The organism is Aeromicrobium sp. (genome assembly GCF_049587115.1).
GTDB lineage: Bacteria > Actinomycetota > Actinomycetes > Propionibacteriales > Nocardioidaceae > Aeromicrobium.
The window spans coordinates 1-55899 of sequence record NZ_JBAVDI010000019.1; the positions used below are offsets into that span (position 1 = coordinate 1).

The following is a 55899-nucleotide window of genomic DNA, read 5'->3' on the forward strand; positions in this document are numbered from 1 at the left end:
TCGATCGGCGAGATCTCCTCGAAGATCTCCTCCAGACCGGACTTCGTCGAGATGTCGGTACGGCCACCGGCGAGGGCTTCCTCGACACCGGCCTTCCAGGAGTCGTCGCCGATCAACCAAGCGAAGCTGTCGGTCTGCAGAGCGAGAAGCTCTGGGACCTCAAGGGGTTCTGCGATTTTTGCAAACGAGATGCGGCGGGGCTGAACAGTTGCGGAGGTGCGCGAGGCGGCCAAGAGGGGTCCTTCCAAGGGCTCGCAGGCGGGTGGCTCGGAGATCATGCTGCGCGCACGCCAATCGACCCCGGTCAAGGGGACTTGGGCAGACAGAACGAGCGCGAAAGTTCAGTGTAACCCGCAGGCCACAGCGAAGCAAGGGCGGGTCTTGACAAAGCCCGCTGCGTGGTGGAGTCTATTTGGTTTTCGTCGTGATGTCGCGGAACACGCAAGCTCACAGAGCCCGAATGTCGTTGACGAGCCACGTGCCGTCGGACTTGACCATCGACATCGTGATCCGGTTTCCGAACACGGTGGGCTGTTCGGAGCCGGAGACCAGACGCGCCTGGTCGACGAACACCAAGATGGTCGCCTTGCTCGCCGAGCAGCTCGAGCCACAGTCGACCGCGGCCGAACTTCGCGAGGCCGCTTCGACGACGATCTTGCGCTGGGGAGCAAGTTCGGTGAGCGCGGGCGCGATCTTGTCGAACTCCTTGGCGAAGGTGGGTGTCATGATCGCCTTCGAATCCTTCAGATGATCGGGGAGCTTGTCGTACCTGAAGGAGAAGATCGTCTCGGCCGCAGCGCTTGCTGCCGCGGATGCCTGCCGCTGGGACGACGCGACGTCTCCCCCGCCGCGATGCTCCTGGATGCCTTTGTACAGGAGCAGGCCGCCCAGAACCAGCGCAGCGATCGCCACCAATGATCCCAGGACGAGCCAGCGACGCTCGCGAAGCGACGACGGCTTCGGCGATGACGTCTTGGGCGGTACGGAACGTGGATCACTGACAGCTGGAGTTTGAGTGGCGGCCTTCTTGCCAGCCACGTCGGTGCTGGGCCTGCCTGCCGGCGCGGTCTTGGTGCTGGGTTTGCCAGCCGGCGCGGTCTTCGCGCTGTGCTTGTCTGCCGGGATCGCCGTGACACCCGGCTTCTCCTTCGGCGTCTTCGGCGCGTCGGGCTTCCTGCCGAAGACCTTCTTGACGCTGGGCGCTTTCGGGGTCGGGTTCTTGTCGCCCGCGGACTTCTTGGCCGCTTGGCCCGGGGCACTCTCACCGGCAATGCGCCTACGCCTGACCGGACCGTCCGAGCTACTCACTTGGCACCTCCGTCAGTGGCGGTCGGAGTTGGCGTCGGGGTACCGGGAGTCGACGTCTCGGCAGTCACGGGGGCGACGCTCTCGAAGTTGGCGACGAGCCATTCGCCCTTGATCTTCTCGAAGGAGACCACCCAGCGGAAATGACGCTGTACAGCTGCCTTGTTGTCCGTGTTCGAGATCGACGCATCCACGGCGACCAGCACGTCCGAGGAATCCTTGTCGATGCTGTCGACAGCCGTCGCCAGCACCTTGGCGTCTCCGCTGGTCTGCTTCTTGTCCTTGATCGCTGTGAAGATCGCGTCCGTCACCTTCACAAATTGCGCCTTGTACTTGGGACTCAGCAGGTCGCCCAACCGCTTCTGGTAGTCCGCCAGGTCGGCCACGTCATAGGTGTTGTAGGCCACCGCGAAGTCCGACGCCCTGGCCAGCACCTGTTTGCGTTCATCGGTGGACCCGCTCGCCGAGCCGGTGAGCAGAAGCGCTCCACCCACTGCGGCAAGGACAATCCCCAGCACACCAGCTGCTGCTGCCACCTTGAAGCTTCGCGCGCGTTTGGTCCATCCACTCATTGCGTTACTGGTCCGAGGACGAGCCACTTCCATGAATCCTTTCCGGTGAGCGACACGTCTTGCAGCGCAGTGCCACTTCCGGAGGCTGCCGACCGGTTGAAGTTGGTCTTGGTGGACTGGCGAGAGACGTCGTTGTCCTTGACCTTACAGTCAAGGGTGGTAACGAACTCCCGGTCGGTGATGTCCTCGGGGTCCCGTCGCGCGCGATATCCCGACGCCGGTCCACCGTCATCGGAGTACGTGCAGGCGGGGGGCGCCTGCTCGGGCGGCGGCGGCTCGGTCATGATTCCGAAGGTCGCGTCGAACTCGCCCTTGTCCGTGCTAGGCGCCGTGACCGTGAAGCCACCTTCGAGCAAGTAGGGGTAGAGCACGAAGATCGACTCCAGGCCGGTGATGTTCTTGGAGATCGGACGTTGCGCGGTGACCAGGTTGTTGACCAGGTTGCCCAGGTCGACCGAGTTCTCGTCGATGACGGTTCGCAGCGCTCGAGCACCCTGCGTTCCACCGTCGATCAGTCGCCGCACGTCGGGATCCGCATTGACCAACGAGTCCGAGAACAGAGCGAGATTCTTCGAGAAGGTCGCCAGGCTGTCCTGCTGGTCGATCTGCGTCTTCAAAACCGACTGCGAGTTGAGGATCAGGCCGCGAGTGACATCGATGTTGTCGCTGGCTGTGGAGATGAACTCGCTGGAGGTGTCCAAGATCGTCCCGAGGTCAGGTCCCGCGCCTTCGAACGCCTGGCCCAGCTCGTCGACGACGGTCCGCACGCTGTCGGTGTTGACCGAGGAGACCAAGTCGTTGAAATCGACGAGCAGGGTCGTCGTGTCGATGGGGATGCGCGTGTTCTGCAAGCTGATCGTGGATCCGCTGGCGAGATACGGCCCGGAGTTGGCGCGCGGCTGCAGGTCGACGAACTGTTCGCCGACGGCCGACTTGTTGGCCACGATCGCCAGCACGTCCGATGGGATCTTCGGTGCGTCGTTCTCGATGTCCAAGGTGGCCTCGACGCCGCTGTCCTTGAACTGCAGATTCCCGACCTTTCCTACCGGAATACCGCGGTAGGTGACCTGGGCGCCGGCGAAGATTCCGCCGGAGTCCTTGAACTGAGCCGACACCGGAAAGCTTCGATCGACGAACAGCCGGTCCACCTGGGCGTACCGTCCTCCGACGAACGCGCCGCCGATCACCGTGACGATGGCGAAGATGACGAGCTGGATCTTGGTCAGCCTGGAGATCATCGTGCCACCACCGGTTCCATCAGGATTCGGCCGACATCATTGGTCGGTTGATTCGCGGCCGCCACGCGGCAGGTCCCGAGCAAGCCGCAGATCCCGCCGCTCTTGGGCGTGCTCGAACTGGGAGCCGGTTCGCCCGTGGTGCCACCGCCACTCGATCCGCTGGTGCCCGGGAGGACGACCCCGCCTGGCAGGGCCGGCGATGCGGGCACGAGGCCCTCGACCAGCTGAACGAGATCGGTGAGCGGAATGACCGGCGCGCTGCCGGGCTCGCCGTCGGAGAGCAGACCGGTGAGGTCGAATCCACCGAAGAGATTCTCCAGCTGCCCCGCACCGATGTCCATCTTGCCCGACAGGTTCGAGTAGTCGCCGAAGCATGCTCCGGTGTTCTTCTCTCGATCGGTGTTGGCGCAACGTCCCGACGCCTTGGCGACCGTGCCACCCACGACACCGTCGGTGAACGGATAGGTCAGGAGTGCCTTGAAGTCGTAGGCAAGATCGTCGCCGGCCTTGGCCAGCTGGGTCAACACAGGCTGGAGCGCCTGGAAGTCGGCTACTGTGTCGGCCTTGGAGCGTCGCACGACGTCCGTCGCTACGTCGCCCAGCCGGTCCAGGGACTGGAGCAGCTTGACCAGGTCGCCGCGCTGCTGGTCCAGCACGCGGAACGCAGAGGGCAGCTCGTCCAGGGCATTGGTGATCGACGACTTCTGCTTGTTGGTCGTGACGGCGAGCCGGTCGATCTTCTCCAGCGAGGTGAGCAGAGCTGCTTTGTTGTCGTCCAGCTGAGCCAGGAAATCGGTGCTCGTGGAGATGAAGCTCTTGACCTCGCCCTCGTTGCCGTCGAGGGCTTTGTTGAGCTCGCGCATGATCGTGTTGGTCTTTTCCAGGCCGCCGCCGTTGAAGAGCAACGATGTCGCGCCGAGCACCTCTTCGACCTCGGGGTTGCGACCGGAGCGGTCGAGCGGGATCTTGTCCCCTTCGCTGAGCGACCCCGCAGCGCCCTCGGTCGGGGGTGCCAACGACACGAATTTCTCGCCCAGGAGGCTGGTCTGCCGGATCGTCGCCATGGCATTGTCCGGAAGCTTGGTGTCGCCGTTGATCTTGACCGTCACGATGGCGGTCCAGCCGTTCAGTTGGATGTCAGTGACCTTGCCGACCGCGATCTCGTTGACCCGGACCGCACTTTGCGGCACGAGGTCCAGGACGTCGCGGAACTCGACCTTGACGGAGTAGGGGTCGCTGCCCAGATCCGCGCCACCGGGCAATGGAATGTCGTACGGCGTGAAGCCGCAGCCGCTCACCGCGAGTGCAGTGACCGCGCCCAGTGCGGCGGTTCGGACGATGTGGTTGCGCATCACTTCACCGCCAGCATCTCGCTCAGCGAGGCGTGAACCTGCTCGAGCCGTGGGGGACGTTCAGACGAGGCGGCAGCGCGAGGAAGTGCCGGCGGGGGCGGGAACTGCGCAGCCAGCCCCTTCAAGGTGTTGCACGTGTCTCCCTGAGCCGAGGACTCCCCCAGCAGTGCGCAGAGGAACGTCGAGGGATCCTTGAGACCGCCGACCAGCTCACCGATGTTCGCTCGGGTGTTGAGGGTGCCGAACTTGGCGTAATAGGCCATCGAGACGTTGCTCAATGCCGTCGGAGCATTGATCGAGGCTTCCGCCAGCTCGCTCTGACGGTTGGCGAACACCTTGGTGACCGACTGCAGGTTCTTGACGTTGGTGCGCAACACGCCGCGATTCTCCTTCACGAGGCTGTTGACATCCACGAGGGCCAGGCTGAGCGCCTTCAGGGTCTTCTCGAGGTCGATTCGCTCTCCTGCGAGCACGGTCGAGACCTGTGCGGTGCTCGTGTTGAATGCCCGGACGGACGAGTCGTTGGTCTTGAGCAGCTGGACAAACTCCCCGACCTCCCTCAGGCTGCCGAACAGCTCGTCCTTGTTGTTGGACAGGGTCGTGCTGAGCTTGGCGAAGTTCGAGATCGTCTCGTTCAGCTGTGCTCCCTGACCGTCGAACTGACGCGCAGTGTTGTCGATCAGGTTGCTGAGGGAGCCCTCCTTGTTGGCGCCCTTGGGTCCCAACGCAACCGAGAGGTCGTCCAACGACTGATAGATCTGGTCGAGCTCGACCGGAACGGCCGTGCGATCGACGGGGATGAAGCCGCCGTCCTTGAGGGTCGGGCCGCCGCTGTAGGCCGGCGCGAGCTGGATGAAACGGTCGCCCACGATCGACGGAGAGACGACGACGGCCTTGACGTCGGCCGGCAGCTTGTACTTCGGGTCGTAGGAAAGCTTGACCCGGACCACGTTGCCGCGGGGCGTGAGGCTCTCGATCTTGCCGATCGGCACGCCCAGAACCTTGACATCAGAATTCTGGTAGACGGAATTGACCTGGTCGAACTCGACCGTGACATACCGCTTGTCGTTGCCGCCACCGAACACCAACAGAGATGCCGCGAGCAGCATCAAGATGACGAACGCGACAGCGGGCTTCGAGAAGGCAGTCAATCGTTGCAGGATTCCGGCGGAGCTCACGGCGCCACCCCCAGTGCGTCCTTCAACTGCTGAGCAACGCCGAGGTTGGGCGGCACTCCCGCGAGGTAGGTGTCGAACCAGGGTCCGGTTCCCAGGGCGTTGGCGAACACGCGCGTGAAGCCGGGATAGATCCGCAGCGACTCGTCGATGCTTGCCTCGTTTCTGCGCAGCATGGCCGTTACCTTTTCGAGCTGTTTGAGTGCGGGGTTGAGATCTGCACGCGTGCCCTTGACCAGCGCCCGCAGCTCGGCAGAGATGCTCTGCGTGGAGACCAGCAGACGGTGGATGGAGTCGCGCCGCTCGCTGATCGCCTGGAAGAGCACGTCAGAATCCTTGAAGAGGGTGACCAGCTCGTCATTGCGTGAGTTCAGGACGCCCGAGACCTTCTTCAGGTTGACCAGCAGGGAATTGATCTCCCCGTCACGGGCGGCAAGGTTGCTCGACAGTGCCGACAGCCCCTTGATGGCGCCCCGGAATTCTTCGGGGGTCTCGGCGGCGATGTCGTTGAGCGAATCCAGCGCAGACGCCAACGCCGGGACGTCGATCTGATCCGTGTTCTCGCTGAGGTCGGAGAAGGCCTGGACGACGTCGTAGGGAGGAGTGGTGCGTGACACGGGGATGATGGCGCCCTTGGGCAGATCGCCGGGTCCCTTGGGCTGCAGAGCGAGGAACTCAGCGCCCAGCAAGGTACGGATGCGGATCCCGGCCTCGGTGTCGTTGCCGAGCTTGGTCCCCTTGTCCATCTTGAAGGTCACCCGGGCTTTGTCGCCCTTGAGCTCGACGCCCTTGACGTTGCCGACAGAGACGCCCGCGACGCGCACTTCGTTGCCCGCCTTCAGGGCACCGATCTCGGCGAAGTCGGCGTAATAGGTGTCGCCGCTACCGATGATGGGCAGGTCGTCGGCACGGAATGCGGCGAGGAGGAGCAGGGCGATCACCGAGAGTCCGATGACACCGATCACGACGGGATTGCGCTCACGGAACGGTTTCATGGTTCACACCTCGCTCCGCCGACGTCGGCTCCGCCGTCTCCACCGATCTTGAGAATCGTCTTGGGTGCCACGACGACCGAATTGAGCTTGATCTCTGGGATGACGATGTTGCCCTTCAGCTCGCAGAGGAAGAAGTTGAACTCTGACCCAGCGGAGGCGGCATTGCCCAGCTTGGTCATCTTGAACGGGAGGATCTGCAGAGCGTCCGAAACGAGACGCAGATTCTTGGGCTTGCTCAACTTCTTGGTCAGCAGGTTGAGCTGACGAATGTCCTCGGTCAGCGCCGGGCGCCCCTGGACGAGGAGGTCAGCCGTTTCTTCCGAGAGGCCCGAGATCGAGTCGACCGAGTCCAGGATCGCGTTGCGGTCCTTCTTCAGGCCGCTCACGAACTGCTGGAGCGTGTCGATCGTCTGGGTGAGCTCGACATCGCGGTTGCCCACGGTCTCGAGCACCTCGTTGAGATTGATGATGACGTCGCCGATGAGCTGGTCGCGGCCAGCCAGGGTGTTGGTCAGCGACGAGGTGCGGGCCATCAGCGTCTTGACGTTTCCACTCTCGCCCTGCAGCGTCTGGACGATCTCGTACGCGAACTTGTTGGTGTCACCGGGTGAGAGCGCCTGAAACACCGGCTTGAAACCGCTGAGCAGGACGTTGAGGTCCAAAGCCTCCTGCGTGCGACTCTCCGGGATGACGCTGCCGGCCTTCAAGGTCTTCTTGGCACCGTCGGCGCCCTGGGTCAACGCCATGTAACGCTGGCCGACCAGGTTGCGGAACTTGATGGTCACATTGGTGTTTGCCGTCAACGGGGTGTCGGCGTCCACGTCGAAGGTGACCATGGCCTTGTCGCGGCGAACGATGTCGACCTTCTTGACCGAACCGACCACGACTCCGGCAATGCGGACGTCGTCGCCCTTCGCGACGCCGGTGACGTCCTCGAAGACTGCCTTGTAGCCGGTGCGGTTGCCGAACGATCCGTTGCTCAGGATCAACATCAACACGAGGGTGAACATGCCCGTGATGGCCAGGAAGAATCCCAGCTTGATCAGGGCGGAGATGGACTCCTTGTCGATCTGCTTCATCGGATTCTCACCTGCGTTCCGCGCAGCATCGGTCCGACCAGCAGCGATCCCAGGTCAGGCACATCAGTTGCCTTCATACCGAGGCTGGCGCCGAGCAGGACGTTCAGCTGGTCACGCTCGTGGGCGGAATTGACGCCATCGAGGCTGGGTGAGACCAGATCCACCAGTCCGGTGCTCGACGCGGCCGGGCGGTTGTAGTCCGAGTCCTTGCCGAACATGCCGTTGTGCGACTCCTTGATGCCGGACAGCTTGAAAATCTCAGGATCCGGCCCCGGGTACGGACCTGCCTTCGTGTCCTGTCCGTACTTCTGGATTCCCTTGTTGATGTCGTCCAGATCCAGGCAGGTCGGCGTGAGTGCCGGGTTCGTCTCGAAGGTCTTGCGCGAAGGGACCTGCGCATTCTCGGACTTGGCGTAGGCGTTGGGCTGATTCTCCTGGGGGATCAGCTCGATCGTGATGTGCAACATGTTCTCTCGATAGGTGCTGTCAACCTTGGGAATGATCTGTCGAAGGGCGCCCAGGAAGCACGGGAATGTCGATGAATATCTCGCAGAGACCTCAAGGATCGGGCGTCCCTCCTTGGCCAGGGTGACGAGATTCTCGCCGTTGGCCTCGGTGAACGTCGTCAGCGTCTTGGCCAGGTCCGCGCCCTCTTGGTAGAAGGCGGTGAGCTGGGAATTCTTCGACACGACGGTGTTACCGGTGACCACCGAGTTGCGCAACAGGCGCGCCAGGTCCGGGATGGCCGCCGAGTAGCCATCGGCGACTGTTCCGAAGTTCTTCAGGTCGTCGATCAGCACTGGGAGATCCGGATTGGTCTTCCGCAGGTATTCACTGGTCGTCACGAGAGTCTCACCGAGCTTCTCGCCTCGCCCTTCCAGAGCGGTCGCGAGCGCGCTGAGCGTGTAGTTGAGGTTGACCGGGTCGACAGCGGTCAGCAACGGGTAGAGGTCGTTGAGCAGCGTCTCGACCTCGATCGGCACGTTGGCCTTGGTGATGACGTCGCCGGCCTTGAGGCTCGCTCCACCCGTGATGTCGTTGCTCGGTGGAATCAGCGAGACGTACTTTTCACCGAACAGCGTCTTGGGGATCAGCTGGGCAGTCACGCCCTGCGGGACGTCGCCGATGTACTTGGGGTTCATCGCCAACGTCATCTTGACGCCGTCGCCGTTCGGCTCGACCTTGCGAACCTCGCCCACGATCATGCCCCGAAGCTTGACGTCGGCATTCTGCGGAAGGTTGAGGCCGGTGGTCGAGGTCGTCAGGGTCACCGGGACCGAGGAGACGAAGGCCTTGGTGAAGAAGGCATTGGTCAGCCAGACGAAGAAGACCAGCATCGCGATGAACGCGGCGCCGAGAATCTTCAGGGACAGTGACCGCTCGAGGACAGGTGTACGCGCCATGGGTCAGCCTGCCAATCTCACGGTGACGTTCGTGCCCCAGATCGCCATCGAGGCGAGCAGGTCGACGACGTTGATCGCGACGATGGATGTGCGCACAGCCAGGCCCACGGCCACGCCCACGCCGGCCGGTCCGCCACTGGCGTAGTAGCCGTAGTAGCAATGGATCATGATGACGACAATCGCGAAGATCAAGACTTTTGCGAACGACCACAAGACGTCACCCGGTGGTAAGAACGTCGTGAAGTAGTGGTCATAGGTGCCGGCGCTCTGCCCATTGATCTTGGTGATCGTCAATCTGGTTGCGAAATATGACGACAGCAGACCGACGATGTACAGCGGGACGACGGCGACAAGACCGGCGATAACCCGGGTGGTCACCAGGAACGGCAGCGACGGGATGGCCATGACCTCGAGCGCGTCGATCTCTTCGCTGATGCGCATCGCGCCGAGCTGGGCGGTGAAGCCGCAGCCAACGGTCGCAGCGAGGGCGATACCTGCCACGATCGGCGCAATCTCGCGGGTGTTGAAGTAGGCGGACACGAAGCCTGTGAGTGCGGCCGTGCCCAGCTGGTCGAGGGCCGCGTAGCCCTGGATGCCGACTTCGGTGCCGGTGAAGAAGCACATGGCCGTGATGACACCAACCGTGCCGCCGATGACAGCGAGCGATCCCGAGCCAAGGGCGACCTCGGCGAGCAGCCGGACGATCTCCTTGCCATAGGTCACGATCGTGCGCGGCACGGACCGGATGACACGGATGTAGAAGAGCATCTGACGACCGAGGTCGTCCAGGGCCCCGCCGGCGCGGCCCGGAAGGGCAGCGACGCTGGACAGAACTGTCTTGTCAGCCATCGTCACATTCCCTTCGGGGGTACGAGTTGGAGGTAGATCGCCGAGATGACGAAGTTGACGATGAAGAGCAGGGTGAACGTGATGACGACGGCCTCGTTGACCGCGTCACCGACTCCCTTGGGCCCGCCCTTGGCGTTCATGCCCTTGTAGGACGCGACGATCGCGGCGATGAAGCCGAAGATCAACGCCTTGATCATCCCCTGATACATGTCCGGTAATTGCGCGAGCGCAGTGAAGGACGCTAGATAGGCACCTGGGGTGCCGTCCTGCAGGACCACGTTGAACACGTAGCCGCCCGCCACCCCCACGACCGTCACCAGTCCGTTGAGGAACACCGCCACCAGCATCACCGCGAGAACGCGGGGGACGACGAGCCGCTGGATCGGGTCGATGCCGAGCACCATCATGGCGTCGAGCTCCTCGCGGATGCGGCGTGCACCGAAGTCCGCCGCTATCGCGGAGCCGGCGGCGCCGGCGATCAGCAGGGCGGTCGCGATCGGGCCGGCTTCGCGGACGACCGCGAGGACGGCCGCTGATCCGGTGAAGGACTGTGCACCGAACTGCTTGATCAGCCCGCCAACCTGCAGCGCGATGACCGCGCCGAAGGGGATCGAGACGAATGCGGTCGGCACGATCGTGACCTTGACGATGAACCAGGCCTGGAGCAGGAACTCCTTGAGCTGGAACGGTCGCCGGAACAGCGCGACCACGACGTCGAGCATGAAGGCGAAGAGGTTGCCGGAGACCCTCGCAGGCCCGACGACGACGGCTGCACTCACGTCGCCACCTCCCGGAGATGCTGAATCACACAGCACCGCCAGCGGCCAGAGGCATGTTCTCTCCGAACGAGCCAGGGGGAGCAGTGACGCCGTTGTCGCGGCACCAGCCACCAGCCTCGCGCTGGGCGCGACGCGGTCGGCCGTCGGACGGCTCGAGCTGCAGCGGAACGGGCGGCAGCGGCGGCATCTCGATGCCCTTCTCGCTGGCCAGCTCGTCGGCGTCCTTCTCCTCGGACATTCCGATCGGGCCGACCGTCTGCGCGTTGAGGAACTGCGCCACGACCGGTTCGTCAGAGGTCAGCAGCATCTCGCGCGGACCGAACATCGCCAGGTGGCGGTGGTAGAGCAGGCCGATGTTGTCGGGGACGGTGCGGGCCGTGTTGACGTCGTGGGTCACGATCAGGAACGTCGCTTCGATCTGCGCGTTCAGGTCGATGAACAGCTGGTTGATGTACGAGGTGCGGACCGGGTCAAGACCGGAGTCCGGCTCGTCGATCAGCAGGATCTCTGGGTCCAGCACCAGCGCGCGAGCGAGTCCGGCGCGCTTGCGCATACCGCCGGAGATCTCACCGGGAAGCTTGTTCTCTGCACCCACGAGGCCGGTCAGCTCCATCTTGTCCATCACGATGGTGCGGATCTCGGACTCTTTTTTGTTGGTGTGCTCGCGCAACGGGAACGCCACGTTGTCGAACAGGTCCATCGAGCCGAACATGGCGCCGTCCTGGAACAGGACACCGAACAGCTTGCGGATCTCGTAGAGCTCTTTTTCCTTGCAGTTCGCGATGTCCGTGCCCTCGATCCACACATGCCCTTCATTGGGCTTGAGCAGACCGATCAGGGTCTTCAGGAACACCGACTTGCCGGTGCCCGACGGTCCGAGCATCACGGAGATCTCGCCAGCTGGCAACGTCAGTGAGACGTCCTTCCAGATCAACGAACTACCGAACTTCTTGGTCAGGCCTTCGACGACGACTTCAACGCCCACGGACGGCCCCTCCTTGCTCTCCGTGGTCTGCCGGCGACTTCCGACAGAACTCCCTCATCCTAGGTCGGTGTGACTGTGGACACAGATACTAACGATAATCGGCAACACAGGTTACGGACTCGCGATGTCTTGTGACTCACAGGTAACAACCGGGGATCCGGTGCAACTTACCCCAGGTAACTCTGAGTGACAAACGCGATGCGTGCCACCTGGACATGCCACAGGCGCCCCTCCCGCAAGGAAGAGGCGCCTGTGGTCGGATTCAGCGACGTGTCACTTGACAGTGACGCTGGCGCCAGCGGCCTCGAGGGCATCCTTCGCCTTGTCGGCAGCTTCCTTGTTGGCCTTCTCCAGGACAGGCTTCGGGGCGCCCTCTACGAGGTCCTTGGCCTCCTTGAGTCCGAGACCGGTGATGGTCCGAACTTCCTTGATGACCTGGATCTTCTTCTCGCCGGCACCTTCGAGGATGACGTCGAACTCGTCCTGCTCCGCGGAGTCGTCACCGGCGGCAGCGCCACCGGCGGCGGGAGCCGCAGCCACTGCAACCGGAGCGGCCGCGGTGACGTCGAACGTGTCCTCGAACTCCTTCACGAACTCGGAGAGCTCGATGAGGGTCATTTCCTTGAATGCATCCAGCAGATCGCCAGTGCTGAGCTTCGCCATGGTGGCGTCCTTCCGTTATGAGACCCCGAGGGGGTCCCGATGTGAATCGGGCTTTCAGCCCTCGGTCGTCTCGGCGTCGGCAGACGCTTCGACAGGGGCGGCGTCGGCGGTTGCCTCGGCCGGAGTTGCTGCTTGCGTCGACTCGGCCGCGGGGGCCTCCTCGACTGGGGCGGCGGGCGCGAGGCCCGCTGCCAGGACCGACGGGTCGCTCTCGGCCTTCGCCTGCAGTGCACCGAGAACTCGGGCAGCCTGCGACAGCGGGGCGTTGAACAGCGACGCGGCGTTCGTGAGGCTGGCCTTCATGCCACCTGCGAGCTTGGCGAGGAGGACCTCGCGCGACTCGAGGTCGGCCAGCTTGTTGATCTCGTCAGCAGTGAGGATCTTCCCGTCGAGGAAGCCTCCCTTGATCACGAGCGGCGTGTTGGCCTTCGCAAAGTCACGCAGACCCTTGGCCGCGTCCACCGCATCGCCCTTGATGAAGGCGATGGCGGTCGGACCGGTGAGGAGATCGGTGTCGAGCTCCACTCCCGCGTCCTTGGCAGCGATCTTGGTCAGCGTGTTCTTGGCGACGGCATAGCTCACGTTCACACCGAGAGTTCGCCGCAGTTCCTGCAGCTGCTTCACGGTGAGACCGCGGTACTCGGTGAGAACAGCACCGTTGGACTCGCGGAAGTGATCTGCGAGCGCGGCAACGGCGGCTGTCTTGTCCGGGTTTGCCATGGGTCTCCTTCCAGCACATGGGTCGTACGAAGACTGCGACCCCATGTGCGTACACGGGCCCGACACGAAAAAAAACGTCCCGGCGCGAGGCGCGGGACGTCTGATGGAACAACATCTGCAACCTGCGCGGGCCGCCCTTCCGGGCGCTTGAGGCGACTCTGCGAGTCACCGACCAGCGGTCTTCGGCACCTCAAGCGTAAGGCACGGTTCGACCCCGACCAAATCGCCTCCGCCACAGTCGTCAGCCGGCCAGCACCCCGCCCATGAAAGTGCTCGGGTCACGGTCCGACAGCTCGCCGGACGAGGGCACCCGGATGTCGACGTCGTCGCCCCACCGGGAGAAGTTCACCGTGACGATCGAGCCCATCACGTCCGCGACGATGCGGCGCGGCAGATCATCGGGGCCGACGAACATCGTGAAGGTCAACCTCTCCGGGATCGACGCCGCGGCACGGCCAGGCAGGTCGGCAAACAGGGCGATCTTGGCGGTGTCGACGACGATCTCGTAGGGCTGCGCATCGACCCCGTCGATCCGTTCCGTGTTGCCCGTCTTCCCGAATGACGTCATGGCCTCGTTCAGCTGCTCGAGCTGCGTGGCCGGATCCAGCTGGCCCAGCATCGGGCCGAACTGCTGGCCGAGCGGGCTCGACTCGTCGGTGAGGTCGATCTTCACGAACTTGCCCTGCGTCATCGGGCCCGCGTCGAGGTAGAAGATCCGGTTGACGAGCCGCATCTCAAAGCCCTCGACGGCTGAGCCCATGTCGATCTTCAGGCTCATCGCCGTGTCTTCGGCACCCGAACCGATCTTGAGGTCACCGTCAGCCTTGAGACGCTGGCCACCGATGCCCAACGCCATCACCACGTGACTCGTACCGGCCTTGCGCTGCGCCTGGGTCACGACCGACATGAAGCTCGCCTGCGTCAGATCGGCTGAGGCCTTCGAGATGCGTGGGGTGGGACCAGGTGACGCGCTCGTCTCCCGGTCCTTGTCGCCGCAGGCGGACAGCGACACTGCCGCCATCAGGACGACGACAACCAGCAGAGCAGGCTTCCGCATGATCGTCATGGGTCGAGCATAGAAGGCGAACACTCACCCGCAAGCGCCGGACAAGAGCCTCGGATAGACAACGGACCCGACCGGCAGGTGGCTGCCGATCGGGTCCGTGAATGCTCAGGCGCGTCAGGCCTCGTCGACCGAGTACGCCTTGGTGCGGCTGGGGTCGACCGGGACGCCGGGCCCGTTGGTCGTGGAGACCGTGATCTTCTTGACGTAGCGACCCTTCGAGCTCGACGGCTTGAGCCGCAGGACCTCGTCGAGCGCTGCACCATAGTTCTCGGCGAGCTGCTCAGCGGTGAACGATGCCTTGCCGATCACGAAGTGCAGGTTGGCGTGGCGATCGACACGGAACTCGATCTTGCCGCCCTGGATGTCCGAGACGGCCTTGGCCACGTCGGTCGTGACGGTGCCGGTCTTCGGGTTGGGCATCAGGTTGCGCGGTCCGAGGACCCGGCCGAGACGACCGACCTTGCCCATCATGTCCGGCGTCGCGACGACGGCGTCGAAGTCGAGCCAGCCCTCGTTGACCTTGTCGACCAGCTCGTCGGCTCCGACGAAGTCGGCTCCGGCTTCCCGCGCGGCGTCGGCGTTGGCGCCGGTGGCGAAGACCAGGACCCGTGAGGTCTTGCCGGTGCCGTGCGGAAGGTTGACGGTGCCTCGCACCATCTGATCGGCCTTGCGGGGATCGACGCCAAGACGCATCGAGACGTCGACGGTCGAGTCGTACTTCTTGCTCCCCGACTCCTTGGCCAGTGTCGTGGCCTGGAGGGGCGTGTAGAGGTTGTCCTTGTCGATCTTCTCGGCGACCTCGCGGTACGCCTTGCTGTGCTGTGCCATCTCTGGTCTTCTTTCTTTGGTGTGAACCAGTCGTGGTCGATACGGGCCCAGCCGGCCCTGCCACTAGTGGTGCTGGATGAAGTGGTGCTAGTCGGTCGTGACGCCCATCGAGCGCGCAGTGCCCTCGACGATCTTCATGGCCGCGTCGAGATCCGTCGCGTTGAGGTCGGGCAGCTTGGTCGTCGCGATCTCGCGGATCTGGTCCTTGGAGATCTTGCCGACCTTCTCCTTGTGCGGGATCGGCGAGCCCTTCTTCAGACCGGCGGCCTTCTTGATCAGCTCAGCCGCCGGAGGCGTCTTCGTGACGAAGCTGAAGGTGCGGTCTTCGTAGATGGTGATCTCGACCGGGACGACGTTTCCACGCATGGCTTCTGTGGCCGCGTTGTAGGCCTTGCAGAATTCCATGATGTTGACGCCGTGGGGGCCGAGCGCGGTGCCGACGGGCGGCGCCGGGTTGGCCATACCGGCCTGCAGCTGCACCTTGACGATGGCTGCGACTTTCTTCTTGGGAGGCATTTCTCGGGTCCTTGACTGAATGGTTGGTGCTTGAAGTGAACCGGTTGGCTCAGACCTTCTGGATCTGGGTGAAGCTGAGCTCGACCGGAGTTTCGCGGCCGAAGATCTCCACGAGGGCCTTGACCCTCTGTGCATCGATGTTGATCTCGGTGATGGTCGCGTGCAGCGTGGCGAACGGTCCATCGACGACCATGACGGAGTCGCCGACGATGAAGTCGGAGAACTCGACCTTGGAGGCCTTCGTCTGCTGCTGATCGGGGGTTTCGGCCGCGGTTGCGACCTCCGCCTCCACTGCCGGGGCGAGCATGCTCTCCACCTCGGCAAGACTGAGGGGCACGGGCTGGTGGGAATTACCCACGAAGCCCGTGACGGACGGCGTGTGGCGAACGACGCCCCACGACTCGTCGGTGAGGTCCATCCGGACCAGGACGTAGCCGGGCAGGACCGTGCGCTTGACGAGCTTGCGCTGACCGTTCTTGATCTCGGCGACCTCTTCGGTCGGCACGACGACCTCGAAGATGAAGTCTTCGGCGTTGAGCGAGGTGACCCGGTTCTCCAGGTTGGACTTGACCCGCTTCTCCATGCCGGAGTAGGTGTGCACGACGTACCAGTCGCCGAACTGGCTGTAGAGGCGATCCTTGAACTCCTGCAGCGCGTCCGCAACCGGCTCCTCCGCTTCGGGAGTCTCCTCGGCGTCGGGAGTCTCCTGGGCGTCGGGAGTCTCCTCGGCGGAGACCTCCTCATCGGGCTGGTCTGCCGGGGCGTCAGCCGCGACCGCGTTGTCGGCGTCCTCGCCAACGACGTCCTCGCCAACGGCGTCGTCCGCGGCGGCGGTCGCCGACTCGAGCTCGGAGACCTCGTCGGTCTCTGAGCTGGTCGAAGGGTCGATACCTTGAGTCACAGTGGTCCTTTGGTTGCTACGCGAAAATCCAGAAAGCGGCCTTGCCGAACCCATAATCGAGTCCAGCCACGATGGCCATCATGACGAGCACGAACACGAGAACGACCCAGAAGTAGTTGACCACCTGGGGGCGGGTCGGCCAGACCACCTTGCGAAGCTCGGCGATCACCTGTCGATAGAACGTGATCGGCGACGTGCGTTTGCCGGACGTGCCAGCCAGCTCGTGACGGTCGCTCACGGTACTCCTTCATTCGTCATGGTCGTGTTTCGCAGGGCAGGAGGGACTTGAACCCCCAACCTTCGGTTTTGGAGACCGATGCTCTACCAGTTGAGCTACTGCCCTCAGTCAATTCCGCTCCACGCTCAGCCCAGATCAGGGCATGACGATCTAGAGTGAAATATCACCGGTCGGTCAAGTGTACGGGGTGCGCCCCGGCTCCGTCGAACCGAGCCGGGGATGACAAAAACCTGAGCCATCCTCATGTTCAGGATCGAACCATGGCCGCTGCGCCCGGCAACTCGTGCTCCATCACGATCCGGCTCGAAGGGCCCGCGAAGAAGGGCGGCCACCGGCGATCTCACCACCGCGGCAGCCGACCTCTGATGGCAGATGGGACGATGGGACGATGGGACGGTGGGGACCGGGCCTGGAGAGATGAGATCACTGTCTGCGCTTCCCAAGGCCCACCTGCACCTGCACTTCACCGGCTCGATGCGGCACGGCACGCTTCTGGAGCTGGCCGATCGGGACGGCATCCGACTCCCGGCTTCGCTGGTAGAGGACTGGCCACCGCACCTCAGCACGGCGGACGAGAAGGGCTGGTTCCGGTTCCAGCGCCTGTATGACGTCGCACGCTCGGTCCTGCGCACCGAGGACGACGTGCGCCGGCTGGTGCTCGAGGCAGCCCAGGACGACGCCGCCGACGGATCGGTCTGGACCGAGATCCAGGTCGACCCGTCGGGCTATGCCGCGCGGTTCGGTGGCATCACGGCGTTCACCGACCTGGTCATCGACGCTGCGCGCAGCGCCGAGCAGCAGGCCGGCATCGGCATGGGGGTTGTCGTGGCCGCCAACCGCACGCGCCACCCGATGGATGCCCGCACCCTCGCTCGCCTGGCAGCGCAGTACGCCGGCCGGGGCGTGATCGGGTTCGGGCTCTCCAATGACGAGCGCCGCGGCGACACCGAGTCGTTCGGCCCGGCGTTCGCGATCGCCGAGCGCGCAGGCCTGACGCTGGTGCCGCACGGCGGCGAGCTGCGGGGGCCGGCGCACATCACCCAGTGCCTGGACCACCTGCACCCGCAGCGACTCGGGCATGGTGTGCGGGCCGCGGAGAGTGCAGCCGTGCTCGATCGGATCGCCACCAGCGGGGTCGCGCTCGAGGTGTGCCCCACCTCCAACGTGTCGCTCGGTGTCTACAGCACGCTGGAGGAAGTCCCCGTCCGTCAGCTCACTGACGCGGGCGTCGACGTCGCACTGAGCGCCGACGATCCCTTGCTGTTCGGATCGCGTCTGGCGGGGCAGTACGTCGTGTTGCGCGCCGCACAGGAGTTCACCGACGCCGAGCTGGCCGAGCTGGCACGGATGTCGGTGCGCAGGTCCTGCGCTCCATCGGACATCGTCGACACGACGCTCACCCGCATCGACGACTGGCTGGCCGCTGCACCGGGCCAGGGAGGAACCTCCTGATGGCGTCGCCACATCCGTACGGCCCAGCCTCGCCCTTCGCGCAACCACCGGCTCATCCACGGGCCACGACGGCATTGATCCTCGGTCTCGTCGGGGTGGCGGGGTTCTTCGTCCTCATCGTCCCGGTGGTCGTGTGCCCACTGGCTTGGTACTACGGCGCCGTCGCCGAGCGCGAGGCCGAGCGTGAGCCGCTGCGTTGGAGAGGTGGCGGAGCGGCGAAGGCGGGCCTGGTACTCGGGATCATCGGTACCGCGCTGCTCGGCGTCCTGCTCCTGCTGCTGCTCGTCGTCGCGTCGCTGGCGCTTCTGGCGTCGCGATTCGATGCGGGCTACGGACGCTGACGCAGGCGTGTGGAAGGCTGGCCGCATGAGCGACCAGGACGACCGCCCCGGGCCCACCCCACCTCCGGGAGACCAGCCGCCGCCAACCTGGGGCAGCGCCTATCCGCCGCCGGCGCCGGGACCCGCGCCGTACTACGTGCCCCCGGCCAAGCACCCGCAGGCCGTCACGGCCCTGATCCTCGGCATCCTCGGCCTTGTGGTGTGCGGCGTGATCGCACCTTTCGCCTGGGTCATCGGCAATCGAGCGGTCAACGAGATCGACGCCAACCCCGCCGCCTACTCCGGACGCTCAGAGGCCAGTGCCGGGAAGATCCTCGGGATCGTCGGGACGTCGATCCTGGCCCTGATGCTCCTCGTGGCCATTCCGCTGATCCTGATCGCGCTTGCCGTCGGCTGAGCTGCCGCACGGCTGGCGATGGTGTCACCATCGCGATGACTACTCGGCCCTTCTGAAACCTGGTGCGACCGTCACAACTCGCAGCCGACGAGGACCGGCTCGTTGACCAGCGTGATGCCGTAGGTCTCACGCACCCCCGCACGAATGCGCCTGGCCAGCGTCAACAGCTCGTCGGTCGTGGCATCGCCACGGTTGGTGACGGCTAGCGCGTGCTTGGTCGACAGCGACACCGATCCGGTGCCATAGCCCTTGCCGAATCCGGCGTGGTCGATCAGCCATGCAGCACTGGTCTTGATCGAGCCGTTCGGCTGCGAGAACCGCGGCGCCTCGGCCGGCAGCGCGTCGGCCTGCTCGACATCGAGCAACGGGTTGGTGAAGAACGAGCCGGCGCTCCACGTGTCGTGGTCGTCGGCGTCCAGGACCATGCCCTTGCCCCGCCTCAGCGCGAGGACCGCCTCGCGCACTTCGACCGCCGGAGCGCGCCGGCCGATCTCGACGCCCAGGGTGCGGGCCAGCTCGGCGTACGCGATCGGCGCGCCGAGATCGCCCAGCCGGAACTGGAAGGTGACTGACAGGACGAGCCACCGGTGGGGGTCGGCCTTGAAGCGGCTGTGCCGATAGCCGAACCCGCAGTCCACCGCGTGGATCGTGCGGATGACGCGCTCGAAGCGGTCGTAGGCACGCACGGTTGCAATCGTCTGAGCGACGTCCTGGCCGTAGGCCCCGACGTTCTGGATCGGGGTGGCTCCGGTGGAGCCGGGTATGCCTGACAATGCTTCGACGCCGACCCATCCTTCATCGACGGCCCGGGCCACGACGTCGTCCCACGGTTCGCCGGCCGCGACCGTGACCATCGCACCGCTGCACGCGTCGGCGTCGACCGCGATGCCCCGAGTGAGAACCCGGATGACAGTCCCCGGGAAGCCCTCGTCAGCGACGACCAGATTGCTGCCACCGGCGACGATCAGGACCGGGTCGCCCGCTTCGTCGGCGATCCGCACGGCGTCGAGCAGCTGCTGCTCGGAGGTCGCGTCAACGACGGCGCGGGCCGGGCCGCCCAGCCGCAGGGTCGTCAGCTCCGCGAGGTCCATGGGCGCGACGCTAGCAGCGTCCTCGCAGCGAGAACGACGAAGGCTCCCTCCTGCCGAAGCAGGGGGAGCCGTCGAACAGAGCTGGGGTCAGCGAGTCTCGCGGTGCACCTGGTGAAGCTTGCAGCGCGGGCAGAACTTCTTCAGGTCGAGACGATCGGGGTCGTTGCGACGGTTCTTCTTCGTGATGTAGTTGCGTTCCTTGCACTCGGTGCAGGCCAAGGTGATCTTGGGACGAACGTCTGAGCTCTTGCTGGCCACGAGGGTGCCTCTTCTTGATCGATGATGCTGAAGGTCTTACGTGTGCAGTTGTGCGGTAGCGGGGGCGAGACTCGAACTCGCGACACCACGATTATGAGCCGTGTGCTCTAACCACCTGAGCTACCCCGCCACGGGTCCCGAGTCTCCCCGTTTCCCAGAGCCCCCTTACGGAATCGAACCGAAGACCTCTTCCTTACCATGGAAGCGCTCTACCGACTGAGCTAAGGGGGCAAGCCGACAGCCAAAGATACAGGGTGATCGGCCCCGGTGCGAAATCGGGGTGGATCAGCATCAGGTCGCAGCAGCGGCGAGCCGCGAGGGCCAGCTCGGGCCTTCGTAGATGAAGCCCGTGTAGCCCTGGACCACGTCGGCCCCCGCGGCCAGCCGGGAACGCACGTCATCGGGTGTCGTCACCCCGCCGACGGCGATGATGGCCAGCCGGTCGCCGACCCTGGCCCGCAGCCGGACGAGCACCTCGGTCGCTCGTTCGGCAAGCACCGGACCCGACAGACCGCCTGCGCCTGCTGCGTCGATGACGTCGCGATCAGTCAGCAGGGAGTCAGGCCGAGCGATCGTGGTGTTGGTGGCGCTGATGCCATCGAGGCCCAGCTCGAGCGCCAGGTCGGCGACCGCGTCGACGTCGGCATCGGCGAGGTCGGGGGCGATCTTGACCAGCAGCGGGACGCGGCGAACCAGCGCGTGATCAGCAACTTCCTTGACGGCGGCGAGCAGCGGCCTGAGCTCGTCGACCGCCTGCAGGTCTCGCAACCCCGGGGTGTTGGGTGAAGAGACGTTGACCACGAGATAGCTGGCGTAGGGGACCAGCAGCCGCGCGCTCTCGACATAGTCCTCGACGGCGTGCTCCGCATCGACGAGCTTGGTCTTGCCGATGTTGACGCCGATCACGGCATCCCGTCCGACCCTGGTCGCGCGCAGTCGGTGCAGCCGCGAAGCCACCTCGGCGGCGCCGTCGTTGTTGAAGCCCATCCGGTTGATGATCGCGCGGTCGGCCACCAGCCGGAACAGCCTCGGCCGCTGATTGCCTGGCTGCGCCCGAGCGGTGACCGTACCGATCTCCACGTGCCCGAAGCCCAACGCGAGCAGGCCGGGGACGGCGCGGGCGTTCTTGTCGAATCCCGCAGCGAGGCCGAAGGCGTTGGGGAACTCGATGCCCATGACGGAGCGTGGAGCGTGGGTCTGTGGGAAAACTCGGCGGGTCACGAATCGGCCGGTACGGATCGCGGCGAATCCCCGCTCATGCGCCTTCTCGGGATCCATCGAGCTGAAGACGGCGGTGAAGAAGGCGCGGTAGACCACCCGCTCAGGCTATCGGTGTTCCGACCGTCCCCGGACCGGGCGGGTCGGCGAGAGCCGCCACCACCTGCGCAGCGAACACCACCGGGGCCTCGATCGCCGGCCAGTGGCCGACGCCGGGCAAGGTCACCAGGGTCGTGCTCGGCCGCAGCGAGACCAGCCGTCGAGTCATCGCCAGCACTGCGATCGGATCCTCCTCTCCCCAGATCAGCGTGAGCGGACCGGAGAAGTCAACCAGCCCGGCGGTCCATTCCGCCTGATGGGCACGTCGCTCCTCGATGTAACGGATCAGTCGAGGCAGCAGCCGATCTCCGCGTCCGTGCCGGATCATCGCGATCAGATCGTCGATCGCGCCGCGCGGCGGTGGAGCTGACGTGGTGAAGCTCTCCAACAGGCTGCGTCGCAGCACCAGCCCCGGCATGGGAAACGGCAGCGCCCGACCGGGCAGCCGAAGGGCGAGTCGTTGGCCCCGCGTGAGCTGGGCCAGGTCGATGAAGATCGAGCCGTTGGTGAGGATGACCCGATCGATCGCGAACCCCAGCCGACCTGCATTGGCCCGAGCGGCCAGCTCGGCCGTGACGGTGTCGCCCATGTCGTGCGCAACGATGACGCAACGCCGCATCCCCAGCTCGGCGACAAGCCGCTCGACGACATCGGCCTGATCGAACAGCGAGTAGGAGGCGCCGGTGGACTTGTCCGAGAAGCCGTACCCGGGCAGGTCCATGGCGACGATCCGACCGGGGAGGTGAGGAACGATCCGGGCCCAGTCGTGCGACGAGCCGGGAAAGCCGTGGATCAGCACGATCGGGACTTCTCCCGTGCCGGACTCGTGGACGAAGACGCTCCTGCCGGCCAGGTCGACACGTCTGCCGCCGTCCCGCCAGGCGCTGAGGGAAGGGGACAGGTGCTGATCCGGCATGCCCGATGATCGCACGATCGACCTCGTGGCGGCGGCGAGCAACGTCTGAGCATGTCGTGGCTGTCGGCGACCTGCCGACGGCCGGATGCTCGTACGGGACGAGTGCCTGACGATCGCGTGAACATCTGCTGACATCGCTTCGGTGGGCGTGCACGTGTCGTGGACCCTGCCTAGGCTGGTCTGCACGCCGACCGCGAGGAGCGCGACCATGACCGAGACGACCTGGGACGCTGCCAGTCTGCTCGCCCGATTCGACGACGTTCGGTCCGACACCGAGGCCCTCGCCGCGCCGCTGTCACCGGAGGACCAGACGGTGCAGTCGATGCCTGACGTGTCCCCGACGAAGTGGCACCGGGCCCATGTCACCTGGTTCTTCGAGACCTTCGTCCTGTCAGAGGCCGAGCAGTCGTTCCGGCCGTTCCAGGACACGTACTGGTTCCTCTTCAACAGCTACTACGAGGCGGTCGGGCCTCGCTACGGTCGCGCTGAGCGCGGCTTCATCACTCGGCCCGGCGCGCATGACGTCGGGCTCTACCGCACCAACGTGGACGCCCGTCTGCAGGACCTGCTGTCCTCCCTCGACGGGGGCACCCTCGACAAGATCATGCCGACGATCGAGCTTGGGTTCCATCACGAGCAGCAGCACCAGGAGCTGCTGCTGATGGACATCAAGCACGTGCTCTCGGTCAACCCCCTGCAGCCTGTCTACGGCGGACGTCCGGCAGAACGATCCGAGCCCGGTCGGCTCGGCTGGGTCGATGTCGAAGGCGGTCTCGTCGAGATCGGCCACGCCGGTTCGGCGTTCAGCTTCGACAACGAGCTACCGCGGCACCGTCAGTGGCTGGAGCCGTACCGGATCGCCGACCGGCTGGTGACCAACGGCGAGTGGATGCGTTTCATGGCGGACCGGGGCTACGAGCGTCCAGAGCTGTGGCTGTCCGACGGCTGGGCCGCCGTCACCGGTGAGCAGTGGCGTGCGCCGTTCTACTGGATGGAGCTCGACGGGGTGTGGCACGAGCACACGCTCAACGGCACGCGTCCGGTCGATCCCGGTCTGCCCGCAACCCACGTCAGCCACTACGAAGCCGACGCCTATGCAACCTGGGCCGGCAAGCGACTGCCGACCGAGGCCGAGTGGGAGCATGCCGTGGTCGCCGATGGCCAGACGGACGCTGCCTCCGTCGGCGGCAACGTTGCTGACCGCGAGACGTTCCATGCCCGGCCTGCGGGGCCGTCGACCGGACATCTCCGGCAGGTCTACGGCGACTGCTGGGAATGGACGTCGTCGTCCTACTTGCCGTATCCGGGATTCCATCCGGCGGCGGGGGCCATCGGTGAGTACAACGGCAAGTTCATGTCCAACCAGATGGTGCTGCGCGGTGGGTGTGCGCTGACCCCGCCGGGCCATGCCCGGGTGAGCTACCGCAACTTCTTCCCTCCCGGTGCCCGCTGGGCCATGTCTGGCGTCCGTCTCGCCGACGGCGGAGCTCCGGCATGACCGCGGTCCGGACGCCGGTGGTGTCGGTTCTCCTGGACCCGAACTGGGCTTCAAGCAGCCTGGTCGACGACGTGCGTCGCGGGCTGGGCAGTCACCCCCGCACGCTGCCGCCGAAATGGCTGTACGACGATCGGGGGTCTGACCTGTTCACCCAGATCACGCAGCTGGTCGAGTACTACCCGACCGAGGCCGAGCGTGCCCTGATCGCGGCGCATGCCGAGGAGATCGTGACGATCTCGGGCGCCGACACAATCGTCGAGCTCGGCAGCGGCACGAGCGACAAGACCCGCACCCTGCTCGACGCCTTCCATCAGGCCGGCACCCTGCGCCGCTTCGTGCCGGTCGACGTCTCCGAGGCGACGCTCCGCACCGCCGCCGACGACCTGTCGGTCCGCTATCCGGGACTGCAGGTCGAGGCCGTCGTCGGAGACTTCACCCTGCATCTTGGCCACCTCCCATCCGGCGGGCGCAAGATCGTCGCCTTCCTGGGCGGCACGATCGGCAACCTCTACGTCGAGGAACGCGCGGCCTTCCTCGGTGCGCTGGCCGACTCGCTCGATGTTGGTGACTGCCTCCTGCTCGGCACCGACCTGGTCAAGAGCAGTGATCGCCTCATCGCCGCGTACAACGATGCCCGTGGCGTCACCGCCGAGTTCGTGCTCAACAGCTTGCATGTCGTCAATCGGGAGCTGGGGGCTGACTTCGACGTCGACTCGTTCAGCTACGTCCCGTTCTGGGACCCGCACATGGAGCGGATGGACCTGCGCGTTCGTGCCGAGATGCCGCAGCGCGTGTCGATACCCGGCGCAGATGTCGTGCTCGACCTGGACAGCGGCGAGGAGATCCGAGTGGAGATCTCGACGAAGTTCCGCCCGGACGGCCTGCGCGCCGAGCTCGCTGCAGCAGGGTTCGCGGTCGATCACCTGTGGAGCGACGGCGACTTCGCGCTGACCCTCGCACGCCGCACGCAGTAGCCCGGCATCGCTGGCTGGGAGGTTTGCGCAATCCTGCGGCGGGTACCTCAGCACTGCTCGGGGTCGATGGAACGCGGAACCGAGCTGTTTCCTTCACGGAGAACGGCGGGCCGCCGGCTCACGCAGTCACAGTGGCCCGCCGCTTCCACCGCTCAACCGATTGAACCGCTGGCGAGCCGATCTGGACAGTCCCTCGGGATCCCCGACGCCTAGTCAGCCAGTGGCTCTCGCATGTAGGACTCTCGCTCTGCGTTCCAACGCCATTCGCCGTTCTCGGGATCGGTCTTGAAGACAGGTCGAAGTTCCGGCCATCGATCTAGGAGATAGCCCAGAGACTGGAGCAGAAGGTTGGCGGCATCCCCGATCTCTTCGTCTGCCTCATCGCCGACCATCGCCCGCCAGCCCGAGTCACTTTCGCCATCCGGATCTTCTCGGTAGACGTGCGCGGGACGGACATCTTCGACGTGGCTGCGACGGCTCACAAGGATCTTCGTCTCCAAGAGTGGCCAGTTCACCCGCGTGCCAATCACGTTCTCCGGCCCAAAGTCCACACGGCCTCCCACGCTGATGGCTGAAATGGCGCTTGGGACGTTGGCGAGGGCTCCGACGAAGCGACCGTCTTGGACACCAAGCACTTCAACCCACATTCGCTCGGCACCAGGGTCGCCGGGTTCCGGTTGCACAAGCTCGAACAACAACTTCGCGTAGTCACCCGGTTGCAAACCCTCGCGCTCCGATCGACTCGGAATGAAGAAGGAACGCGGCTCTTCGGCGTGACGGGCTTCGCCATCTGCTATCCGGTAATCGGTCATGGCAACCATCTTGCATGAAGCGGGCTGGCCGAGTTGGCTGTCTCTTGGGACACCCAGTCGACCCGTTAGGGGATGATGCCATGTGAAGCCACAGGGTGTCCGAGTCGTCGTGGTGGGTCCCGCCTGACCCGACGTGCTTGGCGCTGATGGCTGCGCCGTTCTTGATCACATGGACTATCGCCATGCCGTGGCCCCGACCGAGGTAGAACTCGTCCTTGCGCCACGCAAGATGGTCTGCGGCCTTCGAATCCTGTTGATCAAACCCCTCGTCCGGCCCGCCTGTGAGAGGTTCCGTGAGAGGTCGCGGACCGGGACCGAGTGTGAAAAAGCCCCTGACTCGCGTTTGCGCAGGTCAGGGGCTCCTCGTCGTGCTGTGGCAGGTGCAGGGTTCGAACCTGCGTAGGCTGAGCCGTCTGATTTACAGTCAGATCCCTTTGGCCACTCGGGCAACCTGCCGGGGTGTTGCCGAGGCAACGACAAGCAAGACTATCGCAGGACTGCGGTGCGACACCAAACCGGTCAGAGGTCGATGCCACGTCGCTGCCCGAGGACGGGCCGCGGGGCGCCGCCGACCCGCCCGAGCCGCACCAGAACTGTCGACTCGTAGGCTGGGAGCACCCAGACCCTAGGAGCACCCATGGCCGACTCGTCATTCGACATCGTCAACAAGATCGATCGCCAGGAGGTCGACAACGCGCTCAACCAGGCTGCCAAGGAGATCGCGACGCGATACGACTTCAAGAACACCGGCGCGGAGATCGACTGGAGCGGCGAGTTCGGCATCGAGATCAAGGCCAACGCCGACGAGCGCGCGCTGGCGATCCTCGACGTGTTCAAGGACAAGCTGATCAAGCGCGGCATCTCGCTCAAGACCCTGGAGGAGGGCGAGCCCCGCCAGTCCGGCAAGGATGTTCGGATCAGCTCCACGATCACCGAGGGCATCAGTCAGGAACAGGCCAAGAAGGTCTCCAAGCTGATCCGTGACGAAGGCCCCAAGGGTGCGAAGGTGCAAATTCAAGGTGATGAGCTGCGAGTGAGCAGCAAGAAGCGCGACGACCTGCAGGAGATCATCGCGCTGGTCAAGGGCGCTGACCTGGACTTCGCGGTGCAGTTCACCAACTACCGCTGATCCCGCCTGCGTCGCCGGTCACGCGCGTGGCATCTCACCAGCACTGACTACGGCACGTTCGACAGGAGCAGATCGGGCCACAGGCTCAGCACGACGAGTGCTGTGGCGCCGATCAGTGCCGCGGCCTTGGCTATCCGGATGGAGACCGGTGGCGATGGGCTCACGTACCGGTCATCGGCGTCGGGCCGGCTCATCAGGACGGCGATGAACCTCAGGTAGTACGCGAGCCCGATCATCACGTTGACGGCCATGACCACGGCCAGCCACACGTGATCGCCCTCCACGACAGGCCGGAACACGACGTACTTGGTGACCAGGCCGATGATCGCCGGAGGGAAGCCAGCCAGCGTCAGCGCGGCCACCGCCAGCGGGATGCCGGTGGGCGGGTCCGTGCGGGCCAGGCCACGCAGATCGTCGTAGTCGGCGCTTCCGACCAGTCGCAGCACGACCGCAAGTGCCGTGAAGGCGACCAGGTTGGCCAGGGCGTAGACCGCGAGGTACTGCACCGGGGCGCTGAGCCCGTCTGTCGTCAGCAGCGCAGCCGCCGGTGCGATCAGGAATCCGGCCTGCGCGACGGACGACCACGCCAGCATCCCGACCGCATTGGCCTGCCGCAACGCACCCAGGTTGCCGATCGTCATCGTCACCGCGGCGACGATCGCCATGAGCGGTTGCCACGTCTGGTACTCGTACGGAAGCGCATAGGCCAGCACGACCAGGAGCGCCCCCAACGACGCAGCCTTGGACACCGACGACAGGAAGCCCGCAACCATGACTGGCGCGCCGACGTAGGTGTCGGGAATCCAGACGTGGAAAGGCACTGCGCCGAGCTTGAACAACAGCCCGACGACCGTCAGCACCACCCCAACGGCCACGACTCCCTCCGGCAGAGTCGAGTCGCGGAGTCCGTCGCGCAGGCCGACGTAGTCGAGCGTGCCGGCCGCGCCGTACAACAGCGAGACGCCCATCAGGGTGATCGCGGTCGAAACGATCGAAGCGAGGAAGAACGTCCACGCCGACGCGACTGCACGCCGATCTCCCTGCCGTAACCCGACCAACGCGATCGAGGGCAGCGACAGCAGCTCGAGCGCGACGACCAGAGTCACCAGGTCCCGCGCGGCGACCATCATCAGCGCGCCGGCGCTCGCGCTGAGCACCAGGAAGTGGAACTCCCCCGGCGGCATCGCATTCTCGAAATTCATGACGTTCGAGCCCACGACGACGAACAGGGTGCCGACCAGCACGATCGCAGAGAGAGCCAACGGATAGCGCAGCATCTCGCCGTGCAGCAGCTCCACACCCGCGACGACGAGCGCTGCACTGGCCGGCAGGCCCGAGCCCAGCCACGTGCGGCGCGGATAGAAGGCGTCGACCAGCAGGGCCACCAGAGCCCCGATCGCGACGATGACGGCCGGGCCGACAACCGCCCATTCCACCGGGATGCTCATGGCGCCACCGCTCGCACACCGACCGGGACCGGAGCGTCGTAGAGACCGACGAGGACGCCCGGCGCGACCCCCAGCACCAGGATTGGCACGACCAGGGCGGCCGCGACCACAGCCTCCCGCACGCCCAGCTCACGATCCGCCTCGTGCGGGACCGGCTCCCCTTGCGCAAGCAACCGGATCGCCCGGACGAAGTATGCGGTGGTCAGCGCCACGCCGAGCACGGCGAACCCCAGAGCGGTCCAGGCCTGTGGTTTGGTCAGCACCTCACCAACCTCGTACGCAGCGCGCAACGACAGCAGCTCGCCCCAGAAGCCGGCCAGACCCGGCAGACCGAGGCTGGCGACCGCGGCCAGGACGAACGTCGTAGCCAGCCATGGGGAACGCCCGTACAGCCCCCGCCCGATGATCCGCATCGACGCCGAGCCGAACCGATCCTTCATCGCACCGGCGGTGAAGAACAGGAGCCCGGTCACGAGCCCGTGGGCGACCGAACCGAACACCGCTGCAGCCAACCCGATCCGGCTCTGCGTCGAGATGGCCAGGACGACGAAACCCATGTGCCCGATGCTGGAGTAGGCGATCAGCCGCTTGAGATCATCCTGGACGTAGCAGGCCAGGGCAGACCACACGATTCCCAGCACCCCCGCCCCGGCGAGGTAGGGCGCAACCTCGCCGAATGGGCCAGCCATCATGCGCGACCCCAGCACGAGCAGCCCGTACGTGCCGAGCTTGAGGAACACGCCGGCGAGCAGGACCGATCCCACGGTGGGAGCCGTGCCGTGCGCATCGGGCAACCAGGTGTGCAGCGGCACCAACGGAGTCTTCACCGCAAAGCCCAGGACGATCAGGACCGTCGCGACGACCGAGCTCCCGGCTATGTCGAGGATCTGCAGCGATCCCGCGTCACGAGCGACGATCACGATGCCCACCAGCAGCAACGCCGATCCGGTCACGGTGAACAACAAGAACCTGGTCGCCGCAACCCTGGCGACGTTCCCGGAACCTGACTGACGATCACTCCCGTCCGACGGGCTGTGGTCGGTACTCCCCCACCACGCAATGACGAACCACATCGGAATCAGGGCCAGCTCGAAGAACACGAAGAACAGCAACAGGTCGAGGGACGCAAAGACCCCCAACGAGGATGCGCTGATCACCAGCACCAGTCCCACGAGTGCCGGCGAGGTGTCCTCCCTGACGAGCCACACGCAGCACAGCAGTCCAAGGAACGCGCCCATCAGCAGGAACGGCCAGGAAATGGGCGTCACCCCGAGGTGCAGTGCCACCCCGAGGGATCTGATCCAGACCTCGTCGACCTCGCCGGAGACCACGGAGCGGCCCTCCCAGACCAACCCGAGCAGGATCAGGGACAGCGCCATCGCCGCCGTCCCGAGCCAGGCCGCAGCTCGCCCGGGGACGTTCTCGCGCAGCAGCAGGAGGAGCAGGCCCACCGCGAAGGGCGCGCCGAGGGCGGTGACGATCACGTCCAGATCACCGCCGCGCCGGCCAGGACGGTGACGCCCGCCGCGATGACTGTGGCATAGCGCTGCGCGTTGCGGGTCTGAACCAGGCCGAGGGCCTGTGACGCCCGTTCGGCCAGCGTTGCCCAAGCCCGAGGGTAGGCATCGACACCATCCCGATCGAGGTTGACGACCGCTCGGCCCGACATGCCCACCAGCGCGGGAAGCCAGCTGGTGTACGGGAGGTCCAGCCGACGTTCGACCGGCAGCATCGGTACCAGGAACTCGGCGTGGCCGAGCCCACGCCAACGCCGGATGACGAGTCCGATACCGGCGGCCGAGATCGCGGTCGACAATGCGCCCATGCCGAGGTGAAACGGCTGGCCGATCGACAGCGCAAGGGTCGCGGCGGCGAGCAGCACCAGCGGCCCGGTCATCGTGGCGGGGGCTTCGAGGCCCTCGGACGACTCGCCGAAGAAGGTCGTCAACCACAGTCGGGTCGCATACATCGCCGTCAGCAACGAGGTCAGCAGAGCCACGACGAGCACGGTGTACGCCCATCCGCTCGGCAACGAACCCTCACCCGCGCCGCTCCGCCGCAGCGCCTCGAGCACGCCGTCCTTGGTGAAGAAGCCGACGGTCGGGACGACGCCCGCGAGAGCTGCGTAACCGATCGTCATGGTCCAGAACGTCACCGGCAGCCGCTGCCGCAGTCCACCAGTCGCGGACAGTGCACTCGAGCCGACGGCGTGCATCAGGCAGCCGCAGCCGAGGAAGAGCAACGCCTTGAACGCGCCGTGCGACAGCAGGTGATTCGTGCCGGCATCCGCATCGCCGGTCGCGAGAGCCGCGAACATGAAGGCAAGCTGGCTCACGGTCGACCAGGCCAATGCCCGCTTGAGGTCGTTCTGGGACAGCGCGAACACCGCACCCAGCAGCATGGTGATCGCCGCGACAACCGCGAGGAGGATCATGACCAGCGTCGACGCCGACAGGATCGGCAGCAACCGGGCGACCAGGTAGACGCCGGCGGCGACCATCGTCGCGGCATGGATCAGCGCCGTGATCGGAGTGGGACCGGGCATCGCATCGGGCAACCAGGTGTGCAGCGGGAACTGTGCCGACTTGCCGATCACCGCGACCAGGACCAGCAGGCCGATTGCGGTCGCGTTCTTCGGCTCCTGTGCCAGCACCTCACTGATCCGGTAGGTGCCGTAGGTCTGCCCGATCACCAGAATCGCGACCAGCAGACCGAGATCGGCGACGCGGGTCATGAGAAATGCCTTGGCGGCACCGGCCCGGGCCAACGGGGTCTCCCACTCGTGACCGATCAGGAGATATGAGCACAGACCCATGACCTCCCACCCGATCAGCAGCACGAAAAGGTCGTCGGCCGCGACGACTGCGATCATCCCCAGCAGGAACAGGACGATGATCATGGCGTACGAGCGGTAGCGCGGGTGGTTCGCGAGGTAGGCGGTGGAATAGACCTGTACCAGCAGGCCGACGCCCACCGCCAACAACAGGACCTGCGCGGCAAGAGGGTCCAGGTGGGTCGCGAGCGACACGCCCAGCAAGTCGTCGCCCTCGACCCACACCCGCGTGCTGGGGGCGGCGTTGCCGAGGTGCGGAAGTGCCCAGAGCGCGGTCACCACGGTCACCACGGCGGTCACGGCTACGTACGGCCAGTTCCGCCTCATCGGTCGGTCCCCACCCGGTCGACGTCAACCGTGCGCACGGCACGGAACAAGGACAGCACGATGGCCAGGCCGAGCCCGATCTCAGCCGCTGCGATCGTGATCGTGAACAGCGTCAGAACCTGACCGGTGTGCATCACATCGGCGAACCACGCGTCGAACGCCACCAGATTGAGGTTGACGGCATTGAGCATGAGCTCGACGCCCAGCAGCATCAGCACCGCATTGCGACGGGCCAGGACTCCGTAGAGCCCGATGCCGAACAGGGCGGCGGCCAGCACCAGCGGATAGAGCAGCGGCATCATCGATCAGCCCCGGAGCGGGAGATCACGATCGCGCCGACCAGCGCCGCGAGCAGGACGCCGCTGAGGATCTCGAACGGCAGGACCCAGTCGTGGAACAGCGCATCGCCGATCGATCCCGCCGTGCCGATCCGGCGACCTTCGATCCGCTCACCGTGGAATCCCGCGAGCGCCGTGGCGCCGAGCCCCCCCGCCGCGACCACACCCAGGACGGCGGCGGTCCAGCGGTTGCCTGTGACCTCGGCCGAGACCGCCGAATGCTGCCGGGTCAGCATCAGGGCGAAGATCACCAGCACGACGATCGACCCGACGTAGACCAGCACCTGCACCCAGGCGACGAACTCCGCGGTCATCAGGACGAAGCAACCCGCGACCGCGCCCAGGGTGACGACCAGCCACAGCGCCGAATGAACCACCTGCCGGCTCGTCATCGAGAACAGGGCCGACCCGACGGCCAAGGCAGCGAACAGGACGAAAGCGAACTCGGTCGCGTTCACGGCTGACTCTCCGTTCCTGAACTTGGTCGGGGCGAGTCGGTGTCGACAGGCTCGGTCAACTGGGACCGCTGGTAGGCGGCGAGCTCCTTGGCCGGTTCCGCGCCACGATCCAGCGCCTGTGGCGGCTGGACGGTCCACATCCACTCCCGGAGCCGGTTCATGTCATGCGTCAGATCGGTGATGTCGCCCTCGGCGTAGGCGAACTCCGGCGACCAGTGCAGTGCGTCGAACGGGCACACCTCAATGCAGATGCTGCAGTACATGCAGAGCGAATAGTCGATGTCGAACTGGTCCAGCACGTTCTGGCTGCGGTCGCGGCCACCTTCGGTCGTGGCCGGAATGGTCTCCTTGTGCGAGTCGATCGTGATGCACCACGACGGGCACTCCCGAGCACAGAGCATGCACGACGTGCAGTTCTCCTCCTGCAGGGCGATGACACCACGGCTCCGAGGCGGGAGGTCGGGCTCCACTTCGGGATAGCGCGCGGTCACGCTGCGCCGCGTCAGGTTGCGCCACGTCACTGCGAGTCCCTGCAGAAGACCCTTGCCGTAGGTCATGCCACCACCAGCACCGTCGTGAGAGTCAGCTGCGCAAGCGCCAGTGGCACCAGCACCTTCCAGGCGAGCGCGTTGACCTGATCCTCGCGCAGCCGGGGATATGCGACGCGGGCCCAGATCACCAGGAACGAGACACCGACGATCTTGAGCAACGCCCAGATCCAGCCCAGCTGGTCCGACCACGGACCGGCCCAGCCGCCGAGGAACAAGACCGTCGCGAGTCCCGCCAGCACGACGATTCCGGCGTACTCAGCCAGCAGGAACATCGCGAACCGCATGCCGCCGTACTCGGTCAACGGTCCCATCACCAGCTCGGCATCAGCCATCGGTGCATCGAACGGCGGGCGCTGCAGCTCGGCGAGGCCCGCGACGAAGAACACGACCAGGCCCGGCAGCTGCGCCAGCAGCCACCCCGGCTCCCAGGCGTCCGCGATCCCGATCAAAGACAACGTGCCGGCCGCCATCGCAACGCTGGCCGCCGCCAAGACCATCGGCAGCTCGTACGACATCAGCTGCGCAGCGACCCGCATGCCGCCGAGGTAGGAGTACTTGTTGCCGCTGCCCAGGCCGCCCATGAGGCTGCCGAGCACGCCGACGCTCATCGCGGCGAGCACGAAGAACAGGCCCACATCAAGATCCTGTCCGATCAGGATGCCTTGGCCGAAGAACGGGCCGAGTGGGATCGCCAGCATCGCCACCAGATACGGCACGAGCGCGACGGCCGGAGCGAGCTGGAAGACGCGGCGGTCCGCAGCGATCGGGGTGATGCTCTCCTTCTGGACGAACTTGATCCCGTCTGCGACCAGCTGGGCCCAGCCGTGAAAGCCGCCGGCGGACATCGGGCCGAGCCGGCTCTGCATGTGCGCCATGACCTTGTGCTCCATCTGGCCGACCAGCAGCGGCAGCACCAGAAACGCCGCGAGGACGATGAGACAGCGCACGATGGCCTCGAACAGATCAGTCACGGGACGGACCCCACTCGCCCGGCTCGGGCACCCCCGGCGGCTTGACACGTCGCCGGCTCGGCGAGTGCGTCGACTCGGCGTCGCTCTCGCCGGGTTCCTTGGCGCCGGGCCAGGGCTTCGCGACCCGGGTGGCCAGCACGAACTCCTTGCGCAGCGGATGGCCCTCGAAGCCGTCCGGGAGCAGCAGCGGGGCCAGGCTCTCGGGCTGCCCGGAAGCTGCCCCCATGAATTCGATCCCGAACATCTCGTGCGTCTCGCGCTCGTGCCACGCCGCTCCGGCATAGACGTCGCGGATCGAGGTGATCACGGGGCCCTCGCGGTCGAGGTACGTCACGAGCAGCAGATGGTCCAGCGGCGAGATCCGGGCGACGTGCAGCACGAGTCGAAATCCCTCCGGGTGCTCATCGACCGCCGACATCCAGTCGAAGTAGGTGTACCCCTCCCGCCGGAGCGCGACCACGGCGTCATGCCACCGGTCAGGCTGAACGACTCGATGGGGCGGCCCGAAGTCGTTGTCCTCGAGCGTCACTCGGGCGCCTCGATGCGGGGCGACAGCAACGAGGTGGCAGGACGGCGGTAACGGTCGGCCAGATTCTCGCCTGCGATCTTGTTCTGCAGCGTCACGATGCCGTTGAGCAGAGCCTCGGGCCGCGGAGGACAGCCCGGAACATAGACATCGACGGGGATGATCTGGTCGACACCCTTGGTCACCGAGTACGAGTCCCAGTAGGGCCCCCCGGAATTCGCGCAGGAACCGAAGCTGATGACGTACTTGGGCTCGGGCATCTGGTCGTAGAGCCGCTTGATCGCGGGCGCCATCTTGTCCGTCACCGTGCCCGACACGACCATCAGGTCGGCCTGCCGTGGTCCCGGAGCGAATGGGATGACTCCCAGCCGGATGAAGTCGTGGCGCGACATCGAGGTCGCGATGAATTCGATCGCGCAGCAGGCCAGTCCGAAGTTGAAGACCCACAACGAGTACTGCCGACCCCAGTTGAGCAGATACCGCGCCGGCTTCGGCGCGATCTGGGATCCGACGCCGAGCGCAGGAGCTGCGAGGGTCGGCATCGGCAGGTCGACGCGCGCTGGGCTCACGTCGTCGATGTCCACGACAGCACCCCTTTGCGCCATGCGTAGATCAAGCCCACCGCGAGGATCCCGACGAAGATCCCCATCTCCGCGGCAGCGGGTCGGCCGATGTCATCCAGCACCACGGCCCACGGGAACAGGTAGACCGCATCCACCGCAAAGATCACGTACAGGTAGGCATAGACGTAGTACCGCACGGTGGACTGCGACCAGCCCGTTCCGACCGGATCGACCCCGGACTCGTAGGTCAGGCGCTTCTCGCGCGCAGGGACCCGCGGGCGCATCAACCGGTTGACCCCGAGCATCGCGGACGCCAGTCCCGCGCCGGTCAGGATGATGACGCCGACCGCCACGTAGTCGTCGAGGAAGGCGCCCATGGTCACACTCTAGGGAAGAATGTCCTCGCGGTGTCACGCACGGCGCCGGTCGATGCCGTTCGTCTGCCGAAGCCGGCAACGCCTAGGGCATTCGCAGGATCGTCACGGCGAAGTCTGCGCCGACGTCGAACGGCTCGAGGTCCCACGTCGCGAAGCGCTGCTCCACGATCAGCCCAGCAGCCTCGACGTCATGATCGAATGCCTCCAGCCCATAGCCGCGGTCCAGAGCGAATCCCAGCACGATTCGACCGCCGCTCCGCACGTGCGCCGCCAGTCGCTCGAGTACTCGTTGCTCGGTGCCGGCCGCGAGGAACACCATGACGTTGCCGGCCACGACAGCCACGTCGAACAGATCCCCGTCCAGGTCCAGCCCAGTCAGATCCGCGACGAGCCACTCCGGACCCGGGTGGTCCTCGACCGCCGCAGCGATGAGGACCTCGTCGGCATCGACGCCGACGACAGTGTGCCCGCGCGCATGCAGCTCGGCACCGACCCGCCCCGGACCGCAACCGGCATCCAGGATCCGTGAGCCCGGAGCGATCAGCGCGTCGACCAGCCGGGCTTCCCCCGCAAGGTCCTCACCGTCAGCCGCCAGCCGGCGGAAGTGTCGGACGTACCACTGCGAGTGGCCGTCCTTGGTCTCGGTGAACCATCGCGGTTGATCAGCCATGGCCTCATCATCGCGCGACCGCCAAGCCCACACGAAATTCTGCCAATTCGGTCCTTGGGGAGTCCGGCTGGTCAGAACGGTCCGTCGTGCGGGCGTAGTCTCTTCTGGTGAAGAACGACTCCCGCGGTGGCGTGATCCTCGGCGTCGGCGCCTACCTGTGCTGGGGATTCTTCCCGCTGTACTGGCCGCTGCTGGACCCTGCCGGATCGTTGGAGATCTTGGCACACCGCTTCGTGTGGTCGATGGTCTTCGTGCTGGTCCTGATCGGCGTGCTCGGCCGCTGGTCCAGATTCCTTGCGATCGCCCGTGACCGACGGTTGATGGTGATCCTGACGTTCGCCTCGATCACCATCGCGCTCAACTGGGGCGGCTTCATCTACGGCGTGACCAACGGTCACGTCATCGAGACCTCCCTTGGCTACTTCATCAATCCACTTGTCACGGTGCTGCTGGGCGTCTTCGTGCTCAAGGAGACGCTGCGACCGGCACAGTGGGCCGCCGTGGCGATCGGCATCGGTGCGGTCGTCGTCCTGACCGTGGACTACGGACGCCTGCCATGGGTCGCCCTGCTGGTCGCGTTCTCGTTCGCGTCGTACGGGTTCTTGAAGAAGAAGGCCAATCTGGGTGCCTTCGAGGGACTCGGCATGGAGACGCTGATCCTGTTCCCGGTGGCGCTGACGTTCCTCATGGTCCTGCAGCTGCGTGACGAGCTGACCTTCGGCCACGCCGGACCAGGCAATGTCGTCCTGCTGATCGGTACCGGCGTCGTCACCGCGATTCCGCTGCTGCTGTTCGGCGCCGCTGCCACTCGGCTCTCGCTCACCACGATCGGTCTGCTGCAGTACCTCGGACCGATCATCCAGTTCATCGTCGGACTGACCATCTTCGGCGAGGACATGAGCACGGCACGCTGGATCGGCTTCATGCTGGTGTGGTTCGCACTCGTGATCTTCACGGTCGACGCGATCAGGGGCCGACGCCGACTGATTCCCATCGAACCTGTCCAGGTCTAGGCAGGAACGGACCGAACGCAGCGACCGACGAACCGACGCGTTGCGTTCTCGCCGGGTGTGTCTCAGCCCAGCCGTGTCGCCACGGTGTCGCACAGCGCCTGGAGTGCGGCTCGTGCCGGCATGGCGGGCAGCGTGGCCAGCAGTGCGTTGGCGGCATCGGCCTCGGCCTGCACGTATGCCCGCGCCTCGGCCATCGCGGGATGCGCTCGCAGCAGTCGGAGGGCCTCGTCGAGCTCGGCGTCGTCGGACAGCGGCTTGGACAGCAGGGTGCGCAGGCGCTCGCTGTCATCGTCGGTGGAGCGCAGCGCGATCAGGGTCGGCAGCGTCGGCACGCCCTCGCGCAGGTCTGTGCCGGGAGTCTTGCCCGATTCGCCGGTCTCGCTCGCGATGTCGATGATGTCGTCGCTGAGCTGGAAGGCCGCGCCGATCCGCTCACCAAACTCGGTCAGCGTCTCCTGCACATGGACCGATGCGCCGGCCATCTTGGCGCCGAACAGTGCAGCCGTGGCGATCAGTGAGCCGGTCTTGTCCGCGACGACAGAGAGATAGTGGGCCAGTGCGTCGTCGTCAGAGCTGGGGCCGAGGGTCTCGCGAATCTGCCCCCTGACGAGCCGGGAGAAGGTACGCGCCTGGATGCGGACGGCCTCCGTGCCCAGATCGGCCACGACGTCGGAGGCCTGCGCGAACAGGTAGTCGCCCACGAGGATCGCGACCGAGTTGTCCCACCGCGCATTCGCGCTGGGTGCACCGCGTCGCTTGTCCGCTTCGTCCATGACGTCGTCGTGGTAGAGCGTCGCGAGGTGCGTCAGCTCGACCACGACCGCCGAGCGCACCACGTCGGGATGCGTGGACTCGCCGAACTCGGCGCACAACATGACCAGCAGAGGCCGGAACCGCTTGCCGCCGGCGTTCAGCAGGTGTGCTGCGGCCTCGGCGACGAAGATCTCCGGGCTGTCGACGGCAGCAGCGAGCTGCGTCTCGACCTCGTCGATCCCAGCCTGGACGCGCGCCTCAAGGCCGGGATCGGTGAACGACACAGCCAGTTGCGACACGCAGAACTCCTCGGGAAATGGATCAACGCACGAAGGCGCCCGCGTGCTGCGCAAGATCCAGCACCGGTCCCGGAATGATACCGAGTCCGAACGTCACGACGACAGCGACGACGATGACCACGGTAGTCAAGATGCTCGGAACCGCAATGGTCGGCCCCTCGCCCACCGGATCGGCGAAGAACATCAGGACGATGACCCGCACGTAGAAGTATGCAGCCAGCGCACTGACCAGGACCCCGATCACGACGAGCCACCAGAACCCGCCGGACCAGGCCGCGCTGAAGATCGCCCACTTGCCGATGAAGCCACCCGTCAGCGGGATGCCGGCGAAGGACAGCATGAACAGAGCGAACGAGCCCGCGAGCAGCGGCGACTTCTTGCCCAGCCCGGCCCACTTGGACAAGTGGGTCGTCTCGCCGCCGGAGTCGCGCACCAGGGTGACCACTGCGAAAGCACCGATCGAGGAGACCCCGTAGACCGTGAGGTAGAACAGGATGCTGGACACGGAGGTGACGCGGTCGGAGTCGGGCGCACCCGCGTAGGCACCGACGAAGCCGACCAGCAGGAAGCCTGCGTGGGCGATCGAGGAGTACGCCAGCATGCGTTTGACGTCGGTCTGCGAGATCGAGACGACCGCGCCGAGGAACATCGTGATGACGGCGATGACCACGATGGTGGGTCGCCAGTCCCACGACGACCCGCCGAAGGCCACGAAGAACACTCGCAGGAGGGCAAGGAACGCTGCGGCCTTGGTGCCGGCCGCCATGAACGCCGTCACGGGGGTCGGCGCGCCCTGGTAGACATCGGGCGTCCAGGTGTGGAACGGAGCAGCGCCGATCTTGAACAGCAGGCCGACCGCCATCAGCGCGATGGCGGCCAGCAGCATGTTCTCGCCACCCGTACGGTTCGTGACCGCGACATCGATGTCGGAGAGCCGGAAGCTTCCGGCGAAGCCATAGGTCAACGCAATGCCGTACAGGAAGAAGACCGACGAGAAGGCGCCGAGCAGGAAGTACTTGAGCGCAGCCTCCTGACTCAGGAGTCGCCGGCGACGGGCCAGTCCGCACAACAGGTACAACGGCAGGCTGAGCACCTCGAGAGCGACGAACATGGTCAGCAGGTCGTTCGACGTCGCGAACAGCATCATGCCGACCAGTGCGAACATCGCGAGCGGGAACACCTCGGTGTGCTCGATCCGGTTCCTGACGGCCTCGGCTTCGGAGGCCGAGCCCGGCGCATCGGCGGCCCGGCCGGTGAACGCGCTCAGGCCACCCTCCAGGCGACGCTCGGCGAACAGCAGCATGCTCATCAGGCCGAAGATCAGCAGGATCCCCCACCCGAAGACGCCGGGTCCGTCGATCGCCAGTGCGCCCTCGGCAGCGATCGTGCCGCGCGCCAGTCTGCCGCCCTCGATGACCTCCAGATCCTGGAACACCCAGATCGTGTCGCCGAAGGCCACGATGATGCCCACCGCGGCGAGGATGGCCTGGGTGAGGAAGCGTGTCGGGCGCGGCCAGAACGCCTCGACGATCACGCCGAGCACCGCCGTTCCGGCGATGATGAACAACGGGGCGAGCAGGGAGTACTCGATCGTCGGAGCCGAGATCGGCGGCAGGTCGGTCGCGGTGATGTACGAGGCGATCATTCGTGGCCCCCTTCGCTCGAGCCGGTGTCCCCGATGGAGGTCGGGGTCTTGGGAGCTGGATCACCCTGGCCGATGCGGCTGGACACCTCGTCGATGGCCGGATTGATGACGTTCAGCAGGGGTTGCGGGAAGAAGCCGAGCCCGACGATCAGAATGATCGCAGGCGTCAGCGATGCCATCTCGCGGTGATCGAGGTCGTGCACGCCCTCGTTGCCCGCCTTGAGCGGACCGGTCATGACCCGTTGGTACATGATCAGGATGTACAGCGCGGCCAGGACGATGCCGAGGGTCGCGAACGCGGCCGCAGGAATCGACACCGTGAAGGTGCCGGCCAGCACGAGGAACTCCGAGATGAACGGCGCCAGACCCGGCAGCGAGAGGCTCGACAGACCCGCGACAAGAAGGACCCCGGACATGATGGGGGCGATCTTCTGCACGCCACCGAAGTCGGAGATCCGCGCCGAGCCACGCCGCGCGATCATCATGCCGGTCACGAGGAACAGCGCAGCCGTCGAGAGACCGTGGTTGAACATGTAGAGCGTCGACCCGGCCATCGAGGTCGCCGTGAACGCGAAGATGCCCAGGATGATGAATCCGAAGTGGGAGACCGACGTGAAGGCGATCAGTCGACGGATGTCGTCCTGGCCGATGGCCAGCAGCGCGCCGTAGAGAATGCTGATGACCGCCAGCACGATGACGACCGGGCTGGCCCAGTCTGACGCCCCCGGGAACAGCCCCAGGCACCAACGAATCATGCCGAACGTGCCGATCTTGTCGATCACGCTGACCATCAGCACCGAGGTGCCAGGCGTCGCCTGGCCGGCTGCGTCGGGCAGCCACGTGTGCAGCGGCCACAACGGCGCCTTGATCGCGAATGCGGCCATGAAACCGAGGAACAGGAGCCGCTCGGTGTTGGTGCTGAGGTCGAGATTCTGCAAGTCGTTCAGCAGGAACGAGGCATCACCCTGGCGGGCGCTGACGACGTACAGGCCCACGATCGAGGCCAGCATCAGCAGGCCGCCGACCAGGTTGTAGATCAGGAACTTGACCGCGGCGTACGACCTGTTGGGCCCACCGAACGAGCCGATCAGGAAGTACAGCGGGATCAGCGTCGCCTCGAACAGGACGTAGAACAAGAATGCGTCGGTCGCGGCGAACGCACCGATCGCCAGGCCCTCGACCGCGAGCATCCACGCGAAGTAGGCGTTGGTGCTCTTGGGATCGGGCAGTCGGTCGCCGAACGCCGCGAGGATCACGATCGGCGTCAGGATCGTGGTCAGGAGGATCAGCGTGATGCCGATGCCGTTGACCCCGAGCGAGTAGTAGGCACCAAAGACCTTGATCCAGGTGTGCTGCTCGGTCAGCTGGTAGCCGCCTGCGCCCTGGTCGAAACGCGCCATCACGACCAGCGAGATGACCAGCGTGACCAGGGAGACGCCGAGCGCGACGAACTTCGCGCGATGGTGGGGCGCGGGCTCGCGAGGCAGGAGCGCGAGAAGCAACGCTCCCGCGATCGGAGTCGCGGCGAGGATCGAGAGGATCATGCGAGGGTCACCGCCAGGAGGGCAAGGACGAGGACGGCGACGCCGCCGAACATCGTGAGTGCGTACGAACGGACATAGCCGGTCTGCGGCTTGCGCAGGAACTGCGAGGTGTCGCCGAGCCGGTCGGCCAGACCGGTCACGAAGCCGTCAACGCCCTTGCCGTCGAACCACACGAGGAATCTGGTGAGGTGACGGGTCGGCCGGACGACCACGGCGTCGTTGAGCTCATTGCCGTACAGCTCGTGTCGGCCAGCACGGGCGACCGCCGAGACCTCGGCGTCGGCGGGGGCCTCTGCGGCGATCTCGCGTGTGCCGTAGAGGAGGTAACCGAGCGCAACACCCGTAGCGGCGACGAGGGTGATGATCGCGGTCAGCGCGATCTCGGGAATCGCCAGCTCATGGTGCTCGGCATGCCCCGTGACCGGCTCGAGCCACCCGACGATCCAGTCGCTGACGAGCAGAAGGCCGCCCAGCAGGGACAGTGCGCCCAAGGCGATCAGCGGATACGTCATGACCTTGGGAGACTCGTGCGGGTGGACGTCGTCCTTCCAGCGCTGGTCGCCGAAGAACGTCAACATCATCAGGCGGGTCATGTAGAACGCCGTGACTCCGGCGCCGAGGAGGGCGCCCAGGCCCACCCACAGATTCTCACCGAAGGCGGCCTCGATGATCTTGTCCTTGGACCAGAAGCCCGAGAAGCCCGGGAAGCCGATGATCGCCAGGTAACCCAGGGCGAACGTGGCGAAGGTGACCGGCATGGCCTTGCGCAACGCACCGTAGTGGCGCATGTCGACGTCGTCGTTCATGCCGTGCATGACCGATCCGGCGCCGAGGAACATGTTGGCCTTGAAGAAGCCGTGGGTGATGAGGTGGAAGATCGCGAACGCATACCCGGCCGGTCCGAGACCCGCAGCCAGCATCATGTAGCCGATCTGGCTCATGGTGGAGCCCGCCAGCGCCTTCTTGATGTCGTCCTTGGCACAGCCGATCCAGGCGCCGACCAGCAACGTCACCAGGCCGACCACGATGACGGCGGTACGGGCCGTGTCGGAGGCGTCGAAGATCGCGCCGGAGCGGACCACCAGGTAGACGCCCGCCGTGACCATGGTTGCCGCGTGGATCAGGGCCGAGACCGGGGTCGGGCCCTCCATCGCGTCCAGCAGCCAGCTCTGCAGCGGGACCTGCGCGGACTTGCCGCACGCACCGAGCAGCAGCAGCAGGCCCAGCCCCGTCGCGACCGAGCCCGAAGCGTTCGTGATCGCGCCGTTGACGGCAGAGATCGACGAGGTGCCGAACTGGGCGAACATCAGCATGATGCCCAGCGCCATGCCCAAGTCACCAACCCGGTTGACGACAAACGCCTTCTTGGCGGCCGCAGCGGCGGAATCCTTGTGCTGCCAGAACCCGATCAACAGGTAGGACGCCAGACCGACACCCTCCCATCCGAGGAACAGCACGAGGTAGTCCGAGGCGAGAACCAAGGTCAGCATCGCAGCGATGAAGATGTTGAGGAAGGCGAAGAAGCGGCGCCGGCGCTCGTCGTGCTCCATGTAACCGATTGAGTAGACGTGGATCAGGGTGCCCACGCCGGTGATCAGCAGGACGAACAGCCCGGACAGCTGGTCGAAGGTGAAGCCCATGTCGACGTGGAACGAGCCTGCCTCGATCCACGTGAACAGCCGAGTCGACTGCGATCTGTCCTCGACACCCCTGCCGAGCAGCGACGCGAACAGCACGGCTCCGAACAGGAACGACAGCGCCGAAGCCGCCGTGCCGATCAGATGACCGAAGCGGTCTGCCTCCTTGCCCCAGACGAGGAGGCCGGCACCGCTGAGCAACGGTATGGCGATCAGCAGCCACTGGAGATCGAACATCGTGTGCAAACCCCTTAGGACTTCAGCAGGCTCGCGTCGTCGACCGAGGTCGAACGGCGCGTGCGATAGATGGACACGATGATCGACAGCCCGACGACGACTTCGGCGGCAGCGACCACCATCACGAAGAACGCGGCCACCTGCCCATCGAGGTTGCCGTGCTGTCGGGAGAAGCTGACGAACGCGAGGTTGGTGGCGTTGAGCATCAGCTCGATGCACATGAAGACGACGATCGCGTTACGACGCACCAGGACGCCGACTGCGCCGATGGTGAACAGGATCAGCGACAGAGTGATGTACTCGTTCACTTCTCTCCTCCGAACGACTCGTCGTCGTCCTGGAGCTGCTCCACGACCGCGTCGATGTCGTCGTCGAATCCGTCACGAACCTGCCCACGCGCGACGAGGCTCGACGAGATCGAGGACTCCAGCGGCGTGCCGTCCGGCAGCAGCGCCGGTGTGTCGACCGCGTTGTGCCGGGCGAACACGCCGGGCGTCGCCAGCGGGCCGGGATGCCGGCCGGAGTCTGCGTAATCCCGCATCCGGCGCGCGGCAATGTCGGCCTGCGAGTGTCGGGGAGTCAGGCGCTCCTGGTGAGCCAGCACCATCGCGCCCAGCGCGGCGGTGATCAGCAGTGCGCTGGTGAACTCGAAGGCCAGAACGTACTTGCCGAACAGCAGCTCGCTCAGTCCGTACGGGTTGCCGTTGCCATTGGCCGCTCGGAGGCCGGTCACGGCGCCCGAGACGGTCTGGCCGACCGCGATCACGACCGTGAGGCCGAACACCAGGCCGATGAACGCGGCAGCGAGCCGCTGTCCGCCGATCGTCTCCCTGAGCGACTCCGAGGCGTCGACGCCGACCAGCATCAGGACGAACAGGAACAGCATCATGATCGCGCCGGTGTAGACGATGATCTGCACGGCGAAGAGGAATGGCGCGTCCTGCGCGGCGTACAGCACCGCGAGACTGATCATCACGACCGCAAGACTCAGCGCCGCGTGGACGGCCTTGCGGGCGAAAAGCAGACCGAGCGCGGCAAGCACCATGATCGGGGCCAGGAGCCAGAAGGTGACCATCAGCTTCCCTCCCCCCGGACATTGTCGGGCGAGCCGGTTGGATGGGCGTGTGCAGCGGTGTCCTCGGCCGAGACCGGGAAGATCGGGAGCGACTTGCCGCGGTAGTAGTCCTGGTGGTCGTCGCTGATCATCATCTCGTGCGGTGGTTCGACCATGCCCGGCAGCAGCGGCGCGAGCAGGTCGTTCTTCTCGTAGATCAGGTCGGCCCGGTTGTTGTCGGCGAGCTCGTACTCATTCGTCATGGTCAGCGCCCTGGTCGGGCACGCCTCGATGCACAGACCGCACAGGATGCAGCGCAGATAGTTGATCTGGTAGACGCTGCCGTAGCGCTCGCCCGGGCTGTGCCGGTCTCCCTCGGTGTTGGAAGCACCCTCGACGTAGATCGCGTCCGCCGGGCAGGCCCACGCGCACAGCTCGCAACCGATGCACTTCTCGAGCCCGTCGGGCCACCTGTTGAGCTGGTGCCGACCGTGGAAGCGTGGCGCGGTCGGGACCTTCTCGAACGGGTACTGCTCGGTGACGGTCTTGCGGAACATCGTCCGGAACGTCACGCCGAAGCCGGCGATCGGGTCCCAGAGTGTCTCGCGGATGGGATTGCTCATCGGGCGCTCCTCGTGGGTGGCTCGGTGATGGGCGGGACAGGGTAGCCACCGGCGAAGGCGTCAAACTCGGGCTCGGTCGGCGGCTCGGGCTCGGGCTCGGGCTTCTCCGGGATCAGGAAGGTCAGCAGCACCACGACGCCAACCGCGATCGCACCCCACATCAACCACTGCGCGTCGAGCATGCCCTCGCTCTTGAGCTTGCGGATGAAGGCGACCGCGACGATCCAGGCAAGCGAGACCGGGATCAGGATCTTCCAGCCGAAATTCATGAACTGGTCGTAACGCAGACGCGGGAGGGTGCCGCGCAGCCACACGAACATGAAGATGAAGCCCAGCGTCTTGCCCAGGAACCACAGCAGCGGCCAGTAGCCGGAGTTGGCGCCCTCCCAGACCTGCGCGATGCCGAACGGTGCGCGCCAGCCGCCCAGAAACAGGGTCGTGGCGAGCGCCGAGACGGTGACCATGTTGACGTACTCCGCCAGGAAGAACAACGCGAACTTGAGCGAGGAGTACTCGGTGTGGAAGCCGCCGACCAGCTCGCCCTCGGCCTCCGGAAGGTCGAACGGCGCGCGGTTGGTCTCGCCGACCATCGCGATGACGTAGATGACGAACGAGGGGAACAGCGGCAGGAAGAACCAGACGTCGGCCTGCGCCGAAACGATCTCCGAGGTCGACATCGAACCGGCGTACATGAACACCGAGACGAACGACAGGCCCATCGCGACCTCGTACGAGATCATCTGGGCGCTGGAGCGCATGCCACCGAGCAGCGCGTAGATCGAGCCCGATGACCAACCCGCCAGGACGATGCCGTAGATCCCGATCGAGGTCACCGCGAGGATGTAGAGCACCGCCACCGGCAGGTCTGTCAGCTGCAGCACGGTCTTCTGATCGGTGAACGGGATCGTCACCTCAGGACCGAACGGGATGACCGCCCAGGCCAGGAAGGCCGGGATCGTTGCGAGGATCGGCGCCAGGACGTAGACCAGCTTGTCAGCCGCCTTGACGACGATGTCCTCCTTGAGCGCCAGCTTGACGCCGTCGGCGAGGCTCTGCAGAAGGCCGAACGGGCCGTGGACGTTGGGGCCGATCCGGTGCTGCATCTTGGCAACGACGCGCCGCTCGAACCAGATGTTGAACAGGGTGAAGACAACCAGCACGACGAAGATCAGGACCGACTTGAGCAGGATCACCCAGAACGGCTCGTTGCCGAAGATGTCGCTCATCGCGCTCCTCCCTCGATGCCCGGCTCGGGTGCGGGGCTCAGCGAGACCCGGTCCGCGTAGCCAGCGCCCAGAGCAGCGCGCAGGCTGACTCCTGAGTTGGCCGGGACCCACACGACGCCGTCAGGCAGGTCCGCGACTTCGGTGGGGAAGTGCGCGCTGCCCACATCGGTCGACAGCTTCGCGATGCCGCCGGGATCGATGTCGAAGGCCTTGAGCGTCGTCGCGCTGGCTCGTAGCACCGCAGGTCGGGCGGTGGCCTTGTACTCAGGCTGACCGTCCTGACCACGCCCGTCGTCGATCATCAGCCGCCACGTGTCCAGCACCACGGAGCGATCAGCCGCGGCAGTCGTGTCCGCATCCACGCTCGGCGCAGCGGCCCGTTCGCCATCCCAGGGGCCGAGCTCCTCCATCGCCCGACGCGCCTGCGCAACGGTGCGGAAGCCCAACGGTGTGCCCATCTCTTCGGCGATACCGGCCAGCACGCGGATGTCGGTCAAGGAGTTGGGCTCATCCAGAACGGCGTCGAACGTCCGACTCCGACCTTCCCAGTTGACGAATGTGCCGGGCTTCTCGACGACCGGGGCGATCGGCAGCACCACATCGGCAACCGCCGTCACATCACTGTGGCGAACCTCCAGGCTGACGACGAAGCCGACCTTGTCCAACGCTGCACGGGCAGCGGCCGGATCCGGCAGGTCGTCCAGCTCGACGCCACCGACCAGCAGCGCGCGGACCGTGCCCAGTCGTGCGTCCTGGAAGATCGCCGTGGTGTCGCGGCCACGCCGGGCCGAGATCGTGCGCATCCCCCAGGCAGCGGCCAGATCAGTTCGGGCTTCGACGTCGTCGAGCGGGCGACCCCCGGGCAACAGGTCGGGCAGGCAGCCAGCCTCGACCGCACCACGATCTCCGGCCCGTCGGGGAATCCACGCCATCCGGGCACCCGTTCGGCTGGTTGCCGCGACGAGTGCGCTGAAGCCGCCGGGCACCGAGGCCAGGCGCTCGCCGACCAGGAAGATCGCCTTGTCGTCGACGTCCAGGGAACTCAGCGCCGCTGGCTCGCCGCCGGGGACCGTCTGCACCAGCTCGCCGGACATCTTCACCAGACCACGGGTGGCGTGGCTCGCGATCGACACGATTCGGCTGCCGGCGAGCGCGGCCTTGCGCAGGCGCAGGAAGACGCTGCCGGCCTCGTCCTCGGGCTCGAAACCGACCAGCACGACGGTCGAGGCCCGCTCCAGATCTGCGTACGTGACGTCGAGCGCCGTTGCTGCGACGTGGGAGGCAAGGAACGCCGACTCCTCGTCGGAGTGGGCGCGAGACCGAAAGTCGATGTCGTTGCTGCGCAGGGCCGTTCGGGCGAACTTGCTGTACGCGAACGCGTCCTCGGCGGTCAGCCGCCCTCCGGGCAGCACCCCGACCTTGCCCTCGGCCCGGACCAGGCCCTGGGCCGCCGCAGCCAGCGCGGCAGGCCACGAAGCTGGCTCGAGCTGGCCCGTCACGATGTCTCGGACCAGCGGCGTCCGGATCCGATCGCCAACCGTGGCATAGGTGAATGCGAACCGATCCTTGTCCGTGATCCACTCCTCGTTGACCTCGGGATCGTTGCCCGCGAGGCGGCGCATGACCTTGCCGCGGCGGTGATCGACCCGGATCGCCGAGCCGCTCGAGTCGTGCTCGGCGATGGACGGGGTGGAGACCAGGTCGAACGGACGCGACCTGAACCGGTAGTCCGCACTGGTCAGCGCGCCCACCGGGCAGATCTGGATCGTGTTGCCGGAGAAGTAGGAGCTGAATGGCTCTTCTTCGTAGATGCCGACCTGCTGCTGGGAGCCGCGCTCGAGCAGGGCGATGAAGGGGTCACCGGCGATCTGCTCGGAGAATCGAGTGCACCGTGCACACAGCACGCACCGCTCACGGTCGAGCAGGACCTGCTCGGAAACCTTGATCGGCTTGGGGAAGGTCCGCTTGGTCTCGGTGAACCGGGATTCGCCCTGACCGTGAGTCATGGCCTGGTTCTGCAGTGGGCACTCGCCACCCTTGTCGCACACCGGGCAGTCAAGTGGGTGGTTGATCAGCAGGAACTCCAGGTTGCCGCGCTGTGCCTTCGAGGCGACCGGCGACGTGACCTGCGTCTTGACCACCATGCCGGCGGCGACCTCGATCGTGCACGAGGCTTGCGGCTTGGGGAATCCTCGCCCGTTCCCGGCGTCGGTGATGTCGACCAGACACTGGCGACACGCGCCAACCGGGTCGAGCAGCGGGTGGTCGCAGAAGCGCGGGATCTCGGTGCCGATGAGCTCGGCGGCACGGATCACCAGCGTGCCCTTGGGGACGCTGACCTCGACGTCATCGATCGTCAGGGTGACGAGCTCGACGGGCGCCTGGGTCTCAGGCGTGGCCTCGAGGGTCATACGGAGACCTCCTGCGGGAACAGCGTGGATGCCGCCGGCGGGAACAGCTCGCTGGACGGAGTGTGCATGCCGGCTTCGAACTCTGCCCGGAAGTACTGGATCGCCGAGGTGATGGGGCTGGTCGCGCCGTCGCCGAGGGCGCAGAACGAACGGCCGAGGATGTTCTCGCACAGGTCGAGCAGCAGCTCGATGTCACCAGCGTGGCCGCGGCCTTGATTCAGCCGGTCGAGGACCTGCACGAGCCAGTAGGTGCCTTCTCTGCAGGGCGTGCACTTGCCGCAGGACTCGTGCTTGTAGAACTCGGTCCAACGCAGCACGCAACGCACGACCGATGTCGACTGGTCGAAGATCTGCAGAGCCTTGGTGCCCAGCATCGAGCCGGCGCCGCCCACCCCCTCGTAGTCGAGCGGGATGTCGAGATGTTCGGCGGTGAGAATCGGGGTCGAGGAGCCGCCCGGAGTCCAGAACTTCAGCTCCCCGCCGGGACGGAGACCGCCTCCGAGATCGAGCAGCTCGCGCAGCGTGATCCCCAGCGGGGCCTCGTACTGTCCCGGGCGCTTGACGTGCCCGGACAGCGAGTAGAGCGTGAAGCCCTTCGACTTCTCGGTGCCCATCGAGCCGAACCACTCGATCCCGTTGCGGATGATCGCTGGGACCGAGGCGATCGACTCGACGTTGTTGACCACCGTCGGCGAGGCGTACAGACCCTCGACCGCAGGGAAGGGCGGGCGCAGCCGCGGTTGGCCGCGGCGACCCTCCAGCGAGTCCAGCAGGGCCGTCTCCTCGCCGCAGATGTAGGCGCCGGCGCCGGCGTGGATGATCAGCTCGAGATCAACTCCCGAACCCAGGATGTTGGTGCCGAGGTAGCCCGCCTCGGCCGCCTCGCGGGCGGCAGCCCGGAGCCGGCGAACGACGTGCAGGACCTCACCGCGGACGTAGATGAACGCGGTCTTGGCCCGGATCGCGTGGGCCGCGATGATGACGCCCTCGATCAAGGTGTGGGGAGTGGCCATCATGAGCGGGATGTCCTTGCAGGTGCCCGGCTCGGACTCGTCGGCGTTGACCACGAGGTACTTGGGCTTTCGCCCGGCCTCGGACTCCGGGTCCTGAGGAATGAAGCTCCACTTCATTCCGGTCGGGAATCCGGCGCCGCCGCGTCCGCGGAGACCGGAGTCCTTGACCATCGCAATGACGTCGTCGGGTGCCATCGCGAAAGCAGTCTCGAGCGCGGAGTACCCGCCGGTCTGTCGGTAGGCCTGAAGCGTCCACGCGCGATCGGTGCCCCAGTCGGCGCTGAGCACCGGGGTGAGCATGTCAGTCATCGTTGCCCTCCTTGGCCGTGTCCGCGGGGGACTCCTCGATCGCGGTCTCGGACTCCGCTCGTGCGGTGTCTGCCTGCTCAGCGGCGCCCTGCTTGGTGTCCGCGACCTGATCGCCCTTGGCCGGCTCGGCCTTGGCGTCGTCGACCGACGGTGCAGTCCATCCGTTGGCCCTGGCGATCTCCAGACCCGCCAGCGAGGGTCCGGACGCGGCCGGTCCCTCGTCGACCAGGCCATCCTCGAAGCCCGCCAGGACCCGCTCGGCCGCCCGCCACGACGTGATCGTCGCGCCCCGCGTGGCCTGGAGCGTCTCCCCGGCCCGCAGCTTGTCGACGACCTCGACGGCCGACTCGGGAGTCTGGTTGTCGAAGAACTCCCAGTTGACCGTCATGACCGGCGCGAAGTCGCACGCCGCGTTGCACTCGATGTGTTCGAGGGTGACCTTGCCGTCCTCGGTGGTCTCGTCGTTGCCGACGTCGAGATGGCCCTTGAGCCGTTCGAAGATCAGGTCGCCGCCCATGACCGCGCACAGCGTGTTGGTGCAGACGCCGACGTGGTGCTCGCCCATGGGCCGCCGCTTGTACATCGTGTAGAAGGTTGAGACGCCCGACACCTCGGCGGCACTGATGCCCAGGATGTCCGCGCACACCTCGATGCCCTCGTTGGTGACGTTGCCCTCGGCCGACTGGATCAGGTGAAGCATCGGCAGCAGCGCGCTCCGTGCCTGCGGGTACCGCGAAGCCAGCTCCCGCAGCTCGTCTGTCGTTGCATCGGAAAGTGTCATGAGCCCATCACTCGCCCGGTCAGTCTTGGTTCTCGCAACGTCGTGTCCACTATCGATCGACCCCGCCCATGACCGGATCGATGCTGGCGATCGCCACGATGACGTCCGACAGCATGCCGCCCTCGCTCATGACCGAGGTGCCCTGCAGGTTGACGAACGACGGATCGCGGAAGTGCGCCCGGTAGGGGCGCGTGCCCCCGTCGGACACCGCATGGCAACCGATCTCCCCGCGCGGCGATTCCACGCTCGCGTATGCCTGGCCGGCCGGCACCCGGAAGCCCTCCGTGACGATCTTGAAGTGGTGGATCAGCGCCTCCATCGACTCACCCATGATGTGCTTGATGTGCTCGGCGGAGTTGCCCTGACCGTCAGCGCCGACGCTGAGCTGCGAGGGCCAGGCGATCTTCTTGTCCGCGACCATGACGGGCTGGCCCTCCATGGCGGCGAGCCGCTCGGTGGCCTGCTCGACGAGCTTGATGGACTCCCACATCTCGTCCAGGCGAACTCGGAACCGGCCGTAGGCGTCCGGCTCGTCGCGGGTGACGACGTCGAAGTCGTACGTCTCGTAGCCCCAGTAGGGCTGCTTCTTGCGCAGGTCCCAGTCGTAGCCGGTCGCTCGGAGCACGGGCCCGGTCAGCCCCAGCGCCAGGCAGCCGGCGAGGTCGAGGTGACCCACACCCTTGAGCCGCCCCTTGAAGATCGGGTTGGCGTTGCACAGGGCCGCATACTCGGGGAGCCGCTTCTTGAGCAGACGCACGGTCGAGCGGATCTTTTCGATCGCACCGTCCGGGAGGTCCTGCGCGACACCGCCGGGGCGGAAGAACGCGTGGTTCATCCGCAGTCCGGTGATCATCTCGAAGATGTCGAGGATCAGCTCGCGATCGCGAAAGCCGCAGGTCATGACCGTCAACGCACCGATCTCCATGCCTCCGGTGGCCACGCAGACCAGGTGCGACGAGATCCGGTTGAGCTCGAGCAGCAGGACGCGCATCGCCTGCGCCTTCTCGGGAACCTCGATGTCGAGCAGCCGCTCGACCGCCATGACGTAAGCCGCCTCGTTGGAGAACGGCGCGACGTAGTCCATCCGGGTGCAGAAGGTCACGCCCTGGGTCCAGGTGCGGAACTCCATGTTCTTCTCGATGCCGGTGTGCAGGTATCCGACACCCGCGCGTGCGTCCCGCACGGTCTCACCATCGATCTCCAGGACCAGGCGCAGCACACCGTGCGTCGACGGGTGCTGCGGGCCCATGTTGATGACCAGATGGTCACCCTCCACCGTTGCGGCGTCGATCGTGTCCCAGTCCTGGCCGGTGACGGTGAACACCGTGCCCTCGCTGGAATCGGTGGTCCCGGCGTACGGATCCGTGGTCGCGGTCATGAGTAGCTCCTCCGCTGGTCCGGTGGGGCGATCGTCCCGCCCTTGTACTCGACGGGGATTCCTCCCAGTGGATAGTCCTTGCGCTGCGGGTGACCGGGCCAGTCATCCGGCATCATGATGCGGGTCAGGCCCGGGTGCCCGTCGAAGATGATGCCGAAGAAGTCCCAGGCCTCCCGCTCCTGCCAATCGGCGGTCGGGTAGATGCTGACGACGCTGGGGACGTGCGGATCGGCATCGGGTGCCGTGACCTCGAGACGGATCCGCCGGTTGTGCGTCATCGACAGCAGGTGGAGAACGACGTGCAGCTCTCTGCCGACCTCGTGGGGGAAGTGGACTCCGGAGACACTGGAGCAGAACTCGAACCTCAGCACCGGGTCGTTGCGCAGGTGGGTCACGGCCTTGAGCAGGTCCTGACGGCGGACGTAGAACGTGATCTCTCCGCGGTCCACGACGACCTTCTCGATCGCGCCCTCGAGCTCGGTGATCGTCGCCAGCTGGTCGGCAACCTCGTCGTACCAGCCGCCGTACGGGCGCTGGCTCGCGCCGGGCATCAGGACCGGCCGGGTCAGCCCGCCGAAGCCGCTGGTGTCTCCCGTGCCGTGGGCGCCGAACGCACCCTCACGGACCTCGACGACCTCGAGCTGGGTCGTGTCGGAGCGCACCAGCTCGGCCTGCGTCTCGTGCGAGCCGTCCTGGGTCTTGTCACTCATGAGTGGTCCTCGAAGGTCTCGGAGGCGGCCGACCGCGGCGCGAAGAACATCGTCATCGCATGAGGCCCTTCATGGCGGAGGTCGGGGTGGCGAGCAGCGCGACCTTCTCGTCCTGCTTGATCTCGTTGAGCCTGTTGACGCCGAGCTTCTCGTGCTGGATCTGGTCGTGCAGCTTGAGGATCGCGTCGATCAGCATCTCCGGACGCGGCGGGCAGCCCGGCAGATACATGTCGACTGGGACGACGTGATCGACGCCCTGGACGATGGCGTAGTTGTTGAACATCCCGCCCGAGCTGGCGCAGACGCCCATCGCGAGGACGTACTTGGGCCCGGCCATCTGGTCATAGATCTGGCGCAGGACCGGTGCCATCTTGTTGCTGACCCGGCCGGCCACGATCATCAGGTCGGCCTGCCGCGGCGACGGTCGGAAGACCTCCATGCCGAAGCGGGCCGAGTCGAACCGCGGCGCGCCGAACGTCATCATCTCGATCGCACAGCACGCGAGCCCGAACGTCGCGGGCCAGAACGACGCCTTGCGCATGTAGCCCGCCAGTCCCTCGACCGTCGACAGCAGCACTCCGGAAGGCAGCTTCTCTTCAATTCCCACGTCGGTCCTCGCTCTGCTCCGGGCCGCCGCGGGTCCCGCGGCGTGCCATCTTGGGTGGGGACTTCACTTCGTTCAGTCCCATTCGAGGCCTCCACGGCGCCAGACGTACGCGTAGGCGATGAACACCGTCAGCATGAACACGAACATCTCGATCAGGCCGAACCAGCCGAGCGCGTCGAAGGCGACCGCGAACGGGTAGAGGAAGATGATCTCGATGTCGAACACGATGAACAGCATCGCGATGATGAAGTAGCGGATCGACATCTTGCCGCCGCCCTCGGGCAGCGGGCTCGGCTCGATGCCTGACTCGTAGCGGTCCAGCTTGGCGCGGTTGTAGCGCTTGGGACCCGTGAACGGCGCGATCGCGATGCTGCCGACTGCAAATGCGGCAGCAATGGCTCCCAGCACGAGGATCGGCGTATAGGCCGTCACGGTGCCTCCCAGGCTTTATACGAACAGATCAAGCGGGTCTTCGTGCGCTTGTGAATCTCTTCACAACGTGATCACGATCTCACCCTACGCCCGCGCGATGTCGCTTGTAACTTAGGTCACACTAACTGGGCATGGGCTTGATCGAGTGGTGCAGCGCGACGATCCCGGCCGAGAGGTTGTGCCACTCGACCCTGCCCCATCCCGCCTCGACCATGCGCAGCGCCAGACCCTTCTGATCCGGCCACTCGCGAATCGACTCGGCGAGGTAGACGTAGGACTCAGGGTTGGACGAGACCGTCCGCGCGATGCTCGGCAGGGCGCGCATCAGGTAGTTGCTGTAGAGCGCGTCGAACGGCGCCCAGGTGGGGGTGCTGAACTCACACACGACGATGCGACCGCCGGGTCGGGTGGCCCTGAGCATCTCGCGGAGACCGGCGATCGGGTCGACGATGTTTCGCAGGCCGAACGAGATCGTGACGGCATCGAAGGTGTCGTCGCCGAACGGCAGCTGCGTGCCGTCGCCGGCCGTGAACGCCAGCTCGGGGCGCTCCCGCTTCCCGACGTCAAGCATCCCGATCGAGAAGTCACAGGGCACCACCGTCGAGCCTGCCCTCGCGAACGGCTCGCTCGACGTCCCGGTACCAGCGGCGAGGTCGAGGATCACCTCACCCGGCATGGGATCGACGAGCTCGAGCACGCGCCTGCGCCAGCGCCGGTCCTGTCCCATCGACAGCACATCGTTGGTGATGTCGTACTTCTCGGCGACCCCATCGAACATCTTCGCGACGTCTCGTGGTTGCTTGTCCAGACCGGCTCGGCTCACCTGCCTACCTTGCCACGGGTACGCTCATTGTTTGTGAGCAACCCTGCCGTCGACGCAGCGATCGGACCACTTCTGGTCCGATCCACGCCGGTCGACGACCCCGGTGAGCTGCTCGAGCTGCTCCCCCCGGTGGACGCGCTGGCGTGGGTCCATGGCGGTGACGGCATCGTCGGCTGGGGGCGCGCCGCCGAACGCGCGACGTCCGGTTCAGGCCGTTTCAACGAGGCCTCTGACTGGTGGCGCGACCTCGCGTCGCACGCCGTCGTCCGCGACGACGTCGATGTCCCCGGCTCGGGACTGGTCGCCTTCGGCACCTTCACCTTCGCCGATGACGAACCGGGCAGCTCGCTGATCGTGCCAGAGGTCGTCGTCGGCCGCCGCGACGGCAAGGCCTGGGTCACCGTCATCGGACCGGGCATCAGCGCCGCACCGACCCTGACGCCCAGCACCCCCGCCGGGCCCACCGGCACTACCTTCGCCGACGGCCCGGTCGACAGCGTCCGGTGGCAGTCGCTCGTTGCCGAGGCCGTGCGTCGTATCGAGCGCGGCGGGCTGGACAAGGTCGTGCTCGCCCGGGATCTGGTGGCAAGCCTCGACGCAGGGCTGGACGTACGCTCCCCCTTGGCTCGCCTCGCAGCCGACTACCCGAGCTGCTGGACGTTTCACGTCGACGGCTTCTTCGGATCGACGCCCGAGATGCTGGTGCGCCTCGAGCGCGGTCTGGTCACCTCCCGTGTGCTCGCGGGCACCATCCGGCGCACGGGAGACGACGCACACGATTTGGCACTGGCCGGCTCACTGGCACGGTCCAGCAAGGATCTCGAGGAGCACGAGTACGCCGTCCGGTCGGTCGCTGATGCGCTCGCGCCGCACTGCACGAGCATGAATGTGCCCGAGACACCCTTCGTGCTCCACCTGCCCAATGTCATGCATCTCGCGACCGACGTCACGGGGGTCATGCGCGACGACGCCAGTGCGCTGACCCTGGCCGCGTCGCTCCACCCCTCCGCCGCGGTCGGCGGCACCCCGACGGCTGCCGCGGTTCGGCTGATTGCCGAGATCGAGCTGCTCGACCGCGGTCGCTATGCCGGGCCGGTCGGTTGGATCGGCGCCTCGGGCGACGGTGAGTGGGGAATAGGCCTGCGGTCGGCCCAGATCGAGGGCGACGGCTCGACGGTGCGGTTGTTCGCGGGTTGCGGCATCGTTGCCGACTCGGTGCCGGCCGACGAGCTCGCCGAGTCCAACGCGAAGCTCATCCCGGTGCGGGACGCCCTCACCCCGCGAAACTGACCGCACCCCTGGGCGCAAACGCGGCGCGTAGGCCGCCAGCTCACCGTCGTACAGGCTTCAGATCCGGCCAGCGTGCCGTCAGGCAGTCACCCGAGGACGTGCCCGTGATGCGGCGCTTGACCCACGGCGCAGCGTGCGCACGCGCCCACTGCACATTCGCGGCGCGGCGCTCTGCCGGCGTGAGGGTCTGTCGTTCCCCGAGC

Annotated in this window: 59 protein-coding genes, 4 tRNA genes and 2 pseudogenes (1 of these 65 only partly in view); 8 read left to right on the plus strand and 57 right to left on the minus strand. The window is 66.0% G+C overall.

Annotated elements, in window-relative coordinates; all coding sequences use genetic code 11:
* The 20 genes from WB461_RS01650 to WB461_RS01745 form a co-directional block, all read right to left on the minus strand.
* Positions 1-233 (minus strand): hypothetical protein (locus WB461_RS01650; RefSeq protein WP_423850986.1); only part of this gene is annotated, 233 nt, incomplete at its 3' end.
* Between the two features lie 214 nt (positions 234-447).
* The gene (locus WB461_RS01655; RefSeq protein ID WP_423850987.1) at positions 448-1308 is read right to left on the minus strand and encodes a hypothetical protein; all 861 of its coding nucleotides are present in this window, start codon (positions 1306-1308) and stop codon (positions 448-450) included.
* A complete protein-coding gene (locus WB461_RS01660; protein ID WP_423850988.1) occupies positions 1305-1841 on the minus strand; it encodes a hypothetical protein in 537 nt (178 codons plus the stop codon). Before WB461_RS01660 ends, WB461_RS01655 begins: the two co-directional genes overlap by 4 nt.
* A gap of 32 nt (positions 1842-1873) precedes the next feature.
* Positions 1874-3115 (minus strand): MCE family protein, encoded by a 1242-nt coding sequence (locus WB461_RS01665; protein WP_423850989.1) that lies wholly within the window; start codon positions 3113-3115, stop codon positions 1874-1876.
* A complete protein-coding gene (locus WB461_RS01670; protein WP_423850990.1) occupies positions 3112-4467 on the minus strand; it encodes an MCE family protein in 1356 nt (451 codons plus the stop codon). The genes WB461_RS01665 and WB461_RS01670 overlap by 4 nt, the downstream gene beginning before the upstream one ends.
* On the minus strand, positions 4467-5645 hold the full coding sequence (locus WB461_RS01675) for an MCE family protein (protein ID WP_423850991.1): 1179 nt from the start codon (positions 5643-5645) through the stop codon (positions 4467-4469). The genes WB461_RS01670 and WB461_RS01675 overlap by 1 nt, the downstream gene beginning before the upstream one ends.
* A complete protein-coding gene (locus tag WB461_RS01680; RefSeq protein ID WP_423850992.1) occupies positions 5642-6637 on the minus strand; it encodes an MCE family protein in 996 nt (331 codons plus the stop codon). The genes WB461_RS01675 and WB461_RS01680 overlap by 4 nt, the downstream gene beginning before the upstream one ends.
* The gene (locus WB461_RS01685; protein ID WP_423850993.1) at positions 6634-7716 is read right to left on the minus strand and encodes an MCE family protein; all 1083 of its coding nucleotides are present in this window, start codon (positions 7714-7716) and stop codon (positions 6634-6636) included. Before WB461_RS01685 ends, WB461_RS01680 begins: the two co-directional genes overlap by 4 nt.
* Positions 7713-9119, minus strand: a complete 1407-nt coding sequence (locus tag WB461_RS01690; RefSeq protein WP_423850994.1) for an MCE family protein — start codon at positions 9117-9119, stop codon at positions 7713-7715. The genes WB461_RS01685 and WB461_RS01690 overlap by 4 nt, the downstream gene beginning before the upstream one ends.
* Before the next feature lie 3 nt (positions 9120-9122).
* A complete protein-coding gene (locus WB461_RS01695; protein WP_423850995.1) occupies positions 9123-9968 on the minus strand; it encodes an MlaE family ABC transporter permease in 846 nt (281 codons plus the stop codon).
* Positions 9969-9970: 2 nt separating this feature from the next.
* Positions 9971-10690 (minus strand): MlaE family ABC transporter permease, encoded by a 720-nt coding sequence (locus tag WB461_RS01700; protein ID WP_423851046.1) that lies wholly within the window; start codon positions 10688-10690, stop codon positions 9971-9973.
* 82 nt (positions 10691-10772) lie between these two features.
* Positions 10773-11732 (minus strand): ABC transporter ATP-binding protein, encoded by a 960-nt coding sequence (locus WB461_RS01705; protein ID WP_423850996.1) that lies wholly within the window; start codon positions 11730-11732, stop codon positions 10773-10775.
* A 273-nt stretch (positions 11733-12005) separates the two neighbouring features.
* Positions 12006-12395, minus strand: coding sequence for a 50S ribosomal protein L7/L12 (gene rplL / locus WB461_RS01710; RefSeq protein ID WP_423850997.1), 390 nt, complete (start codon positions 12393-12395; stop codon positions 12006-12008).
* Between the two features lie 54 nt (positions 12396-12449).
* A complete protein-coding gene (rplJ, locus tag WB461_RS01715) occupies positions 12450-13115 on the minus strand; it encodes a 50S ribosomal protein L10 (protein ID WP_423850998.1) in 666 nt (221 codons plus the stop codon).
* Between the two features lie 241 nt (positions 13116-13356).
* A complete protein-coding gene (locus WB461_RS01720; RefSeq protein ID WP_423850999.1) occupies positions 13357-14181 on the minus strand; it encodes a hypothetical protein in 825 nt (274 codons plus the stop codon).
* Positions 14182-14295: 114 nt separating this feature from the next.
* Complete coding sequence (gene rplA, locus WB461_RS01725) at positions 14296-15009, minus strand: 50S ribosomal protein L1 (protein WP_423851000.1); 714 nt, start codon at positions 15007-15009, stop codon at positions 14296-14298.
* An 87-nt stretch (positions 15010-15096) separates the two neighbouring features.
* On the minus strand, positions 15097-15525 hold the full coding sequence (rplK, locus tag WB461_RS01730) for a 50S ribosomal protein L11 (protein ID WP_423851001.1): 429 nt from the start codon (positions 15523-15525) through the stop codon (positions 15097-15099).
* A gap of 49 nt (positions 15526-15574) precedes the next feature.
* Positions 15575-16426 carry a transcription termination/antitermination protein NusG gene (nusG, locus tag WB461_RS01735; RefSeq protein WP_423851002.1) on the minus strand — a complete coding sequence of 284 codons (852 nt, stop codon included), beginning with the start codon at positions 16424-16426 and terminating at the stop codon, positions 15575-15577.
* Between the two features lie 16 nt (positions 16427-16442).
* A complete protein-coding gene (gene secE / locus WB461_RS01740; RefSeq protein WP_118394296.1) occupies positions 16443-16664 on the minus strand; it encodes a preprotein translocase subunit SecE in 222 nt (73 codons plus the stop codon).
* Positions 16665-16696: 32 nt separating this feature from the next.
* A tRNA-Trp gene (locus WB461_RS01745) sits at positions 16697-16769 on the minus strand.
* 312 nt (positions 16770-17081) lie between these two features.
* Here WB461_RS01745 and WB461_RS01750 point away from each other — a divergent pair.
* From WB461_RS01750 to WB461_RS01760, 3 genes are read left to right on the plus strand one after another with little or no spacing between them, the layout of a single operon-like run.
* A complete protein-coding gene (locus WB461_RS01750; protein ID WP_423851003.1) occupies positions 17082-18116 on the plus strand; it encodes an adenosine deaminase in 1035 nt (344 codons plus the stop codon).
* The gene (locus WB461_RS01755) at positions 18116-18457 is read left to right on the plus strand and encodes a DUF4190 domain-containing protein (RefSeq protein ID WP_423851004.1); all 342 of its coding nucleotides are present in this window, start codon (positions 18116-18118) and stop codon (positions 18455-18457) included. Before WB461_RS01750 ends, WB461_RS01755 begins: the two co-directional genes overlap by 1 nt.
* A 25-nt stretch (positions 18458-18482) precedes the next feature.
* A complete protein-coding gene (locus WB461_RS01760; protein ID WP_423851005.1) occupies positions 18483-18854 on the plus strand; it encodes a DUF4190 domain-containing protein in 372 nt (123 codons plus the stop codon).
* A gap of 71 nt (positions 18855-18925) precedes the next feature.
* Here the strand turns inward: WB461_RS01760 and WB461_RS01765 are convergent.
* The 6 genes and pseudogenes from WB461_RS01765 to WB461_RS01790 form a co-directional block, all read right to left on the minus strand.
* Positions 18926-20029 (minus strand): annotated as a pseudogene (locus WB461_RS01765) (UDP-N-acetylmuramate dehydrogenase); the annotation flags it as partial.
* Between the two features lie 3 nt (positions 20030-20032).
* A complete protein-coding gene (rpmG, locus tag WB461_RS01770) occupies positions 20033-20203 on the minus strand; it encodes a 50S ribosomal protein L33 (protein WP_423851006.1) in 171 nt (56 codons plus the stop codon).
* Between the two features lie 56 nt (positions 20204-20259).
* Positions 20260-20333, minus strand: a tRNA-Met gene (locus WB461_RS01775).
* A 28-nt stretch (positions 20334-20361) separates the two neighbouring features.
* A tRNA-Thr gene (locus WB461_RS01780) sits at positions 20362-20434 on the minus strand.
* A 60-nt stretch (positions 20435-20494) separates the two neighbouring features.
* The gene (locus tag WB461_RS01785; RefSeq protein ID WP_423851007.1) at positions 20495-21520 is read right to left on the minus strand and encodes a quinone-dependent dihydroorotate dehydrogenase; all 1026 of its coding nucleotides are present in this window, start codon (positions 21518-21520) and stop codon (positions 20495-20497) included.
* Positions 21521-21524: 4 nt separating this feature from the next.
* Positions 21525-22436 (minus strand): alpha/beta fold hydrolase, encoded by a 912-nt coding sequence (locus tag WB461_RS01790; RefSeq protein WP_423851008.1) that lies wholly within the window; start codon positions 22434-22436, stop codon positions 21525-21527.
* A 208-nt stretch (positions 22437-22644) separates the two neighbouring features.
* On the opposite strand from WB461_RS01790, the gene egtB reads away from it, so the two are divergent.
* The gene (egtB, locus tag WB461_RS01795) at positions 22645-23934 is read left to right on the plus strand and encodes an ergothioneine biosynthesis protein EgtB (protein ID WP_423851009.1); all 1290 of its coding nucleotides are present in this window, start codon (positions 22645-22647) and stop codon (positions 23932-23934) included.
* Positions 23931-24908, plus strand: a complete 978-nt coding sequence (gene egtD / locus WB461_RS01800; RefSeq protein ID WP_423851010.1) for an L-histidine N(alpha)-methyltransferase — start codon at positions 23931-23933, stop codon at positions 24906-24908. Before egtB ends, egtD begins: the two co-directional genes overlap by 4 nt.
* Before the next feature lie 209 nt (positions 24909-25117).
* Here egtD and WB461_RS01805 read toward each other — a convergent pair whose 3' ends face one another.
* From WB461_RS01805 to WB461_RS01815, 3 genes and pseudogenes are all read right to left on the minus strand, one after another.
* Positions 25118-25720 (minus strand): immunity protein Imm33 domain-containing protein, encoded by a 603-nt coding sequence (locus WB461_RS01805; RefSeq protein ID WP_423851011.1) that lies wholly within the window; start codon positions 25718-25720, stop codon positions 25118-25120.
* Positions 25617-25955: pseudogene (locus WB461_RS01810) on the minus strand (hypothetical protein); the annotation flags it as partial. The gene WB461_RS01805 and the pseudogene WB461_RS01810, both read right to left, overlap by 104 nt.
* Before the next feature lie 139 nt (positions 25956-26094).
* Positions 26095-26176: transfer RNA gene (locus tag WB461_RS01815), tRNA-Tyr, on the minus strand.
* A gap of 181 nt (positions 26177-26357) precedes the next feature.
* On the opposite strand from WB461_RS01815, the gene WB461_RS01820 reads away from it, so the two are divergent.
* Positions 26358-26849, plus strand: coding sequence for a YajQ family cyclic di-GMP-binding protein (locus WB461_RS01820; protein ID WP_423851012.1), 492 nt, complete (start codon positions 26358-26360; stop codon positions 26847-26849).
* Between the two features lie 47 nt (positions 26850-26896).
* On the opposite strand, the gene WB461_RS01825 is transcribed toward WB461_RS01820, so the two are convergent.
* The 11 genes from WB461_RS01825 to WB461_RS01875 form a co-directional block, all read right to left on the minus strand.
* A complete protein-coding gene (locus WB461_RS01825; RefSeq protein WP_423851013.1) occupies positions 26897-28297 on the minus strand; it encodes an NADH-quinone oxidoreductase subunit N in 1401 nt (466 codons plus the stop codon).
* A complete protein-coding gene (locus tag WB461_RS01830) occupies positions 28294-29781 on the minus strand; it encodes a complex I subunit 4 family protein (RefSeq protein WP_423851014.1) in 1488 nt (495 codons plus the stop codon). Before WB461_RS01830 ends, WB461_RS01825 begins: the two co-directional genes overlap by 4 nt.
* Positions 29778-31457 (minus strand): NADH-quinone oxidoreductase subunit L, encoded by a 1680-nt coding sequence (locus tag WB461_RS01835; protein WP_423851015.1) that lies wholly within the window; start codon positions 31455-31457, stop codon positions 29778-29780. Before WB461_RS01835 ends, WB461_RS01830 begins: the two co-directional genes overlap by 4 nt.
* Positions 31454-31756 carry an NADH-quinone oxidoreductase subunit NuoK gene (gene nuoK / locus WB461_RS01840; RefSeq protein ID WP_423851047.1) on the minus strand — a complete coding sequence of 101 codons (303 nt, stop codon included), beginning with the start codon at positions 31754-31756 and terminating at the stop codon, positions 31454-31456. Before nuoK (WB461_RS01840) ends, WB461_RS01835 begins: the two co-directional genes overlap by 4 nt.
* Positions 31756-32253 carry an NADH-quinone oxidoreductase subunit J gene (locus WB461_RS01845; protein ID WP_423851016.1) on the minus strand — a complete coding sequence of 166 codons (498 nt, stop codon included), beginning with the start codon at positions 32251-32253 and terminating at the stop codon, positions 31756-31758. The genes nuoK (WB461_RS01840) and WB461_RS01845 overlap by 1 nt, the downstream gene beginning before the upstream one ends.
* Entirely contained in the window at positions 32250-32810 is a 561-nt protein-coding gene (locus WB461_RS01850) for a NuoI/complex I 23 kDa subunit family protein (protein WP_423851017.1), read from the minus strand. The genes WB461_RS01845 and WB461_RS01850 overlap by 4 nt, the downstream gene beginning before the upstream one ends.
* On the minus strand, positions 32807-33775 hold the full coding sequence (locus WB461_RS01855; protein WP_423851018.1) for a complex I subunit 1/NuoH family protein: 969 nt from the start codon (positions 33773-33775) through the stop codon (positions 32807-32809). The genes WB461_RS01850 and WB461_RS01855 overlap by 4 nt, the downstream gene beginning before the upstream one ends.
* Positions 33768-34304 carry an NADH-quinone oxidoreductase subunit C gene (locus WB461_RS01860; protein ID WP_423851019.1) on the minus strand — a complete coding sequence of 179 codons (537 nt, stop codon included), beginning with the start codon at positions 34302-34304 and terminating at the stop codon, positions 33768-33770. The genes WB461_RS01855 and WB461_RS01860 overlap by 8 nt, the downstream gene beginning before the upstream one ends.
* A complete protein-coding gene (locus WB461_RS01865) occupies positions 34301-34843 on the minus strand; it encodes an NADH-quinone oxidoreductase subunit B (RefSeq protein ID WP_423851048.1) in 543 nt (180 codons plus the stop codon). The genes WB461_RS01860 and WB461_RS01865 overlap by 4 nt, the downstream gene beginning before the upstream one ends.
* Before the next feature lie 23 nt (positions 34844-34866).
* Positions 34867-35241 carry an NADH-quinone oxidoreductase subunit A gene (locus WB461_RS01870; RefSeq protein ID WP_423851020.1) on the minus strand — a complete coding sequence of 125 codons (375 nt, stop codon included), beginning with the start codon at positions 35239-35241 and terminating at the stop codon, positions 34867-34869.
* 82 nt (positions 35242-35323) lie between these two features.
* Complete coding sequence (locus WB461_RS01875) at positions 35324-35911, minus strand: class I SAM-dependent methyltransferase (RefSeq protein WP_423851021.1); 588 nt, start codon at positions 35909-35911, stop codon at positions 35324-35326.
* A 107-nt stretch (positions 35912-36018) separates the two neighbouring features.
* Here WB461_RS01875 and rarD point away from each other — a divergent pair, with 107 nt between their 5' ends.
* Positions 36019-36924: an EamA family transporter RarD gene (rarD, locus tag WB461_RS01880; protein WP_423851022.1), complete on the plus strand. Its 906-nt coding sequence runs from the start codon at positions 36019-36021 to the stop codon at positions 36922-36924.
* Between the two features lie 62 nt (positions 36925-36986).
* On the opposite strand, the gene WB461_RS01885 is transcribed toward rarD, so the two are convergent.
* From WB461_RS01885 to WB461_RS01960, 16 genes are all read right to left on the minus strand, one after another.
* Positions 36987-37976, minus strand: coding sequence for a polyprenyl synthetase family protein (locus tag WB461_RS01885; protein WP_423851023.1), 990 nt, complete (start codon positions 37974-37976; stop codon positions 36987-36989).
* Positions 37977-37998: 22 nt separating this feature from the next.
* Positions 37999-39621, minus strand: a complete 1623-nt coding sequence (gene nuoN, locus WB461_RS01890; RefSeq protein ID WP_423851024.1) for an NADH-quinone oxidoreductase subunit NuoN — start codon at positions 39619-39621, stop codon at positions 37999-38001.
* On the minus strand, positions 39618-41165 hold the full coding sequence (locus WB461_RS01895) for an NADH-quinone oxidoreductase subunit M (RefSeq protein ID WP_423851025.1): 1548 nt from the start codon (positions 41163-41165) through the stop codon (positions 39618-39620). The genes nuoN and WB461_RS01895 overlap by 4 nt, the downstream gene beginning before the upstream one ends.
* Positions 41162-43039, minus strand: a complete 1878-nt coding sequence (gene nuoL, locus WB461_RS01900; RefSeq protein WP_423851026.1) for an NADH-quinone oxidoreductase subunit L — start codon at positions 43037-43039, stop codon at positions 41162-41164. The genes WB461_RS01895 and nuoL overlap by 4 nt, the downstream gene beginning before the upstream one ends.
* A 14-nt stretch (positions 43040-43053) precedes the next feature.
* Positions 43054-43347, minus strand: coding sequence for an NADH-quinone oxidoreductase subunit NuoK (gene nuoK, locus WB461_RS01905; RefSeq protein ID WP_173490648.1), 294 nt, complete (start codon positions 43345-43347; stop codon positions 43054-43056).
* A complete protein-coding gene (locus WB461_RS01910) occupies positions 43344-44114 on the minus strand; it encodes an NADH-quinone oxidoreductase subunit J (protein WP_423851027.1) in 771 nt (256 codons plus the stop codon). Before WB461_RS01910 ends, nuoK (WB461_RS01905) begins: the two co-directional genes overlap by 4 nt.
* Positions 44114-44716, minus strand: a complete 603-nt coding sequence (gene nuoI, locus WB461_RS01915; RefSeq protein ID WP_423851028.1) for an NADH-quinone oxidoreductase subunit NuoI — start codon at positions 44714-44716, stop codon at positions 44114-44116. The genes WB461_RS01910 and nuoI overlap by 1 nt, the downstream gene beginning before the upstream one ends.
* A complete protein-coding gene (nuoH, locus tag WB461_RS01920; protein WP_423851029.1) occupies positions 44713-45942 on the minus strand; it encodes an NADH-quinone oxidoreductase subunit NuoH in 1230 nt (409 codons plus the stop codon). Before nuoH ends, nuoI begins: the two co-directional genes overlap by 4 nt.
* Positions 45939-48353 (minus strand): NADH-quinone oxidoreductase subunit G, encoded by a 2415-nt coding sequence (locus WB461_RS01925; RefSeq protein ID WP_423851030.1) that lies wholly within the window; start codon positions 48351-48353, stop codon positions 45939-45941. The genes nuoH and WB461_RS01925 overlap by 4 nt, the downstream gene beginning before the upstream one ends.
* A complete protein-coding gene (gene nuoF, locus WB461_RS01930) occupies positions 48350-49675 on the minus strand; it encodes an NADH-quinone oxidoreductase subunit NuoF (protein WP_423851031.1) in 1326 nt (441 codons plus the stop codon). The genes WB461_RS01925 and nuoF overlap by 4 nt, the downstream gene beginning before the upstream one ends.
* Positions 49668-50456, minus strand: a complete 789-nt coding sequence (nuoE, locus tag WB461_RS01935; RefSeq protein WP_423851032.1) for an NADH-quinone oxidoreductase subunit NuoE — start codon at positions 50454-50456, stop codon at positions 49668-49670. Before nuoE ends, nuoF begins: the two co-directional genes overlap by 8 nt.
* Before the next feature lie 49 nt (positions 50457-50505).
* On the minus strand, positions 50506-51834 hold the full coding sequence (locus WB461_RS01940) for an NADH-quinone oxidoreductase subunit D (RefSeq protein WP_423851033.1): 1329 nt from the start codon (positions 51832-51834) through the stop codon (positions 50506-50508).
* Entirely contained in the window at positions 51831-52544 is a 714-nt protein-coding gene (locus WB461_RS01945) for an NADH-quinone oxidoreductase subunit C (protein ID WP_423851034.1), read from the minus strand. Before WB461_RS01945 ends, WB461_RS01940 begins: the two co-directional genes overlap by 4 nt.
* 52 nt (positions 52545-52596) lie before the next feature.
* The gene (locus WB461_RS01950; protein ID WP_423851035.1) at positions 52597-53151 is read right to left on the minus strand and encodes a NuoB/complex I 20 kDa subunit family protein; all 555 of its coding nucleotides are present in this window, start codon (positions 53149-53151) and stop codon (positions 52597-52599) included.
* 72 nt (positions 53152-53223) lie between these two features.
* Positions 53224-53583, minus strand: coding sequence for an NADH-quinone oxidoreductase subunit A (locus WB461_RS01955; RefSeq protein WP_423851036.1), 360 nt, complete (start codon positions 53581-53583; stop codon positions 53224-53226).
* A 121-nt stretch (positions 53584-53704) separates the two neighbouring features.
* Positions 53705-54406, minus strand: coding sequence for a demethylmenaquinone methyltransferase (locus tag WB461_RS01960; RefSeq protein ID WP_423851037.1), 702 nt, complete (start codon positions 54404-54406; stop codon positions 53705-53707).
* Positions 54407-54439: 33 nt separating this feature from the next.
* Here WB461_RS01960 and WB461_RS01965 point away from each other — a divergent pair, with 33 nt between their 5' ends.
* A complete protein-coding gene (locus tag WB461_RS01965; RefSeq protein ID WP_423851038.1) occupies positions 54440-55696 on the plus strand; it encodes an isochorismate synthase in 1257 nt (418 codons plus the stop codon).
* Positions 55697-55736: 40 nt separating this feature from the next.
* Here WB461_RS01965 and WB461_RS01970 read toward each other — a convergent pair whose 3' ends face one another.
* A protein-coding gene (locus tag WB461_RS01970; protein WP_423851039.1) for an SGNH/GDSL hydrolase family protein crosses the window boundary here: on the minus strand, positions 55737-55899 show its 3' portion. It continues 596 nt past the right edge of the window; 163 of the gene's 759 nt are visible here — the last part of the coding sequence; the start codon falls outside the window, past its right edge; the stop codon is at positions 55737-55739.

What these genes read in the sequence shown, in the direction of transcription:
- WB461_RS01665 (WP_423850989.1), bottom strand. Translation starts at nt 3,115, where the DNA reads ATGATCTCCAGGCTGACCAAGATCCAGCTCGTCATCTTCGCCATCGTC.
- WB461_RS01670 (WP_423850990.1), bottom strand. Translation starts at nt 4,467, where the DNA reads ATGCGCAACCACATCGTCCGAACCGCCGCACTGGGCGCGGTCACTGCA.
- WB461_RS01680 (WP_423850992.1), bottom strand. Translation starts at nt 6,637, where the DNA reads ATGAAACCGTTCCGTGAGCGCAATCCCGTCGTGATCGGTGTCATCGGA.
- WB461_RS01685 (WP_423850993.1), bottom strand. Translation starts at nt 7,716, where the DNA reads ATGAAGCAGATCGACAAGGAGTCCATCTCCGCCCTGATCAAGCTGGGA.
- WB461_RS01690 (WP_423850994.1), bottom strand. Translation starts at nt 9,119, where the DNA reads ATGGCGCGTACACCTGTCCTCGAGCGGTCACTGTCCCTGAAGATTCTC.
- WB461_RS01695 (WP_423850995.1), bottom strand. Translation starts at nt 9,968, where the DNA reads ATGGCTGACAAGACAGTTCTGTCCAGCGTCGCTGCCCTTCCGGGCCGC.
- WB461_RS01700 (WP_423851046.1), bottom strand. Translation starts at nt 10,690, where the DNA reads ATGCTCGACGTCGTGGTCGCGCTGTTCCGGCGACCGTTCCAGCTCAAG.
- rplL (WP_423850997.1), bottom strand. Translation starts at nt 12,395, where the DNA reads ATGGCGAAGCTCAGCACTGGCGATCTGCTGGATGCATTCAAGGAAATG.
- rplJ (WP_423850998.1), bottom strand. Translation starts at nt 13,115, where the DNA reads ATGGCAAACCCGGACAAGACAGCCGCCGTTGCCGCGCTCGCAGATCAC.
- WB461_RS01720 (WP_423850999.1), bottom strand. Translation starts at nt 14,181, where the DNA reads ATGACGATCATGCGGAAGCCTGCTCTGCTGGTTGTCGTCGTCCTGATG.
- rplA (WP_423851000.1), bottom strand. Translation starts at nt 15,009, where the DNA reads ATGGCACAGCACAGCAAGGCGTACCGCGAGGTCGCCGAGAAGATCGAC.
- rplK (WP_423851001.1), bottom strand. Translation starts at nt 15,525, where the DNA reads ATGCCTCCCAAGAAGAAAGTCGCAGCCATCGTCAAGGTGCAGCTGCAG.
- WB461_RS01750 (WP_423851003.1), top strand. Translation starts at nt 17,082, where the DNA reads ATGAGATCACTGTCTGCGCTTCCCAAGGCCCACCTGCACCTGCACTTC.
- WB461_RS01755 (WP_423851004.1), top strand. Translation starts at nt 18,116, where the DNA reads ATGGCGTCGCCACATCCGTACGGCCCAGCCTCGCCCTTCGCGCAACCA.
- WB461_RS01760 (WP_423851005.1), top strand. Translation starts at nt 18,483, where the DNA reads ATGAGCGACCAGGACGACCGCCCCGGGCCCACCCCACCTCCGGGAGAC.
- WB461_RS01790 (WP_423851008.1), bottom strand. Translation starts at nt 22,436, where the DNA reads ATGCCGGATCAGCACCTGTCCCCTTCCCTCAGCGCCTGGCGGGACGGC.
- egtB (WP_423851009.1), top strand. Translation starts at nt 22,645, where the DNA reads ATGACCGAGACGACCTGGGACGCTGCCAGTCTGCTCGCCCGATTCGAC.
- egtD (WP_423851010.1), top strand. Translation starts at nt 23,931, where the DNA reads ATGACCGCGGTCCGGACGCCGGTGGTGTCGGTTCTCCTGGACCCGAAC.
- WB461_RS01805 (WP_423851011.1), bottom strand. Translation starts at nt 25,720, where the DNA reads ATGACCGATTACCGGATAGCAGATGGCGAAGCCCGTCACGCCGAAGAG.
- WB461_RS01820 (WP_423851012.1), top strand. Translation starts at nt 26,358, where the DNA reads ATGGCCGACTCGTCATTCGACATCGTCAACAAGATCGATCGCCAGGAG.
- WB461_RS01825 (WP_423851013.1), bottom strand. Translation starts at nt 28,297, where the DNA reads ATGAGCATCCCGGTGGAATGGGCGGTTGTCGGCCCGGCCGTCATCGTC.
- WB461_RS01835 (WP_423851015.1), bottom strand. Translation starts at nt 31,457, where the DNA reads ATGAGGCGGAACTGGCCGTACGTAGCCGTGACCGCCGTGGTGACCGTG.
- nuoK (WP_423851047.1), bottom strand. Translation starts at nt 31,756, where the DNA reads ATGCCGCTGCTCTATCCGCTGGTGCTGGCCGCCGCCCTGTTCGGCATC.
- WB461_RS01850 (WP_423851017.1), bottom strand. Translation starts at nt 32,810, where the DNA reads ATGACCTACGGCAAGGGTCTTCTGCAGGGACTCGCAGTGACGTGGCGC.
- WB461_RS01865 (WP_423851048.1), bottom strand. Translation starts at nt 34,843, where the DNA reads ATGCCGACCCTCGCAGCTCCTGCGCTCGGCGTCGGATCCCAGATCGCG.
- WB461_RS01870 (WP_423851020.1), bottom strand. Translation starts at nt 35,241, where the DNA reads ATGGGCGCCTTCCTCGACGACTACGTGGCGGTCGGCGTCATCATCCTG.
- WB461_RS01875 (WP_423851021.1), bottom strand. Translation starts at nt 35,911, where the DNA reads ATGGCTGATCAACCGCGATGGTTCACCGAGACCAAGGACGGCCACTCG.
- nuoN (WP_423851024.1), bottom strand. Translation starts at nt 39,621, where the DNA reads ATGATCGCCTCGTACATCACCGCGACCGACCTGCCGCCGATCTCGGCT.
- WB461_RS01895 (WP_423851025.1), bottom strand. Translation starts at nt 41,165, where the DNA reads ATGATCCTCTCGATCCTCGCCGCGACTCCGATCGCGGGAGCGTTGCTT.
- nuoL (WP_423851026.1), bottom strand. Translation starts at nt 43,039, where the DNA reads ATGTTCGATCTCCAGTGGCTGCTGATCGCCATACCGTTGCTCAGCGGT.
- WB461_RS01910 (WP_423851027.1), bottom strand. Translation starts at nt 44,114, where the DNA reads ATGGTCACCTTCTGGCTCCTGGCCCCGATCATGGTGCTTGCCGCGCTC.
- nuoI (WP_423851028.1), bottom strand. Translation starts at nt 44,716, where the DNA reads ATGAGCAATCCCATCCGCGAGACACTCTGGGACCCGATCGCCGGCTTC.
- nuoH (WP_423851029.1), bottom strand. Translation starts at nt 45,942, where the DNA reads ATGAGCGACATCTTCGGCAACGAGCCGTTCTGGGTGATCCTGCTCAAG.
- WB461_RS01925 (WP_423851030.1), bottom strand. Translation starts at nt 48,353, where the DNA reads ATGACCCTCGAGGCCACGCCTGAGACCCAGGCGCCCGTCGAGCTCGTC.
- nuoF (WP_423851031.1), bottom strand. Translation starts at nt 49,675, where the DNA reads ATGACTGACATGCTCACCCCGGTGCTCAGCGCCGACTGGGGCACCGAT.
- nuoE (WP_423851032.1), bottom strand. Translation starts at nt 50,456, where the DNA reads ATGACACTTTCCGATGCAACGACAGACGAGCTGCGGGAGCTGGCTTCG.
- WB461_RS01940 (WP_423851033.1), bottom strand. Translation starts at nt 51,834, where the DNA reads ATGACCGCGACCACGGATCCGTACGCCGGGACCACCGATTCCAGCGAG.
- WB461_RS01945 (WP_423851034.1), bottom strand. Translation starts at nt 52,544, where the DNA reads ATGAGTGACAAGACCCAGGACGGCTCGCACGAGACGCAGGCCGAGCTG.